The following is a 57,671-nucleotide window of genomic DNA, read 5'->3' as shown; positions in this document are numbered from 1 at the left end:
TCGATCGTCCAACGCTGGATAACTTCCGCAGCGTTCTGTTCGACCATGGTTTTGTGCAATACATTCGCAACAGCCTGTTCGTGTCGGCCGTCGCGTGCCTGTTGGCGCTGGTTGTCGCGACATTCGCTGGCTACGTCTTCAGCAGGTTCTTTCGGAGACGTTCTGTGCGGAACACCAATTTCTTCATGCTGGTCTCGCAGATGATTCCCGGCGTCCTGTTACTTGTACCGTTGTACATTACCATGAGGAACCTGGGGCTGCTCGAGTCCCCTGTGTCGCTGATTCTTGCGTACACCACCTTCGTGATACCTATGTGCACGTTCATGCTTTCCAGTGCTTTCGACTCGATCCCGATCTCGTTGGAGGAGGCTGCGGAGATAGACGGGTGTGGAAAGGTGCAGGCGTTGCGCCGAGTGATCCTACCGATAATGCGCCCCAGCATTATCTCAGTCGGTCTATATGCGTTCATCAACGCCTGGAACGAGTTCATGTTCGGCTACATCTTTATCTCGCAAGACCGCTACCGCACGATCACCCCTGCGATCATGCTGTTCAAGGGGGCGAACTCGATAGATTGGGGAGGCCTCATGGCGGCGTCTGTCATCGCAGTCCTTCCCGTCGCTCTTGTATTCCTGTTCCTACAGCGGTTCTTCATGGCGGGCATGATGAGCGGAGCGGTCAAGGGGTGATACTAGGCCGCGGGAGCGCCCAATGATCGTTGACGCGGTTATCCTACCGCTGTGAACCCCACTCCAAGGCGGCCGACGATCGCCGATGTTGCGCACAGGGCGGGCGTCTCGACGGTGACTGTATCTCGCGTCCTGAGCGGTTCGCCTAAGGTTAGCGAGCGAACGCGTACCCGCGTTGAGACGGTCATTCGTGAACTAGGTTACTTCGGGAACTCCGCGGCACGACAACTCGTGTCGGGACGTCCCGAGACGCTAGCGATTGTCACCTCCGACACGTTGCCCTACGGCTATGCGCAGACGATCAGCGGTGTTGCTCAGCGCGCCCGTAAGGCGGGGATGTCATCCCTGATCTGCGTGCTGGATCGTGACGACGACGACCCCGTGGAGCAGGCCGTGGCATCGGTCGCCTCCCACCAGCCGGCCGGCGTCGTGGTCATCGATTACGACGCACTTGCGCACAGCGTGATTCCGCGGATCCCTGAGTACCTTCCGGTGATCGATGTTGGGCCTCCCCAGTCCGGGGAGTCCTCCGGCAGGCCGTACGTGGCTTTGGATGAGTACGGGGGTGCGTATGAGGTTGCGAGACATCTGATCGAACTGGGGCACACATCCATCTTTGTCGTTGCGCAACCCAATAACGATCCTCCTGAGCGTAGATCCATCGGGGTTTTTGACGCACTGCGTGACGCCCGCCTGCCTATCTACCCCCTGGTGCGTTGTGGCTCGTGGGAGCCCAGCTCGGGCTACCGGGCCTGTAAACAACTGTTGGAGGAGTATGGCGAATTGGTGACCGCGCTGGTCTGCCCCAATGACGAGCTCGCCCTTGGAGCGATCCGAGCTATTCGCGACGCGGGGCTCTCCGTTCCCGGGGATGTCTCGGTGACCGGATTCGATGGGATTCCACTGGCCGGGGTAATGACTCCGACCCTGACTACGCTGCGTCAAGACTTTACTACCGCGGGCAGGACCGCGGTCGAGCTTCTCCTGCGCCTTCTGGATCGATCAGGCATGGCCTCAACTCCGCCCGAGCCCATAACCATCGCCTCGGAGTTTATTCGGGGTGAGTCGACGGCGGCGCCTCATCCGCACCGGGGACTCGTCCGGGCCGCCGGTGCGTGATGCCGGCGAGCGGTGTGAATCACCGTGGTGCTCGTGGCCGACACAGGTCGGAGTCCTCCGCGTGCCCGTTGTATGCCTGAAATTGTTGTATGGGGATCGTCGCGCGTGAGGCGAGGATCCCCTGTATCACCCACTTGCTTTCGGACAACGTCAACGGCGCTCAGATAGTGGTAGATGCGTAAGAGAACAGGCAAGGAAGAGGGCACCTCAGCTGGGCCGTCGTGTCGCGGGCTCAATACATCCAGTGTCCGTGACAAGGAAGAATCGCTGGCCAACGCACGCGGGGTCAGCGGGGCGCGCCGCGGATAATCAGCCAACCGCGCCCCAGGGGACGTTCGAGCAGCAATACCGCGTCGCCAGCAAAACCCCAATTCCAAGGATCTGAAATTGAACTCAGATCGACGTCCTCTAAACCGTCTGCATTCTGTCTAGCATTTGCGCCAACGTCTATGTGCTTGCCAGAGTAGCTCGTCTGGTTTGAAACGTAGTCACGTATGGCTTGATCCTCGGCGGTGAAGGCGATGATGTAGCCCCAGCCTCCGGGGTAGTTTTCGGCGAAGTTCACGGCTGGGGAGACCGAGAGTACTTCGGCGTTCTCAGGAAGCTCGTGTCCTTGGCCGACGGACAGGATGTCGTCCAGGTGCTCAATATCCGCCGGGTAGGGGGAGCCCTCCTGCTGGGTTACTGTCACGGTGGCCTCCTGGGTAGCAGTAGATTGGGTGGGCGTGGCACCGCGTGTGACTGTGGAACCACTGCATGCAGATAGAACTAGTGCGCCGGCTAACAGGCTTGCCAGTATGGGAGGTAAAACTAGTCTATTGGTCATGGTCCGGTCCCGTGCTGCACTGATGATTTACCGACCAGATTGTACTCCTGAGCCAGGCCCGCCTGATGCAGCTTCTGCATTTCGGCATCGGTTATATTCGCGGGACCTATCGGTGTGTCCTTATTGCGGTCCCAGTTGTACCGATCGGCCACGTGTACCCGGTAGTCGTAAGAGTAAGTGTAGTCTGAGTTGGAGTCGGTTGGCGGGTATACGGTTACGGTGCCTTCTGTGCAGTACTGGTAGCCACCCGTCGCATAAAACCAGTTCTCGCTCTCGCTTTGTTGAGCGTAGCCAGACGTCCAATCGGTGTTGAAAGGGTAGGTCATCGGACCGGTCGCCCCGGAGGCTTTATAGTCGTCTACCGCAGCGTTGACCGCGCGAGTGACCTCAGTCTGTGAACCTTCGTCCAAGCTGGACAAGTCGTTTAGCATGCCGTCAACGTTGATGTTTTGCGGCGTTCCGGTGTTGTCCAGGAAGTGGTTGAGATTCGCTGCGGCGTCTGGCCATGTATCCTCGAGTGCACGTGCGGCAAGCGTTGCCCCCTCGTGTACTAGGTGATCTCGCAGGGTGGCGTCGCGTTGTCCGTGCGGGCCAGATCCCTCGTCCGGAGTGTCGCCCGGATACTGCCATGGGTCTACACCCGGCATGTCGGCGTGTTCGCCGGGTACCGGATCGCCCAGGCCTGTTTTACTGGCGTTGCCGTCTGAGTTTCCCTTCCCGCTCGGCACGCTGCCCCTGGGTACCACACGTCCGGAGCGGGAACTCCGGGTGGCGGTGTCTCCTCCGACCTGGGACGGGTTAGAACGCGGATTTGGATTGGGGTCGGGCTTAGGTGATGGTCCTGGTTGCGGATTCGGCGTGGCTGAATTGAGTGCCTGGGCGTAGTCGGTGTCGACCTGGTTGGCCAGGGTGACGGTGGCTGCCACCATTCCGGCCAGTTCATCGGCCTGGGACTGGATGAGTTTCGCATCTGCCGTCGTCCCACCGGCGGAGCCGCCGGTCGTGGTTGCTGCCGTAGCGGCGGACATGTTGCTCGTCGTGGGGAGGATCGCGGTGACAGTTCCGTCATCGGCCAAGGACAAATAGGGATTGGCGTCGGCGTAGTCCTGGCACGCCAAGACCTGACGACGAACCTCGACCAGCCCGTCGCAGGCGGTGGCGGTGGCGGTCTGGAGCGAGCCGACCCGCGCGATAAGCTCGCTGTGTTCGGCGATGCTCGAGCGCAGCGCCGCGCGCATGGCGTTGACGCCCGAAGACCGCGAGGCCACCTGGCCCAGTGCCAACTCGGCATCTTCGTGTAGAGATGACAGGCGCGTGCCCATTGTCCTGAGCGAGTCCGAGGCTTCGGCCACGCCGTCGGGATCCACGCTTCGTACGTCGCCGTCCAGCGAGCCGAGCCGGGCGGCCAGCATCTCCAGGTCGCCCGCGACGATGTGAATAACCCATCAGACATCGATTGCGCTCTTCCTGAAGGCGAAATATGGGTGCAGCAGCATGACTCCGAGGCGCTCTCCCAGGGGCGGCCGACGGCGAGAACGTACGCCTGCGGCCTTTCCTTGTCAAGACCGTTATGTGGACGCTGGTGCGGCCGACGCGGCCGCGTATCTAAAAGGTCACACCTGGAGTGTGGTCCGGCAACTGGCCCGTAGACTCTATCCACCCTAGGGTGGATATTATGAAGAGTAAATACATGTACATCGCTGCCGTAGTCCTGTTCGTAGTCGGCGTGGCCATGATCTTTGTCGAGCACGTCGGCCCGGAGCCGGACATCAGCTGTGCTGGGCCTGATGATCCGTTGTCGGGCTACACATTCGAGGTCGACGGCGAGGAGTGCCCCATAAGCGTCGAGGACTTCAACGCCATCCTCGAATACGATCGATCGGCGCTGCCGGTGCGCCGCGCGGGCCTGGGGATCGCCATCGTCGGCATCGGGGTGGGCATTGGCGGGATCGTCGTCGGCCGTCGTCAGAAGCGGGCCGCTCGCGCCGCCGCCGATGCCGTCCCGCCACGGCAGTACGGAGCCTGAGGCGCTGCGACGCGCGGGCGCTTGGGGGCCCGCTACGGCTTGATACGCGCCCGCTGCGGTTGCGGATGAAATCGCCGATCCATGTCTTGCCCCTGAAGCGGTCTTATTTAGAAGCAAGGTCGACGCTCGAGTTAAAGCGGTTATTCGGATCGGTGGGTGTGGTGCTTAGCTTAGGGGCGGAGTGCTGCGATGAGGTGGTCGTTCTCGGGCGTGGGAGGTCGTTTTCGGGCCGACGAGGACGTCTTGGGCGAACCCGGGACGTCCTCGGGCTGGCGGTGTTGGTGGCCGACGGCGATTCGTTCGAGTTGTCGGAGTTATGCGGGCACCGGATCGAGGGTCGTGGCCCTTGGCGACGCATGGCAGCGGCACCGGGTGCCGCGCACAAGGCGCACACGGCTCGCCAACCGCGCATACTGGGGTGGGCCTACCAGCGGGTGGTCGCTCCGCAAGCTGTGGGACGCTGTCTCGGCTTGTGAAGCGCCATCTCCCAAACGGCTCATGCCGGCTGCCCCGCGTCTGTTGGGACCGAGTCGCCGCCTCAGTCCAGTTTGAAGGCACGGCGGGGGATCGCGTCCACCAGATCGTGGGCCACGGCAGCCGCCTCATCCATACTCAGCCGGTGCTCGACCACCAGTCGTGCCAGGAAGCCCGCGTCGCAGCGGCGCGCGATGCCGTGGCGCGCCGGAATCGAGCAGAAGGCCCGGGTGTCGTCGATGAAGCCGGAGGTCTTGTAGAAGGTCGCCGAACCCGTCGTCGCCTCCCGGAAGCGCGTGATCGCATCCGGCTCGTCGATGAACCACCACGGCACCCCCACGTACACGGCCCGGTACCAGCCGGCCAGTGGCGCCAGTTCGCGGGAGTAGACCGTCTCGTCCATGGTGAAGGGGATCAGGTGGAAGCCGTCGGCGTTGCCGTAGGCGTCCAACAGTGGCTGTAGGGCACGCGTGAACTCCACCGAGGTGGGAATGTCCCCGCCCACGTCAGCACCGTACCGGGACAGTGCCCCGGTGTCGTGATTGCGGTACACGGCCGGGTGCAGCGTCATCACCAACCCGTCGTCCGCCGCCAGCCGGGCCTGGTCGTTCACCATGTGGCGCCGCAGCCGGGTGGCGTCGGCGGCGTCGATCCGTCCCGCCAGGGCGCGCGCGTACAGCACCTCCGCCTCCGCGTCCTCCAGCCGCTGTGTGCCCGCATCCGCATGCGAGTGATCCGAGGAGACCGCGCCACAGGCCTTGAAGAAGGCCCGTCGGCGCCGCATCGCCTCGACGTGCCCGGCATAGGTGGAAACCTCCTGATCGGCCGCCTGCCCCAGCGCCTCGGTCAACTCCCGCCAGCCGGGCCGGGCCGGCTCCAGATAGGCGTCGGGGCGGAACGTCGGGATCACCCGGCCGTTCCAATCCGGGTCGGCGGCCAGGGCGCGGTGGGCGGCCAAGTCCGAGCACGGATCGTCCGTCGTCGCCAGCACCGCGATGTTGAAACGCTCGTACAGTGCCCGCGCCGTGAACGGCTCCGTGCGCAGGGCGGCGTCGATCTGGTCGTAGATCGCGTCCGCGGTGGCGGCCGACGGTCGAACCCGCACTCCGAACACGTCGTGGAAGACCTCGGTGAACCAGGTCTGTACCGGGGTACCGGCCAGCAGGTGCCAGTGCTCGCACAGCAGCCGGAATGCCGCCCGTGACCTCTCCGGGCTCAATTCGCTGCCCACCGGGACACCCAGTTGCTCCAGTTCCACCCCGCCCAGGGAGTGCAGCAAACGGTTGGTGTAGTGGTCCGGAGTGAGCAACAGGCTGGTGGGGTCGGCGAAGGAGACGTCCTGGGCCAGCCACTCGGGTGGGACGTGCCCGTGCGGGGAGATGATCGGCGCGTCGGCCACCTCCGCCAGGAGTTCGCGGGCCACCGCGCGGGTGGCCGGGTCGGCGGGCAGCAGCCGGTCGGGGTTAAGGGTCAGTGGCTGGACTGGGGCGGACACGGTGGTCTCCTTGGTAACTGGTGCTGATACTGGGGCATGGCGGCCGACGACGATGTCGGTTACGGGCTGCTCCCGCAAGGGGGCGCCGTCGTCGGGCGGGGGAGGCCGGGCTCAGGTGACGGGCGGCAGGACGGGTGGCGCCACGGGCGCCGGCCCGACGCTCTCCCGCTCCTGCAGGGACATCTCCAGCATGGTGACCGCCGGCTGCGGCTGGGACCGGTGGCGCAGGTGCCCGACGATCGCCGTCGCCGCCCGCATGCCCAGCCGCCGCGACCCGGCCGCCAGGGAGGTGAGCCCCGGGTTGGTCAGGGCGGACAGGTCCACGTTGTCCACGCCGATGATCGATACATCCTCGGGCACGCGCAGGCCGCGAGCGACCGCCGCCTTCATGAAGCCGATCGCCAGGAGGTCGTTGTAGCCGACAACGGCACTGGTCGGGTGGCGGCCCCACGTCTCCAAGGCGTGCAGTCCACCGCCGATGGTGGGGGAGAAGGGCCCGATCCGGCGCGGGCGCAGGCCGAGGGCATGACAGGCGCGGGTCAGCCCCTCCCAGCGAGTGCCGTTGGACCATGAGTCCGGCGGCCCCGCCAGGTAGGTCAGCTCGCTATGCCCGTGGGCGGCCAGGTGCTCAACGACGGCGCGCATCCCCTGTACGGAGTCCGACAGGATCGAGGTGACGCCGGGAACCTGCCGGTTCAGCGACACCACGGGCACGGCCCGGTTGAACTGTTGGATCGCCGAGTTGCTCATGCGGGAGGAGGCCAGGACGATCCCGTCGATCAGGTGCAGTACCTTCCCGATGGCGGCCCGCTCCTGGGCGGCGTTCTCCCGGGAATCGACCAGCAGCACCGTGTAACCGTTGGTGCGCGCCGACTCCTGCAGGCCGATCATGACGCGGCTGAAGAAGGGGTTGCCGACGTCGGCGATCGCCAGCGCGATCACATAGGTTTCCTCCGCGGAGTCGGCGGGACGGCGGGGCCGAGTGCGCTTGTAGCCCAACTGTTCGGCGACGACGTAGATGCGGTCGGCGGTCTCGGTGGACACCCGGCCGGGGCGGGTCAGCGCGCGGGACACGGTCGATGGCGCAACCCCGGCCGCGGCGGCGATGTCGTAGATCGTGATGGGCTTGTCGCGCCCGCGCTCCTCTGCGCCCTGTGGACGCGTCGAGGCATTGTCGACGTCGGCTAAGGCGGTGGTGTCGTCGTCCGAGACTGTGGTTGGCAAGCGTGCTCCTTTCCGAGTGGCGGGCGGTGCCGCGTTGTCGCGGCCGGGAGTCCGAAGCGAGTGAGCGGGTCAACACTCGTGGCTGCGCCGCTTGCCCAGCCAACGGTCTCGCACCACGAAGGCATTCTGCTTGGGCTCGCGCGACCGGGTGAACATGCCCTTCTTGTTGCCGCCGACTCGGGTGGTGCCGGTCCCGGTCTGGAAGTCGGCGAAATTCCACATCTGCTCACCCACGATCTGCGGGTAGGCGTCGAAGACGCGGTGGTACATGGCCAGCAGGTCCACCTGAAACTCCTCGGACCACGGGCGGCGCAGCAGATCCCGCATACCGGACAGCGTGTCGGCCCCGTACTCGGTGAACAGGATCGGCTTGCCCGGTGCCCGCTCGATCCAGGCGTCGATCTCCGCTCGCAGTCCCGCCTCGGCGGCCGGCAGGTCGCCGTTGTTCACGTACCAGCCGTAGTAACGGTTGAGCATGACCACGTCGAACAGGTCAACCACCCGCTCCTGGGCGGGCTGTCCCATCATCACATTGACATAGCCGACCGGTCGGGTCGGGTCCGCTTCCCGGGCTGCGGCGGCCAGAGGCTCGAAGTATCGCAATGAGGCTTCGGTGTTGCTCTCCGGCTCGTTGGCCAGCGACCACAGCACTACGCACGGGTGATTCTTGTCTCGGGCGATCAACTCGCGGATGTGGTCGGCGTGAGCCGCCTGCGTATGTGCGTTCACGTGGTCCTCGCTGAACAAGGGAATCGGATCGCCCCCGAAGAAGCCGCCGATGATGGCCGTGTTCAGCCCGACCGCCGCCGTTTCGTCGATCACCACGAAGCCGCGTTCATCGGCGTAGTCCATGACCTCCTCGGCGTAGGGGTAGTGGGAGGTGCGGAAGGAGTTCGCGCCCTGCCACTCCATCAGCTCGAAGTCATGGACCATGAGCGCGGGATCGTGTCCCTTGCCCCGTACCAGGTTGTCCTCGTGGCGGCCGTAGCCGCGGAAGTAGAACGGCTCCCCGTTGATGAGGAACTGCGAGTCGCGCACCGTCACGGTGCGCACGCCGAAGCGCTGCGGGTAGACGTCCTCACTCGCGCCGCCGTCCGCGGAGCCGCGGGCGTGCACCTCCAGCGTGTACAGGTAGCCGGAACCGGGCTGCCATAGGTTTACGTTGTCGATGGTGAGCGTCCCGGCGGCGCCTTCGGCATGGGCGACCTCCGCACCGGCGGCATCCTTGACGACGACGTGGACGTGCTCGGCGCCCTCCGCCTCAACGGTGTAGGTGACGCGTCCGGCGGTGCCCTCGGGGCCGGTGGCGTAGTCGGTGACGATGGTGACGTCGGTGACGGCGATCCACGGCCGGGTATAAAGCACGACCGAGCGGTGGATGCCCGCGTAGTTGAAGAAGTCGTGGAAGTAACGCTGCACGGTGCGTCCCTGGGCGTCCTCCGCGAGGAAGCCAACGGGGATGGACTGCCAGGACAGTCGATTGTCCACGCGCACGGTGATGCGGAAGTCGCGCCCAGCCGTCACATGGTCGGTGATGTCGGCCTCGAAAGGAAGGTAACCGCCCGTGTGCTGGGCAACCTCGACGCCGTCGACCCACACGCGCGCCTCATGGGTCACGGAGCCGAAACGTAGAACCAGTCGGTCCTCGCCCAGATTGTGCGGGGCGACGGCCTCGCGCTCGTACCATGCAGGACCCACGTGGTCGTGGACCTCGGGGGCGATGGTGATGTCGTTGTAGGAGGCGGGCACCGGCATGGGGCGCGGTGCGGGCAGGGGTGTGGCGAACCAACGCTCGGCCTGACCACGGTCCTCCGGGTCGAGCTGGAAGCGCCACACGCCATCTAGGCTGGTGACGGTACGTGACGAGGAAGCGCGTACGGACAGCATGGAGGCTCCTTTACCGGTCTGCGCCTACCCGTATCACCACCTAGGCGCGGCGAACAAGCCGCGCAGGCCCGGTGGACAACGGTGGCCAACAGCAACATCTCACAACACGGGCTCCTTGATGACGGCGAGTTGCCGTTTGTTGCCGAAAGGGATGGTCGCGGGAGTGACCGAGTGGACAGCGCAGCGGCCAACAGCCCCCGCCCGCGTCCTTAGCGGGGCCCAGCACCGTCCCACGTGCTTTGGACACTTCCGATGCGGTCGCATACGCTCGCTCCGCGTCGCAGATGCCGCGCCCGGCGATCGGGCTCCCGGCTCCAGGACCGCTACTTGCGTATGCCCTGTGGACTCACGCGAGACGGGACCGTCGGAGTTCAAACATCGTCGCCGCACCGGGTGTGCCTTGTCGTGTGGACGGGTGGTTGTTATGAACTGGCAATTACTGGCAATCGTTACGCCCGCCTTTACGGTCGAGGGACACTAGATGTGAGCTTGAACACATCTTGTGGTGTGTTGAGGGTGTCCGGTGAACGTGCCCATCGCGCGCGACGCTGCTGCGCGAACAGCGGCGCGATTGCTCCGGACCACACTCACACCTGGTTACGAGCTCATCTACATACCAATATGCGCGGAGCCAAGTGGTGCTCCGTGCGGTGATCGCAGAAGAAGGAGATCCAGCACCAATGCAGTTGCTGAATGAACTGACCAGTTGCGAGGCGACCGACTCCGGGTTGAGCGGCACACTTGATGGCCGGCACTCGATCGACATTGAAGTATTGGATGTTGACCTAGTTCGAGTGTGGATCCGCCGTGATGGGAAAAGTCGCCTAGACCGCACGTGGACCGTCGTCGGTGGAGATGATGACGTTCCGTGGGAGGGTAGAGACCGCGCGGACACTTCCGGCTTTCCCCACCCCGATGTCGTTGCCGTGGCAAACGAAGACGGTTCCGCCTCCATCGAATCAGGTCGGATACGCCTGGAAGTGAAGACCGCTCCGTTTCGTATTGAGGCCGCATGGAAGCGGGAGGACGGTTGGCACACGTTAGTCAGCGACCGGGCGACCGGAGCCTACTACCTTGGGTCCGACGCCGTTGAAGGGCGCGAAAGCGCCTTTCCTTACCGTACCGATGTGGCGCACTTCCAGTATATGGATGAGTCGAATCCGATATTTGGGCTGGGTGACAAGACTGGGCCGCTCAACCGGATGAACGGCCGCTATGAGCTTTCATGCCAGGATGCCATGGGGTATGACTCGGCGCTGACAGATCCACTCTACAAGCACACGCCATTCACGATCACGAAGACAATGAATGGAAGCTTTGGGGTGTACTACGACAACCTTGCGCACGGGTCGTACGACTTGGGAAAGACGAAGGACAATTATCACAAACGTTTCCGCACTTGGCGTGCCGATGATGGCGACATCGACTACTACCTCATGTTCGGTGATGCCGTAGAAGATGTGACGCGGGCCTTCGTGCGGTTGACGGGGCGTCCTCAATTCCCGCCGAAGTGGACCTTGAACTATTCCCAGTCTACAATGACCTATCCGGACGCGCCTGACGCGTCCGACCAACTTTTGAAGTTCATTGATCTGGTGAAGAAGTACCGCATCCCGTGTGGGTCCTTCCAAATGGGAAGTGGCTACACCTCAATTGACGGCAAGCGTTACTACTTCCATTGGAACCGTGACAAGTTCCCGGACCCGGCTGCCACGATCAAGGCGTTCCACGATGCGGGCATGAATTTCACCGCGAACATCAAGCCCTGCTTCCTCATTGACCACCCAATGTACGAAGAGATGAAGGAGCTCGGGCTCTTCATCAAGGACGCTCGCACGGGCGGTCCCGAGGTAAGTGCTTTCTGGGATGAACAGGGGTCGCATCTGGATTTCACTAACCCTAAGGCCGTTGAGTGGTGGAAGAAGCAGGTCAAGGAACAGCTACTGGAATACGGCATTGACGTTGCCTGGAACGACAACAACGAGTTTGAAGTCTGGGACGAGAACGCCATATGCGACGGTTTCGGCGATCCTCTGCCCGTGGGCCTGATGCGGCCGGTGCAGTCAATGCTGATGATCCGTGCGTCACTGGATGCGCAGTCGGAGTTCGATCCAGAGCGCCGTCAGTTCTCCGTCGTTCGTTCCGGTGGGCCTGGCATCCAGCGTTATGCGCAGACCTGGTCGGGCGACAATTACACTTCGTGGCAGACGATCAAGGGTAATATTCGACAAGGCTTGAGCATGACTCTGTCGGGTATGTATAACACTGGTCACGATGTTGGTGGGTTCGCCGGACCGGCCCCGGACGCCGAGCTGTTGACACGTTGGATCGAACATGCGATCACAAGTCCACGTTTTCTATTTAACTCGTGGCATGACGATCAAACGGTCAACGAGCCATGGACCCACCTGGAGACGCTCGACTCGGTTCGGGAAACGATCAATTTGCGCACCCGCATGGCGCCATTCATGTATAACCTACTGCATGAAGCGACCGAGAACTACGAGCCGATTCTTCATCCCACCTTCACGCTCGACGAGAGCGACCCGGAGCTGTGGAAAGACACCGACGACTTCCTGCTTGGTCATGAACTACTCGTGGCCGCAGTGACGGAGCCTGGTCAGCGGCAGCGCGAGGTATATCTACCTCAGGTCGCCGGTGGATGGTACGACCCATATACCGGTGAGCACTATCGCGCAACGCGGACTCATGTCATCTTGGATGCGCCGCTTGACCGCCTCCCTGTGCTGGTACGTGCCGGTTCGGCGATTCCAGCGGGCGGTATTCTTGAGCAGTCTGCACAGGCGAAGGACGATGAGCGCACCCTGTATTTGTTCCCTCCTGTTGTCGGCGACCGGGCCGAAGGCTCGTTCTATGAGGACGACGGCAAGACAAATGCGTATCTTGAGGGCGACTGGCTGAAGCTGTACTGGACGCAGGTGGCTACCGAGAAGGCGGTGGAGCTGACACTTACCTTTGAAGGCTCTTACAAGCCTGAGTGGGAGGAGCTTCGCGTGTGTCTGCCCAAGGGAGACATGCGCCAGCTGCATGTGCAGCTGGTGGGCGAGGTTCCGGTACGGGTGGTGTCTGACTGACACCGCACTAGGAGACGCACGCCGCCCGCACTTGTAATGTGCTAATTGCAATGCTCGGGTGACGTGCGCCCTATGTGCATGATTTATGTGCCGTGTGTCTTCGATAATGAGGAACTACAATGAATGAGAAATATCGAAACAGTCGCATTTATACGCCTCGAGGTAAGATCGGGCTTGGTCGCGCAATTGGCTTCGGTGTCACCGACCTGATGGGTGGCGGCGCGGTGGCGATTGTGGGCGCCTGGCTGCTGTTCTTTTATACGACATACGCCGGGTTGTCGGCGACGCAGGGAGCATCTATCCTGGCGATTGCTAAGCTGGTTGACGCAGTTACGAGCCTGGTCATGGGGAATATAACCGACCAGTTGTACCGCACGCGCATCGGGCAGAGATTCGGAAGGCGCCACTTTTTCCTGTTGATTGGCATTCCCGCTATCTTCGTCTTTGCCGCGCTGTGGGTTGACGGCATGGGTTACTGGTACTATCTGACCACCTACCTGCTCTTTGAGATTGTGGTCGCAATGGTCCTGATACCTTGGGAGACGCTTCCTACTGAAATGACGACTGATTATGTTGAACGAACGAAGCTGTCGTCGGCACGGCTGGTCATGTCCGGACTCGCGACGTTCCTGGCGACATTCGTCCCTGGCCAGCTGTTCAGGCTCTTGGGCGAGAACTCGGCGACTCCATACCTTGTGAATGGGTTCATCTTCGCCATGGTTTTCGCGGTATGTATTGCCATTTCTTGGGGAACGACCTGGGAGCACTTCGTAGATGCCGACGAGGCCGCATTGCTTGATGAGGGGCAGGAGAAGTTCAGCCTTGTGGCCGCGATGAAGGATTACTTGTCCACACTGCGCATCAAGAGCTTCCGCAAACAGCTGGTTATCTACCTGTTTTCGTTTACCTCAATGGATACGTGGAGCGCCGTATTCGTGTATTATGTCGTGTCCGTACTCGGTCGCGACTCGTCCGTAGCGGCTAACATTTCCTCCCTGAGCTTCTTGGGTATCTTCGTCACGATGTTCTGCGGTTATCTGTTCACCAAGATCACGGCTCGTCAGCTGTGGTCCATTGCGTTCACAATCGTGTTAGCGAGTTCGGCGGGCTGGTGGCTGCTGTCGACGACGAGTCCTTCGAATACCACCACGTGGCTTATCATCATAGGTGTCATTTATCAAATTGGGCGCCCGATGTATGTATTTGTTCCTTGGAACGTCTTCCCGTTCATCCCGGACGTTGACGAGATGGTTACGGGGCACAAGCGCGCCGGCGTATTTGCGGCCGTGATGACGTTCGTACGCAAGTCGACGGTTGCGTTAGCAACAATGATTGTCGGCGTACTTTTGGATGCTTCGGGATATGTTGAGGGCCAGACCGCGCAGATTGCGTCCGCCCAGAACATGATCGTTACGATCCTTTCGTTGGGTGTTGCGGCCCTGATCCTCATCGCCTTCGGGACGGCGCTGACGTTTAAGCTCACCCGTGAGACTCACCAGATTATTGTCGATGAGATTGACCGCCTTAAGTCCGGAGGGTCTCCTGCTGATGCGACTGATGAGACGAAGAAGGTGGTGAAAGAGCTCAGTGGAGTCGACTACGACAGCATCCGAGTTTGGGACAATTACGGTGCACGTGCCAGTGCAAACCGTGCAGAAGAGTAGGTAGTCTCCGAAGCCTGGCGCTTGCCCCGAGTCTCTGGCTTGACAGGACCACTCATCTGCCGGCTTCGTTACGGTTGTCGGCGGTTGGGTGGTCTTGGGGACCTGCGGGGTGCCCACAGGGGCTGGATGCGTAGCACCGATCACCTCGGCACGCCAGTTGATGCCGCTCTCGGGGCGACAACTCCTGGCAACTTCGGGTGTGTCGGGCGCTCGGAGGAGAACCTGTGGGGTGTCGTCCGGCATACTCGCCATGCTGCAAAGCTGCGGTGCTGAGCAGCAGCCCAGTCACAACGCACCATGAGAAACCGAGAGCTCCATGATTCTCACCATTGACGGTCTTGAGGACCATGACGCGTTCCGGGACGCGGGTGTCATCACGCCCGGCTTCGACGTCGCCGCCATGCAGGACGCGGGGAGACGCCGTCCGCGCTGGCTCCACCTGGGTGCCGGCAATATCTTCCGCGTCTTCCTGGCCCGTATCGCCGAAGACCTCATCGCCGCCGGACACCACTGGCCCATTACCGCCGTCGTCACCACCGACCCGGCCGGCTTCAACGCCCGGCTCGGCGCCCACGACCTACTCACCCTCGGCGTCACGCTCAACCCCGACGGCGGCCGCGATCTGCGCGCCATCGCCGGGGTGTGCGAGGCCCTGGTCACCCGCCGCGAGGGCGACCTCGCCCGTCTGTTCGCACTCGCCGCCGATCCAGAGGTCACGCTTGTCTCCCTGACCATCACCGAGAAGGGCTACGCCGTTCACGACGGCGCCGGCCGACTCCTGCCAGAGCTCGCCGACGCCGTCGCCACCGATCCCCACGGTTACCAGTCCCACGCCATGGCGGTGCTCGCGGCCCTTCTGCTGACCCGCTACGAGGCGGGCGGCGCCCCCATCACCCTGATGAGCTGCGACAACTTCAGCCACAACGGCGATCGGCTGCGAGAGGCGATCACCGTCGTCGCCCGCGGCTGGGTGCAGGCCGGCTCCGCGTCGGAGAGTTTCCTCGCCTGGCTGGCCGACCCGACCCGCGTCGCCTTCCCCATCACCGTCATCGACAAGATCACTCCGCGACCCAGCCCGGCCGTCAGTGACGACCTGGCCCGGCTCGGCTTCACCGACATGGCGCTGGCCACCCGTGGACGCACCGCGATGGCCGGCTTCGTCAACGCCGAACCCACCGAGTACCTGATCATCGAGGACGCCTTCGCCGCCGACCGCCCGCCCTTCGAGCAGGCCGGCGCGCACGTGGTCGCACGCGAGGTGTGCGACAAGTTCGAGAACATGAAGGTCACCACCTGCCTCAACCCGCTGCACACGGCTCTCGCCGTCGCCGGCTGCCTACTGCGGATGCCCACGATTGATGCGGAGATGCGCGACCCGGCCCTGGAAGCGCTGGTCAGCCGCCTGGGCTGGGACGAGGGCCTGCCGGTGGTCTCCGATCCCGGCGTCGTCGCCCCCGCGGATTTCCTCACCGAGGTCCTGGGAGCCCGCTTCACCAACCCCTACCTGCCCGACGACCCGGCCCGCATCGCCATGGACACCTCGCAGAAGCTGCCGATCCGCTTCGGACAGACCCTGCTGCGCTACCGCGAACGCAGCCTGGACCTGGGCGGCCTGACGGCCATCCCGCTGGTGATCGCCCTGTGGTGCCGCTATCTGACGGGCATTGCCGACGACGGTGCGCCCTTCACGCCGTCCTCCGATCCGCGCTATGAGGAGCTGCACGCCCACGTGGCCGGTCTGTCCCTGGGCGGGAGCGCCGACGCCGCGGCCATCCACGCCGCACTGCGACCCATCCTGTCCGACCCGACCCTGTTCGCCCTGGACCTGTACACCACCCCGCTGGCCGTCAAGATCGAGACACTGCTGGCGCGACTACTCGCCGGCCCCGGCGCCGTGCGCACCACCATCGAGGAGGAGATGCTGCCATGAAGATGACCTTCCGCTGGTATGGGGAGGCCTACGACCCGATCCCCCTGGAGCATGTGCGCCAGATACCCGGCATGACCGGCATCATGGGGGTGTTGGACCAGTACGCCGCGGGCGAGGTCTGGAGCCGGGAGGACATCGGCGCCCTGGTGGATCGGGTACATGCCCAGGGCCTCGAGTGTGAGGTGATCGAGTCCGTCAATGTCCACGAGGACATCAAGCTGGGACTGCCCAGCCGTGACGCCTACATCGCCAACTACTGCCAGACCTTGGAGAACCTGGCGGCGTTCGGCATCAAGGTGGTCATTTACAACTTCATGCCGGTGTTCGACTGGTTGCGCACCGAGTTGTACCACCGCAACGAGGACGGCTCGACCTGCCTGTACTACAACCACGCCGACGTCGAGGGCATGGGACCGCGCGAGATCGTCGCCATGACCGAGCGCGCCTCCGGCGGGCTGACCCTGCCCGGCTGGGAGCCCGAGCGGCTGGGCCGGCTGGAGGAGGTGCTCGCCCTGTACAAGGGCATCGACCACGCCCGAATGCGCGAGCACTACCGCTACTTCCTTCAGGGCGTCATCCCCACCTGTGAAAGGGTCGGCATCCGCCTGGCGGTCCACCCCGATGACCCCGCCTGGGACCTGTTCGGCCTGCCGCGCGTGTGCAAGAACCGGGACGATGTGGACGCCATCGTGGGCCTGGTCGACTCCCCGGCCAACTCCCTGTGCGTGTGCTCCGGGTCCCTCGGCTCCAACCCGGACAACGACGTGCCCGCGATCTTCCGCGAATTCGGTGAGCGCGGCCGCATCGCCGCCGCCCACGTGCGCAATGTCAAGCACCTGGGCCCCAAGCACTTCCAAGAGGCGCAGCACCTGTCCGCCGACGGCAGCCTGGACATGGCCGCCATCGTCGAGGCCATCTACGACACCTGCCCCGACGTCTACGTGCGCCCCGACCACGGCCGCATGATCTGGGGCGAGACCGGCCGCCCCGGCTACCCGCTGTACGACCGCGCCCTGGGAGCCACCTACATCAACGGCCTGTACGAGGCCACCGCCAAACTCAAGTCCCGCCCCGCCCCAACCACTGAGATCGGTTGAAGTAACCACCGAGATCGGTCGATATGGTTGTCGAGACCGGCACAACTGGCGTGCCGAGACCGGCGCAAATGACGTGCGCACTAATAACCACGGGCACAGATAAGGAGATCCAATGACAAGAACCACTGAAACACCCGGCCCGAACGCCTCCACAGCGTCGTCGTCTCTGACCGCTCTCCTGGCTGCCAACCCGGTGGTGCCCGTAGTCGTCGTCGACTCCGCGCAGGACGGCGTGAACGTCGGCAAGGCGCTGGTCGCCGGTGGCATCACCACGGCGGAGGTAACCTTCCGCACCGCCGCGGGCGCCGACGCCATCCGCGCCATGCAGGAGGTCGAGGGCCTCACCGTCGGGGCCGGAACCGTCATCAACACCGCGCAGGTCGAAGCCGCCGTCGCCGCCGGCGCGAAGTACATCGTGTCGCCAGGATTCAGCGCCGACGTCGTGCGCGCCACCCAGGACGCCGGTGTCCTCTCGCTGCCCGCCTGCTCGGACGCCTCCTGGATCATGGCCGCCCTCGAGCTCGGCATCGACACCGTAAAGTTCTTCCCGGCCTCGGTCAACGGCGGCGTGCCCGCAATCAAGGCGCTTTCCGCCGCGTTCCCCGGCTTGGGCTTCGTGCCCACCGGCGGCGTCAACGCCGACAACCTGGCCGACTACCTGTCTGTCGACGTGATCCGCGCCTGCGGCGGCTCCTGGATGGTGAAGAAGGACCTGGTCGCCGCGGGCGACTGGGAGCAGATCACCCGCCTGTCCGCCCAGGCCATTGCCATCGCGAAGGAGTGCGGCCGATGAGCACCGTCAGCGAAACGACTGCCACCGGGCCGGTGACCCTGCGCCCCGCCGAGGAGTGCCGCTACGACGTCGTCTCCCTGGGCGAGGTGATGCTGCGCCTGGATCCGGGCGAGGGGCGGGTGCGCACCGCCCGACGCTTCGAGGCGTGGGAGGGCGGCGGCGAGTACAACGTCGCCCGCGGCCTGTCCCGCTGCTTCGGCCTGCGCGCCGGCGTGGTCACCGCGCTCGCGGACAACGAGGTCGGCCACCTGATCGAGGGCATGATCCTGGCCGGCGGCGTCGACCCCATGATCACCTGGGCGCCGTACGACGGCATCGGCCGTACCGTCCGCAACGGGTTGAACTTCACCGAGCGCGGCTTCGGGGTGCGGGGCGCCGTCGGCGTGTCCGACCGCGGGAACACCGCCATCGCCCAACTGCGGGCCGACGACGTCGACTTCGAGTACCTGTTCGGCACCCTCGGGGTGCGCTGGCTGCACACCGGCGGCATTTTCGCCGCTCTGTCCGAGTCAGCGGCCGAGGTCGCCCAGGCCGCCATGAGTGCCGCCCGCCGCCACGGCACGATCGTCTCCTACGACCTGAACTACCGGCCCTCCCTGTGGAAGGGGATCGGTGGCATTGAGCGGGCCCAGGAGGTCAATCGGCGCCTGGCGCGCCTGGTGGACGTCATGATCGGTAACGAGGAGGACTTCACCGCCTCCCTCGGTTACGAGGTGGAGGGCGTGGACGCCAACCTGTCCAAGCTGGACACCACCGCCTTCGAGCGCATGATCGAGCGGGTCACTGCCGACTTCGATAACTTCAAGGTCGCCGCCACTACCCTGCGCCAGGTGCGTACCGCCACGGTCAACGACTGGTCGGCGATCGCCTGGTCGCGGCAGGACGGTTTCGTGCGCTCCACCCAGCGGCCGGGGCTGGAGATCCTCGACCGCGTCGGCGGCGGCGACTCCTTCGCCTCCGGGCTGATCTACGGGCTCATCGACACCGGCGACCTGGCCACCGCGGTCGAGTACGGCGCGGCTCACGGCGCCTTGGCGATGACCACGCCCGGCGATACGAGCATGGCCACCAAGGCCGAGGTTCTGCGTCTCGCCGCCGGGGGCGGCGCCCGGGTGCAGCGCTGACGGACGGCCGTCTGAAACACGCTTTCGCCTCAAGTACACGAGTTTTGGAGGTTTGCGGGTGCTGGGCGCATGCATACCTCTAAAACTCGTGTTCGAGGCGTGAACGCGTGTTCGTGGCGCACGGGGCACCAGGGGTGTGTGGCGCGTGGAGGGCAGCGCCTCACATCCAGGCGACCGGGTCGGCGACGACCTCCTCCAACAGGGACCAGGCCGCGCCGGTGACCGCCGGCGTCTGATCCTGCGAGGTGGTGATCACCTCGGGCACCGACCAGCGAGAGGACAGCACCCGCTGGCGCAGCTCCGCCTCCAACTCGGGACGCAGGATGTCGGCCAGTGGGGCGAGGTGGCCGCCCAGGATCACCGTGGGAATGTCCAAGACGTTGATGGCGGCGCTCAGTCCGACGCCGAGCGCCCGGGCGGCATCGGTGACGGCCCGACGTGCGGCCGGCGCCTCCGCCTCCCAGGCCGCCACCAACTCCTGCGGCCCGGCCGTTGCCTCCAAACCGGCGGCGGCCAGAATGAGCCGGCGGCCGGCGTAGCGTTCAACGCAGCCGCGGTTGCCGCAGGTGCACAGCGGGCCGGTCGGGTCCACCTGGATATGTCCCACCTCGCCGGCGAAGCCCGAGACCCCGAGCATGACCCGATTGTCGCGCACAATTCCTGCCCCGATTCCGTTCTCCCCGGAGAGGTAGATGAAGGAGGGGGATGAATGCAGCGCCGCGGGTCGTTCGCGTCCCGCGGTCAGGGCACCGAAGTTGGCCTCGTTGCCCAGGCGCAGCACCAGGCCGTCCGGCTGGAGGACGTCGGTCAGGAATGGGCGCGGATCGATCCGCTCCCATCCCAGGTTGGGGGCGCGCAGCAGCGTCTCGTGCGAGACCAAGCCGGGGAGGGCGATGGCGGCGCCCACCTTGCGGGCCCGCCGTACGGCGTCGAGACTCAGCACATCGCGGGTCAGCCTTGCCAGCCGGGGCAGGACCTCCGCGGGATCGGAGGCCTCAAAGTCATCCAGCACTACCCGCTCCGCCAGCACCTGGCCGGACAGGTCAATCGCGCGTACCGCCATCCGCGACACGTTCACCTCCAGGCCGATAGCCACGAAGGTGCCCCGCGCCGGGGCCAGTGGCACTGCCGGACGGCCGGGCCCGGAGGCTGGGGAGGGGTCCAGCTCGGTCAGGATGCCGGCCGCCACCAGGTCGTCGGCCAACCGCGAGGCGGTTGAGCGGGTCATGCCGGTCATGGCGGCGACGTCGGCGCGCGATACCGGCGTGGGGGCGGCGAAGACGTGCCCGGCCAACAGGGCCAGGTTTGCCGTCCGCAGGGTGGACTGCCGTGCGGAGACAGTGGCTGCGGATGCCTGGGTACGGGGGGCGAGGGACGGCGACGCTGACGTCGTGCGGGCTTGAGACACGCCTTGACCATACCGCACACCCGTGGCATAGTTGCGTGAGCGAACAAAATCCGGCTCGAGGAGGAACCATGGTTCGTAAGCCCACCAAGGAAGACAAGTTCTCATTCGGTCTGTGGACCGTCGGCTGGCTGGCCGCCGACCCCTTCGGCGACACCACCCGCACCGCCTTGAAGCCCTGGGAGTACGCCGAGAAGCTCGCCGAGCTGGGCGCCTGGGGCATCACCTTCCACGACAACGACGTCTTCCCCTTCGACGCCACCGATGCCGAGCGCGCGAAGATCGTCGGCAAGCTCAAGGACACGGTGGACGCCACGGGCCTGACCATCGAGATGGTCACCACCAACACCTTCACCCACCCGATCTTCAAGGATGGTGGTCTGACCAACAACGACCGCTCCATCCGCCGCTTCGGGCTGCGCAAGATCCTGCGCAACGTGGACCTGGCCGCCGAGTTGGGCGCCACCACCTTCGTCATGTGGGGCGGGCGCGAGGGCGCCGAGTACGACTCCTCCAAGGACCTGGGTGCCGTCTTCGACCGCTACAAGGAGGGTCTGGACACCGTCGCGCAGTACATCAAGGACCAGGGCTACAACCTGCGCATCGGCCTAGAGCCCAAGCCGAACGAGCCCCGCGGTGACATCTTCCTGCCCACCGTCGGCCACGCCCTGGCCCTGATCGCCGAGCTGGACAACGGCGACATCGTCGGTCTGAACCCCGAGGTCGGCCACGAGCAGATGGCGGGTCTGAACTACACCCACGCCCTGGCACAGGCGCTGAACGCCGGCAAGCTCTTCCACATCGACCTCAATGGTCAGAAGGGCCTGAAGTACGACCAGGACCTGGTCTTCGGCCACGGCGACCTGCTCAGCGCCTTCTTCACCGTCGACCTGCTGGTCAACGGCTTCCCCAGCGGCGGCCCGCGCTACGACGGGCCGATCCACTTCGACTACAAGCCCTCGCGTACCGACGGCATTGAGGGTGTGTGGGAGTCCGCGGCCGCCAACATGGAGATGTACATCCAGCTGGCGGAGAAGGCCCGTGCCTTCCGCGCCGACCCGGAGGTGCAGGAGGCGCTCAAGCTCTCCGGCATCTACGAACTGGCCGAGCCGACCCTCGCCGAGGGGGAGACGATCGCCGACCTGCTCGCCGACCGCTCCGCCTACGAGGACTTCGACGCCGAGGCGGCCGCCGCCCGCGACTACCACTTCGTCGACCTCTACGAGAAGGCCGTCCAGCACCTCATCGGTTGAACCGGAGTGGCGATGGGGTGGCGCCAAGGCGGTGCCGCCCCATCGCCCGTCGGCCCCCGCGAGGAAGACGACCCTTCGCCTCGACAACGTCCCGCTTCAACATACGACTACACGACTACGCTTTAGTTCGTCCCTTCGAAATCCAACCGCCTTCAACGTGGAAGGAACTCTTATGGCCCTCGTCGCCGGCGTCGACTCCTCGACGCAGTCCTGCAAGCTCGTCGTCCGCGACGCCGCCACCGGCGCCCTCGTGCGTGAGGCCAAGGCCTCCCATCCGGACGGCTCCGAAGTCCACCCCGATCACTGGTGGACCGCACTCAATGAAGTGATCGACGCCGTCGGCGGGCTCGATGACGTCGCCGCCCTGAGCGTTGGCGGGCAGCAGCACGGAATGGTGGTGCTCGATGCCGACGGTGAGGTCATCCGCCCTGCCCTGCTGTGGAACGACACCCGCAGCGCCGGCGCCGCCCGCGATCTGATCCGCGAGCTCGGCGACGGCGACGAAGCCGCCGGGGCCAAGGCCTGGGCCGACGCCGTCGGCTCGGTGCTCGTGGCCTCCCTGACCATCACCAAGCTGCGCTGGCTGGCCGACCACGAGCCCGAGAATGCCGCCCGCATCGCGGCCATCTGCCTGCCGCACGACTGGCTCACCTGGAAGCTGTCCGGCGCCGCCTCGCTGGACACCCTCGTCACCGACCGCTCCGACGCCTCCGGCACGGGCTACTTCGACTCCGTGGCCAACAGCTACCGCCGCGACCTGCTCGCGCTCGCCCTGCACCGCAGCGAGGCCGAGGTCGCCGACATCGTATTGCCCCGCGTCGTCGGCCCACACGAGGAGGCCGCCCGCGGCGGCGCCTTCACCACTCCGACGGGGAAGGCGCGGGACCTGACCCATCTGGTGCTCGGTCCCGGCTGCGGCGACAACGCCGGCGCCGCCCTCGGACTGGGCCTGCGCCCCGGCGCCACCAGTGTCTCCCTGGGCACCTCCGGCGTGGTCGCCGCCGTCTCCGCCACTCCCACCCATGACGCCTCCGGGTTGGTCACCGGCTTCGCCGACGCCACCGGCGCCTTCCTGCCGCTGGCCTGCACGCTCAACGCCGCGCGCATTCTGGACGCCGCCAAGCAGGTGCTGGGAGTCTCCTACGACGAGTTCGACCGGCTCGCACTGTCCGCCGAGCCCGGTGCCGCCGGGCTGGTGCACGTGCCCTACCTGGAGGGTGAGCGAACCCCGAACCTGCCCGAGGCCACGGGCATGCTCACCGGCATGACGCTGGCCTCGCTGACCCCTGCGAACTACGCGCGCGCCGCCGTCGAGGGACTGCTGTGCCTGATGGGGGCGTGCGTCGACGCCGTGCGCGGCCAGGGGGTCGAGGTCGACGCCGTCACGCTCGTGGGTGGGGGAGTGAAGTGGGCCTGTGCCCGCGAGCTCGCCCCCGCCGTGCTCGCCGTTCCGGTGGATGTGCCCGAGCCCGGCGAGTATGTCGCCAACGGCGCCGCCAAGCAGGCCGCCTGGGTGCTTGCCGGCGGTGAGGAGCCGCCCGTATGGGAACTCGGCCCGGTCGAGCACCTGACCGCCGAGCCGCAGCCGCAGGTGCGTGCCGCCTACGATGCGGCGGCAGCCATCGTGGCAGCATCGCAGCAGGGGGACTGACTCGCGCTAAGGGCACTGCCGGTAGGGGCTCTCCGACCGGCTGCGACGGCGTCGCCGCTATCCCCGCGGCGGCGCCGTCGAGGCGCGCTCAGACAGCGTGGTCGCGATCTCGATATGGTGAGCCTCGGGTTGGCCGTCGTCTTTCATAAGGAGGACGGTTTCCACCGCTCTGCGTCCCATCTCCTCCAGGGGCTGCCGCACGGCGGTGAGGTGCGGAGTGGTGAGCGTGGTGATGAAGGTGTCGTCGTAGGAGACGAGGCTGAGGTTCTCCGGGATGCGTAGGCCGAGATCGTTGGCTGCCTGCATGACGCCGATGGCCTGGAGGTCGGAGCCTGCAGTGATCGCCGTCGGGCGTCTCGGGCCGAGGGACAGCCACTCCCGGGCGACTTGGTAACCGGTTGCCTGCGTGAAGGGGCCATGCCGGATGAGATCGGGCTCGGGGGTGAGTCCACGGCGGCTACAGGCAGACAGGAAACCGTCAAGGCGGGCTGTACCGCTCAGGGAGGCGACAGGCCCGGTAAGGATGGCCAGACGGGTATGACCGAGCCCAAGCAGGTGTTCCGCGGCGCTGTGCCCGCCGAGCCAGTTGGTCGCGCCCACGGAGACGATCTCCGGATGGGAGGAGTCCAGTGGGTCGATGACGACGATCGGCAGCCGGGCGCTTTCAATGCCGGCTACTGTGTCGGAGTCGAGACTCGCGGTAAGAACGACGGCGCCCGAGCGATTGCGTGACAGCAGTCGATGGTTGAGATCCGACTGGGGGACTGGGGAGGTCCTTTCCGCGGAGGTGTGGGTGCGCTCTATGACTAGATCGACGCCGTGAGCCTCGGCGGCGTCGCGGGCCCCCTTGAGGATCGTCATGGCGTAGGCGCTCTCGATTACGTCGGCCATGAACGAGATGGACGGGGGCGTCTCTTCGGGGTGGTGCACGCGTGTGACGTAGCCGAGTTCTTTTATGGCGGCCTCGACGCGAGCACGGGTGGCTGGGGAGACCTCGGGGCGGCCGTTGGCGACTTTTGAAGCGGTCGCGAGTGAGACGCCGGCCCGTGCGGCGACGTCCGCAAGCAGGGTGCGGCTCGCGGCTGGCGGGTTGTTCATGGGGGTGCCTTTCAGCGGTCGGTGTGATGTTGTAACCGCATGCCCGCATGGTAGGGGACCGGGAGAACCGGCCGTCCGCGTTTGTGGGCGTCGTGGCTGGGGCCGGGCGGGAGTGGTTGGTCGCGTTCGGGTCGGCGGGGACGTCAAGCGGCGCCTCGGCGACCAGTCGGCGAGTCATCAGGCGGGGCCCGTCCCGTCGCCATTCGTCAGCAACGTGTACCGGGACGTGCGCATCAACCACCACTCGCCAGCCTCATGCCTTCAAACGCGAGGAGCTGGAGCACGTCCCCTCTCCCGTCCGCTTCGGGTAGGGAAACACGGTGCAACGTGAGCTACGCGCGGTGGCTGCGATGACGACTTCATCACATGGGGTGAGGCACTTGCGGATCATCAGGGGGAACGCTACGCTGAACACGTCAAAGTTTTGGCAGTCGGCCGAAACTTTTGGTACGAAAGGCTCGAAGATGAGTGTTCGTGGTCATTACACGCTTTCACGCCGCGGTCTGCTCAAGGCATCTGGCATCGTTGTCAGTTCCGCGGCAATGACGTCCGCACTGGTCGCCTGCGGGTCCTCCGGCCCCAACTCCTCAGATGCTGGCGGGGCGGGTGACTTCGCCGCCAGTGCTTGGGCAATCCAGAGCTCCCAGTCGGACTCATACATCGCCGCCGTCGACCGGTGGAACGAGGCGCACCCGGAGGAGCGGATCGACCTGCAGGTCATGCCCGACAACGGGTACAAGGACAAGGTTCGCGTCGCCCTTGGCGCCGATCAGGCGCCAACCCTCATATATGGGTGGGGCGGTGGCGGCCTGCGCGATTACGTGGAACAGGGCCTAGTCGATTCCATAACGCAACTTGCGGGCAGCGAGCACGCCGGCATCGCGGAGCGCTACCTCGAGGCGACCCTCGGGGCGGCCACCATCGATGGCGAGCTTTACGGCGTCCCGATCGGCAACATGCAGCCCGTGGTCGTGCTTTACAACAAGGAGGTGTTCTCCGCGATCGGTGCCGAGGTCCCGCAGACCTGGAGCGAGTTGCTCAACGTCGTCGAGCAGGCCAAGAGTGCGAACTTCACTCCTATTGCTCTGGCCGGCCAGAGCAAGTGGACCCACCTTCCGTATCTCGCCTACCTGGTAGACCGCATCGGTGGGCCGGAGGTCTTTGCCAAGATCGAGGCGGACCAGGCCGACGGCTGGTCCGACCCGGCTGTGCTCGAAGCGGCACGGAAGATCCAAGAGCTCGTAGAGGCCGGCGCATTCGCCTCCGACGCCTCTGCAACCTCCTATGAGAGCGGCGCAGCCGATGCCCTGCTCTATACCGGGAAGGCGGCGATGCTCGTCATGCTGTCCAACGCCTACTCCAACATCGCCCAGGCTTCGCCGGAGTTCGTCGAGTCGGGCAACCTGGGCTACTTCGCCTTCCCAGCGGTCGAAGGGGGCAAGGGCGACCCGAAGGACGTCACAGGTAACCCCTCGGCGTACTGGTACGTCACCAGTGCCTCGACCGATGCTGCCAAGGATATCGCCATCCGGTTCCTCGACGAACAGGTCATGAACGACCAATACGTCGAGGAGATCATTGGCCGCGCCTCGGTACCGGGTGCCGTATCCGCGGGCGACAAGCTTGCCGCCGCGGAGGATCCCTTTGCCTCCTACGTCTTTGAAATGGTCAATGAGGCGCCTGCGTTCCAGCTGTCCCTGGACCAGGCACTCACGCCGGTACAGGGTGAAGCCCTCAACACGGCGCTTGACCAACTGTTCCTCCTTGAGATCACCCCTCAGGAATTCGTTGACACGATGACCGCCACCGTGGGCAAGTGAGGCTGCTCGTGAGCGTTTCAGACAACTCCGACGGCGTGCGGGCAAGGACCAAGACTGGCCCCAGCCCGTGGTTCATCGTCCCGGCCCTTGTCTTATTCCTCGTCTTCGCGATCATCCCCCTGTTCGGCGCGGTAATTCTATCCCTGACCAAGTGGGACGGCCTTGGTTCACCGCAACTGACGGGACTGACGAACTGGCGTGCCGTGCTGACCGATCCGGTCACTTGGACCACGATCAAGCTCAGCCTAATAGTGATGGTCGGGTCCTGGGCCGTCCAGACGCCACTAAGCCTGCTGCTCGGCGTCTGGGCGGCCCAGGCGGGCCGCACGCGGGCCGTCGTAACAACCGTCTACTTCCTGCCTCTTTTGCTCTCCTCGGCAGCAGTCGGCCTGACCTTCAAGAACCTGCTCGACCCGAACTTCGGCATGACCGCCATGGAGCGGCTCGGACCGTTGAGCAGAAACTGGCTCGGGGACAGGGAGACCGTTCTCGCGGTTGTGGTCTTCATCATCGCGTGGCACTTCGTGCCGCTGCACACGTTGCTTTACCAGGCGGGTGCGCGGCAGATCCCGAAGTCCCTTTACGAGGCGGCCTCGTGCGACGGTGCCGGCGGATTACGGATGTTCTTCCAGATCACGCTGCCACAGTTGAAGTACACAATCGTCACCTCGTCGACCCTGATGCTAGTAGGCTCACTGACCTACTTTGACCTCATATTCGTGCTGACATCGGGCGGACCGGGTTATGCCACCCGGATCCTGCCGCTGCACATGTATCTCACGGGCTTCCAGGCGGCAGACATGGGGCGTGCCAGCGCCATCGCCACGCTGCTTGCGATGCTGGGCCTGATCCTGTCTCTGACACTGACGAAAATAACGGGCTTCACCCGGATGGAAAGCCAGCAGGAGGGAATCTGATGGGCGCCATTGACTTGCCCCGGGCCTCTGGGATCGTAGGACGGGCAGCACGTCGGCGCAGCGGGCCTCGGGTGAACATCCCCGGCGGCCTAGGTGCGGTCCTCTGGCTTCTTGTCGTCGTCGTGCCGATCTACTGGGTGGTCGTCACCTCACTGCGCACGCAGCAGAACTTCTTCACCGACGGGGCGCTTGTGCCGCCGAGCAACCCGACACTGGAGAACTATGCGGCGGTGTTCGAGAAGGGCTTCGCACGGTTCTTCCTCAACTCGATCATCGTGACCGTCGGCGCCGTCGGCCTGACCATAGCCGTCGGGCTCATGGCCGCCTACGCCATCGTGCGCAGCAGGCGGGCGATCGCTAAGCGATCCCTGGGGGTCTTTCTGCTCGGCCTGGCGATCCCGGCCCAGTCGGCGATCATCCCGATCTTCTACATGATCACGCGGATGCGCCTGTACGACACGCTCCTGGCCGTAATCCTGCCGTCCACCGCCTTCGCCATCCCGGTCACGGTGCTCATCTTCACCAACTACCTCAGGGATATCCCGAGCGAGTTGTTCGAGTCGATGCGCCTGGACGGGGCGACCGAGTGGCAGATCCTCAGCAGGCTGGTGCTGCCGTTGTGCGTTCCGGCTCTCTCGACGACCGCGATCTACAACGGCGTCAATGTCTGGAACAACTTCCTGTTCCCGCTCGTGCTGACTCAGTCGCCCCAGAGCAGGGTGCTGCCCTTGGCCTTGTGGACCTTTCAGGGCGAGTTGACGATCAACGTGCCCGCCATGATGGCAGCCATCGTGCTGTCAGCTCTGCCTATCCTCACCCTCTATGTGCTCGGTCGCCGTCAGCTGATCGCCGGCATGACGGCTGGATTCGGCAAGTAGCACCGGTTCCAGCCGGCTTCTCCATCAAATCCAGAAAGACTTCCCATGACCTACACCGGCAAACGCACCTCCGCCAACTGGCCTATCGCCGCTGCCATGCTTCCCTTCCCGGACTCCCAGGACGCCGACGAGTACACCTGGCGCAAGCAGCTCGCCCAGGTCCGCTTCGAGGGGTTCACGGCCGTCGATCTCACCGATAACTGGGTCCGTGTCGGAGACCTCAGTCGGGAGCGCCTGGCTCTCCTCAAGGGGCTCCTCAAGGAGTACGGGCTCGCCCCATCGGCGATCTCCGCGATCCGCCGTTCCGTCATCGATCCCGTCGGGTGGGAGGACAATCTCGAATACTCGCATCGGGTCATTGACGCGGCGGCCTTTCTCGGCTCCGAGATTGTCTCCGTCGGCCTGCACCGTCCTCTCCTCGGTGCCCAGGCCCACGCCCTGTGGTTCTGGACTCAGCCGGGTCCCGTTGACTCCCGTGATCCGGACAACTGGCACCGAGCCGTCACCCGCCTGCGCGAGCTCGGCGAACACGCCGTGAGCCTGGGCCTGCTGCTGTCCCTGGAGATGTACGAGGACACCCTGCTCGGCACCGCCGATTCCGCGGTCAGGCTCGTCACCGATATCGGGATGAGCGGCGTCGGCCTGAACCCCGATCTGGGCAACCTCTACCGCCTGCACCGGCCCATTGAGGACTTCCTCGTCAGTGTTGAGAAGTGCATGCCATACGCCAACTACTGGCACATGAAGAGCTATTCGCGCGATGTAAACGCCGAGGGGCACGTAACCACGGTGCCCGCCCCCATGGCATTCGGCACGGCGAATTACCGCGAGGCGATCCAGATCGCCATTGACGCCGGCTTCGACGGCCCGATGTGCGTGGAGAACTATGGCGGCGACGGCCTGACTGTATCCGCGGAGAACATGCGCTACATCCGCCGGATGCTGGCTGTCGCGCTGAATGAGATCTGAAAGGGAGCCACCATGACGGAAACCACTACGGCAAACCGCACAGCCGTCCTCGGCCTGGGAGCCATGGGGCTGCCCATGGCAACCCGCCTCGCCGCAGTCGCCCCCGGGGGCGTAGTCGGCTATGACCCCTTTGAGCCGCGCCGCGAACTCGCTGCGTGTGCCGGGGTCCTGCCTGCCGTGTCCGCGGCCGAGGCAGTCCAGGGCGCTGACGTCGCCGTCATCGCGGTGAGGTCAGCAGACCAGATCGATGAAGTCCTGTTCGGGGCGCGGGGCGCCGCCTCCGGCCTGCGCGAAGGGGCAGTCGTCGTCATCACTTCCACCGTGGGTGCGGCCTGCGTTGTGGACGTGGCTGCCAGGCTCGCGGAAGGCGGTGTTCTCACCGTCGACGCCCCGGTCTCCGGAGGGGCGGTCCGCGCGGGTGACGGCACTCTGCTCATCATGATTGGGGGCTCGCAGGAGGCGCTCGCGGCCGGCCGCCCGACGCTCACCGCGTTGGGTGAGACCCTGGTTGAAACGGGTCCTGTTGGAGCCGGCCAGAACATGAAGGCCGTGAACCAGCTGCTGTGCGGCATTCACACCGCGGCCGCGGCGGAGGCACTGGCCATGGCGGCGAGTCTCGGCCTCGATCCGCGCCGATGCGTAGAGGTGTTCATGCAGGGGGCGGCCGCCTCTTTCATGCTCGGTGACCGCGGTCCGCGTATGGCCGAGCAGTTGCGGGGAGCGCCGGTGGAACTGCGGTCCCGTCTCGACATCATCGACAAGGACATGGGCATAGTCGGTGATCTAAATCGGGCCGCTCACCTGCCCACGCCCGTAGCGGGCGCTGCTGAGAATCTCTATCGCACCGCTATGAAGGCGGGCTTGGCGGCTCAGGACGACTCGGCTCTGGCGGTCTTCCTGCACGGCGGAGCCCTCAGCGGGAACTGAATGACAGCATCCTGACAAGACCTCAAAGCAAAGGAACACGACTCAATCATGGATATACATGTCCGAAAACAGGGATCGGACCTTGCTCCGGGGACGGCACAGGAGCCGCTCCTTACCATCTCGGAGGCCGCCCGTAGAGCCCTTCCGGGTGACACCGTCATTGTTCACGAAGGCACCTACCGCGAGTGGGTTGACCCGCAGCGCGGTGGACGTGATGAACTGCGCCGCATCACATACACAGCCGCGCCTGGAGAGCATGTCGTCATCAAGGGCTCCGAGGAACTGAACGAATGGGAGGAGATCGAGGACGGTCTGTGGTCCACGGCTCTAGACAACTCCTTGTTCGGCGACTTCAACCCCTACCGGGAGGTGATCGCAGGCGACTGGTTGGTGCGCCCCGTGGGGGCGGACGCCCCTCAGCACCTGGGTGAGGTGTATCTAGACGGTACGGCACTGAGGGAAGTTCGCGACCGCGAAGAACTGCGCCGACCCCCCGCGCTGCCCGAGATCGTCGATGACTGGACCGGGGTGCAGGTGGCCCCCGCCGGCGGGCCGGTGCCCGGCACCTGGCTTGCCGTCGTCGATGACACCACGACGACGATCATGGTGAACCTCGCGGGTCGCAGCCCACGTGAGGCGCTCATCGAGGCGAATGTCCGCCGCTCGGTGTTCTTTCCGCGCAATCACCAGATCGACTACATCACCGTGCGCGGTTTTGAGTTGGCGCACGCTGCGACCCCGTGGGCGCCGCCAACCGGCGACCAGCCCGGTCTGATCGGCCCCAATTGGGCCAGAGGCTGGATCATTGAGGACAACCACATTCACGACGCCAAGTGCGCGGCCGTCTCGCTGGGCAAGGAGGGCTCCACAGGAGACAACTACTCCACCACGAGGGGGGACCGCTCGGGCTACCAGTATCAGTTGGAGTCGGTCTTCGCCGGGCTCGAACTCGGGTGGTCCAGAGAGAAGGTCGGCTCCCACGTCGTTCGGCGCAATCTCATTCACGACTGCGGGCAGAACGCCGTCGTAGGACACATGGGTTGTGCCTTCTCCACGATTGAGGACAATGAGATTCACACGATCTCTGCGCGCCGGGCCTTCTACGGTCATGAGATCGCGGGCATCAAGTTGCATGCCGCGATCGACACGAGCATCACCCACAACCACGTGCACGGGTGCTCCCTCGGCATCTGGCTCGACTGGGAGACGCAGGGTACCAGGGTCGCCCGCAACGTGCTGCACGATAACTCCCGCGACCTCTTCATCGAGGTCAGTCACGGCCCTTACGTTGTGGACTCGAACGTCCTCGCCTCCCCCGCATCGATCGAGATACTCAGTCAGGGCGGCGCCTACGTGGCGAACCTCGTGCTCGGCACCGTCAGAGTCGAGACTGTCCCCGACCGATCCACGCCGTATCACCTGCCCCACTCGACGAAGGTCGCCGGTGTCTCGGTCGTATTCGGAGGTGATGACCGCTTCATCGGCAATGTCTTCGGGCCCGGGACTCAGGCCCCGGCCTATGTCACGCCACGTCCGGCATTGAGTGTGTACGGGCATGGCACGGTCGCCTACGACGGGTGCCCCTCGAAGTGGAGTGATTACCTCGCTCAGGTCCGTGCGGAGGCCGGCGACCACCGCCGTTACAACGACGTGCGTCAGGTCGTTGTCATTCGGGACAACGTCTACCTCGGCGGCGCCCGGGGCTACTCGCTTGAGGAACGCCCTGTGCGGGTGCCCGACGGTGCCGCCCGGGTCGAGACCGACGGTGACGGGCGCGTCAGTGTGGTCATCGACCTGCCCGAGGACGGCTCGCTCCCCGGCCTCGCTCCGGTGAGCGCGCAGGACCTTGGACACGTGCGCATGGCCGGGCTGCCCTTCACCGCCCCCGACGGCTCCCCGGTGTGCCTTTCCATGGATCTGGTTGGGAATGAGCGCCCGGAGGATACCTGGATCCCCGGACCGCTTGCCGAATTAGGGGACGGACGTATCTGCGTTTGGGACGCCGATCGGGTGCTCGGCGCCGAGGGGAGGACAACGGCATGACCATGATTTACAACAGCCCAGCCGATTTCACCGAGGATGCGACCCGGGGATTCGTCGACCTGCACTCCGACCGACTCCGTCTTGTTCCCGGTGGTGTCGTGAGACGTCGACGTTCGATGAAGCCAAAAGTGGCCGTCATCTATGGCGGTGGTTCCGGCCACTATCCGGCCTTCGCCGGCGTCGTCGGCCCCGGAATGGGGGACGGCGCTGTCATCGGCAATCTCTTCACCTCGCCGTCCACCGTACAGGCGTACTCGGTGGCGCGGGCTGCCAGCTCCGGGGCAGGGGTGGTCATCAGCTACGGCAACTACGCGGGCGACGTCATGAACTTCGGTCTCGCGGGAGAGCGACTCACCGCGGAGGGAATTGAGACCCGACAGCTGGTCATCACCGATGACATCGCCTCCGCGCCGCCCGCACAGTCCTCGAAGCGGCGCGGGATTGCTGGGGACTTCGTGGTGTTCAAGATTCTGGGTGCGGCGGCGGAGCGCGGTGACGATCTCGACGAGGTGGTCCGGTTGGGGCTGAGGGCCAACGCCGCGACCTTCTCCCTCGGGGTGGCCTTCGCGGGTTGCACCTTCCCCGGCGCCCGGGAGCCCCACTTCACCGTGCCCGAGGGCAAGATGGGCCTCGGCCTGGGGATCCATGGGGAGCCGGGGCTGGAGGATATCGACTGGATGCCCGCTGACGAGCTGGCCGCGCTCCTCGTGGGGCGCCTGCTCTCGGAACGTCCGGCAGGATCGGGAACACGGGTCGCCGCGATACTCAACGGCCTTGGCTCAACGAAGTACGAGGAACTCTTCCTCTTGTGGGGTCATGTAGCGGCCATGTTGCGGGAGGCGGGTCTGGAGGTAGTCGCGCCCGAGGTCGGGGAACTCGTGACGAGCCTTGACATGGCCGGGGTGTCACTCACGCTGTGCTGGCTGGATGATGAGTTGGAGGCCCTGTGGCTGGCACCGGCCGACACTCCTGCCTTCCGGCGCGGTGTGCTTGAGGGGACGGCCGCATCCGCAACCGCCGATGAGGAAGCCGTCGAGTATTTCTATTCAGAACCCGACGTCGAGTCGCCCTTGGGATCGGAGGATTCGCGCGTCGTCGGCGCTCTGGTTGTCGACTGCCTGCGGGCCATGCAGGCGGTGCTGCACGAGCGGGAGGACGAACTGGGCCGCATCGACCAGGTGGCCGGCGACGGCGACCACGGCCGCGGTATGGTTCGCGGAGTCGACTGCGCCGTAGACGCGGCTACGGCGGCCCTCGCAACGGGATGGGGCGCCGCCGGCGTGCTCGCAAGCGCCGGCGACGCGTGGGCGGAGCACGCCGGCGGCACCTCGGGTGTCCTGTGGGGTGCTGCGCTTAGAGCGCTGGGGGCCGGGCTCGGCAACGAGGTCACGGTTGTGCCCGCGGATGTGGCAGCCGCTGTGGAGCGTTTCGTCCTGGCGATGACCGATCTGGGAAAGGCCGAGCTCGGGGACAAGACGGTCATAGACGCGGCAGTTCCGTTCCGGGACCGCCTGCGTCTCGAAATCGATGCGCAGGCATCATTGAGTGACGCTTGGAGCGCGGCCGCGTCCGAGGCGTGCCGTGCAGCCGAGGAGACGAGAGTCCTGTCACCACGAAGGGGAAGGGCACGTCCGCTCGCCGAGAGGTCTATTGGGCATCCGGACCCCGGGGCCGTCTCCTTCGGGATGTGTGCCGCTGCCGTCGGGAGCCTGCTCCGCGCGAGAGAGGGGGAGACCGGCTCGTGATGGCGAGCACGGCTGGGCGTGGTGCGGCAGAGGTCTGCATGCGCCCAGCCGCACACTCGCTCCGGGTCCTGCGGGGCTGGTAGCCAGAAGCGGTAGGAAGAGGACATTGGCACTATGAGTACAGAGGTAAGCGGGCCGGCTCGGCGGGGCGGAGGAGTGCAGTGGCGTGACACCGCGGTTCCGACGCGTCATGGCGAGGTTACCGTGCGGCTGTGGACTCCGGACAGCGGCATTCCTAGTGAGCCAGTAGTGGTCTGGCTCCATGGTTCCGCTTACATCCGTGGGGCGATCAACATGCCGGAGGCGATGAGTGTTGCCGGACACCTCTCGCGCAGGGGATGCACAGTCGCCGTTGTGGACTATTCCCTTGCGGAGCACATCCCCGCGGGTGATGAGTGGCCATGGCCTCCGAGGGCGGCCGCGGGCATTCGCTTCCCTGTCCCGATCGATGAGGTTGTCGACGTTTGTGCGGCGCTGCCGAGTCTCGCTGGTGTGACCTCCGTCTGGTATCTGGGAGGGGCGAGTGCTGGCGCGAGTGTGGCGCTGTCCGCGGCGCAACGTCTTCGCGACGAGGGCGGCCAGTTGCCCGCCGGCATTCCGCTGGTGTACCCGACGGCCCACTCGGTGCTGCCGCCGATGACGCCGGAATTGCGTAACAAATACCTTCGCATCCCCTTCGAGCAGCGTTACTCGCCGTTGCGGGTCCACCTGATGAATCTCAACTTCGTGGGGACGGAGGACCGGATGGAGGAGCCCTACGCCTTCCCCGGCGACGGCGACCTGAGTGGGCTCCCCCCGGTCTATGTCCTCAATTCGGAGCTGGACGGCCTGAGGGCGAGCGGGCAGACGCTGGCGGCCTCTCTGGCAGCCGCAGGTAACGACGTAGTCCAGTTCTGCGAGCCGGAAGCGCTTCACGGGCACCTGAACACGCCCGAGCTCGTGGTCTCGGACCGTTCGCTCGCCAGGATCGACGCCTGGATGACCCTGATCGAAGCGAATGCCAGGGCGTCGGGGCTCGGAATGTGAGCGCGGGCCGCGGGCGTGGGCCGGGAGCCGGGTAACTGATGCTTTGCATGCGGCTCCCGACCACGTTGCAGCGCGAGGCCTCAGGCTCTACTTGCCTCGTAATCGCGAATACGGTCGACCTTGGGGGCGGACCTACCGGCGGGGTCGAAGACGCCGTCGAGGTACTCGCGCAGAAGGAATTTGGCCGTCTCGGGACCGACGACCTGTGCCCCCATCGAGACGAGGTTCGCGTCATTGGATCGGGCCGCGCGCTGAGCCTGGTAGGCGTCGCTGATACAGGCACAGTAGGCTCCGGCAACCTTGTTGGCGGCGATTGAGACACCGATGCCCGTTCCGCACAACAATATCCCGCGGTCCGCCAAACCAGCGGCGACGTCCTGGGCGACTCGGATAGCGACATTGGCATAGATGGGGTCGTCAGAGGGGTAGTCGATGATCTCATGGCCGAGGGCGGACGCCTCGGTGATCAGCAGGTGTTTGAGTGCTGTGGCGTTGGGGTCGCAGCCGAATGCGAGCTTCATGGTGGTCCTTCTTCGGATGTGCCCGGCGCCTTTGGCGGGGGCGCGGGCAGTGCGCTGGGTGGCTTCCCTTGCGACGAAAGTTTAGGCGTGTCGCAGAAACAAATGCAATGGTGGGGGGTGACTCGCCTTGTTGCTCACAGGGGAGGCTGGTGGTGCTCGCGGTTCTAGGCTCGTCGCGCCAACTCGCGACGATCCGCTACACCCGCGGCGGCGCCGTCGAGGCGCGCTCGACCAGGCGCGTAGGAATCTTGACCGAGCCGATCGTTCGCTTGGTCTTGGTTCCTGTGGAGTCTTCGGCGAGGTCTAGGGACGCCTCGACTGCCCGCGCCCCCATCGTCTCCAGCGCCTGGTGAACGGTTGTGAGCGGGGGAGCGGCGCACTCGGCAAGGAAAGTGTCGTCATAGCCGACAACACTGAGTTCGTCGGGAACGGACAGTCCGTGCTGACGGGCAGCCTCATATACGCCTATTGCGGAGACGTCGCAGGCGCACATGACGGCGGTGGGACGGCTTTCCGGCGCGATATCGAGCAGGGTCAGCCCCGCGCGCAGCCCATTGGCATAAGTGAAGCTGTTCCCAAGGATGAGTGTGGGATCCACGTCGAGGCCGGCATCCATCATGGCGGAACGGAAACCGAGCAGGCGTTCCCGGGCCGGTAGCGAGCGCTCCGGGCCGGCGACGAAGGCTATGCGCTGGTGCCCCAGTGCGAGCAGGTGCTGGGTGGCGGCCATGCCGCCGTTCCAGTTGGTCGAGGAGATCTCAAGCACCCCGTCGGGGGTTTCTTGAGCCGGGTCTACGGTGATCACAGGCAGCTGGAGTGTATGCACCGCGTCGATCTGCGCATCAGACAGTTCCATGGTGACAACGATCAGTGCTAAATGACCTTCTGCCACGATCCGTCGCACCCAGGAGTCGGACGCGGCCTCTCGACGGTCATTGAAGGAGCGGACATCAAGAATGGCGCCATGATCGTGCGCTGCCGCTACCGCCCCGGCGAGCACGCGGTTGGTGTAGTACGTATCGAGAGAATCGAAGACGATTGTGATCGTCGGGGAACTCCGCTCTGCGGATGTAGGCGCCTCATAGCCGAGTTGTTCGGCCAGGTCAAGGATCTGTCGACGTGTACGCGCAGAGACGTCCTGACGGCCATTGATCGCCTTGGACACGGTTGCGCGCGAGACCTGAGCGGCTGCAGCTATGGTGTCAAGCGTGACGCGTTCGCGCGGAGTCACAGTGTCCTCCATTCTCGGGTCGCCCCACACCGGCGCGGGTAGAAGCCGGTGGTACAAGTGTTGTTCCAGCAAGCGTAGTGTCCTTGCCCCTGCCCCTGTACCGATGTTTCTGCCATTGGTCCGTGCCGGTGACCTTGTCCTGAGCAGGAGTTGCAGCTTACACTCGCGATCGCACGAAAACGTGCGAAAGACCTCGAAATGCGGCTGCGCGCCGCACCGGTGTGGCTGCCGCACCTCAAGGGAGGATGTGCATGGCTACTTTGCCCCCGCAACTCGGCCCGCTTCCGCCTTCAGTCGTATCGGAACCAGATGACTTCGATCGTTTCTGGGCGCGGACGTTGGATGAGGCGCGCAGCTTCGATCCCGAGGCGAGGACGACTGAACGCGTCGCCGTGGAGCAGCCCCTCTCGGAGCTGCGCTACTGGGACATCTCCTTCAGGGGGTTCGGCGGGCAGCGGGTGAAGGCGTGGCTGTCCCGGCCGGCAAGGTGCGACGATGAACCGCTACCCTGCGTGGTTCAGATTCCGGGCTACGGCCGCGGGCGTGGACTGCCGGGCGAGAATCCCCACGTAGCGGCCGCGGGTATGGCACACCTGCTGCTTGACGTACGCGGGCAGGGGTGCGGATATGGGAGCGGTGGGGACACGCCGGATCTCCACGACGGCGCCCCCGAAGCGCCCGGCGTTGTCACCCGTGGCATCTCCGCGCCCGAAACGTACTATTACCGCCGCCTCATCGTGGACGCGGTGCGCGCCGTGGATGCGGTACGCAAACTGCCGGACGTCGACGCCGAGCGCGTGATCGTGATGGGAAACTCTCAGGGGGGCGGCGTTGCTCTTGCCGTTGCCGGACTGGTGTCCGACCTGCGCGGAGTGACCGTATCCGTCCCCTTTCTTTGCGACATTCCGGCCGTCTATCAGTCTGCGCAGGGCGAGCCCTACGCGGAACTGGTCCGATACCTGTCGGTGCGGCGAGCCGAGCGTGAGGTGGTCTTCCGCACCCTGGCCTACGTCGACGGCGTCAACCATGCGCGGCGTGCCCAGGCCCCGTCGCTTTGGGGGCTGGGGTTGCGCGATACCTGCTGTCCACCCTTGGGCGGTCAACAGGCGCTGGCGGCATACGCCGGCCCGACAGAGGTGGAGATCTACTCGGACAACGGGCATGAGGGCGGCGAGTTCTACTATCTGCGCCGTCAGCTCACGTGGATCCGCGAGCTCTGCGCGGCCTAGCCGGCCTAGAGCTCTGCGCGGCCTAGCCGGCCTAATAGTCTTGTCGTTAGGCAATTTACGGCAATTCGCGCGGGTGGGTGAGAGCAGGTCTATCATCCCACCGTTTTCGCCGATCCAATTTTCGTGTACGGCAAGACAAATCCTTGACGAGAGTGACTCGCGACGTTACTCTAAGGTCGTCGCTAGCGAACGGTGACGCGAAAACGTTCGCAAGCCGTAAAGTCACAAGGAGGTGATGTGTCGTGGCAGAAGCAGTGGATACAGCGCCGAGCGTGCCCCGGGCAACCGGGCGCCGCGCGCCCTCCATGCCTACAGCTTCGGCCTTCAGTAAGCGAACCCGCAGGGGTACGGGACGACCCGGCAGGCGCAGGAGCAGTCGTCGAGGCGACTGGCAGCTCTATACCCTCGTGGTTATCCCGGTGATCTGGTTCATCGTCTTCCGGTACGCACCGATGGTCGGCAACGTCATTGCCTTCCGCCGATTCGTGCCCGGCGGTTCCATGTACGGCGAGGAATGGGTGGGGCTGAAATATGTCAAGATGTTCATCGCGGACCCCACCTTCTGGCGGGTGTTCCGTAACACGGTGGTCATCGGTTTCTCGACACTGCTGGTCTCCTTCCCGGCACCGATCATCCTGGCCCTGCTCCTGAACGAGGTCCGCCGAGTCTGGTTCAAGAAGATCGTTCAGACCGTTTCATACCTGCCACACTTCCTCTCGATGGTCATCATTGCGGGGATCATCATGGAAGTCGTCGCGGTGGACGGCCCGATCAACAGCCTGATCACCGCCTTGGGCGGTCAGGCGGTCAACTTCATTCAAACGGCCAAGGCGTTCGTGCCCATCTACGTCATCTCCGACGTGTGGCAGACCGTTGGCTGGGGGACGATCCTGTATCTGGCGGCGCTCACCACCATTGATGACTCCTTGTATGAGGCTGCCCAGATCGACGGCGCCAACCGCTGGCAGCAGACCTGGCACATCACGCTGCCGGGAATTCGGCCCACTATCGTCACGCTACTGATTCTCAACGTCGGCTCCTTCCTGGCGGTGGGCTTTGAGAAGATCCTGCTGATCTACAACCCGCTGACCTATGAGACCGGCGATGTCATCTCCACCTACCTGTACCGGGTGGGCCTGCAGTCGTCCAACTTCAGCTATGCGGCAGCCATCGGCCTGTTCGAGTCATTGATCGGGCTGATCATGGTCATGGCCGCCAACTTCGCGTCCCGCAAGTTCGCCAAGACGAGTCTGTGGTGATTGGATATGCCTGTTCAAAACGCCAAATACGATTCGCGCAGCTACCGGGCCTTCCGCCTGCTCAACACGGTCATACTCCTGGGCGTCATATTCGTGACGCTGTTCCCCTTCCTGAACGTCGTGGCCAAGTCCTTCTCAAGCGAGGCGGCCATCTCTGCCGGGGAGGTGAACCTCATCCCTAAGGGATTCAACGTCACTACCTACAAAGTGGTGCTTGGGGACTCCGCCTTCTGGACCGGCTATCGGAACACCATCGTGTACACGGTCGTCGCCACCTTCATCTCGCTGGTCTTCACCACTGCGTTCGCCTACGTACTGTCCAAGAAGGACCTGAAGGGCCGCAATGCGCTGGTCGGCTTCGCCGTATTCACCATGTTCTTCAACGGTGGTCTGATCCCGAACTACATTCTGATTACCAACCTGGGAATGAAGAACACGATCTGGGCGGTCGTGCTGCCCAATGCGATCAACGTGTTCAACCTGCTGGTCATGAAGTCCTTCTTCGAGGGGCTGCCGCATGAACTGGAGGAGGCCGGCGAGCTCGACGGGTTGGGTACCTACGGAATCCTCTTCCGCATTGTGCTGCCGTTGTCCAAGGCGATCATCGCCACCATGTTCCTCTTCTATGCGGTCGCCAACTGGAACGCCTGGTTCGGGGCCTTTCTGTACTTCGACGACAAGAACCTGTTCCCGGTAACCATCTACCTGCGAAACATGCTCGCGGGAGTGACCACCTCCGACTCCCTCGGAGGAGGAACCGCCGACCAGACCCAGATTTCCTCCAACCTCAGATCGGTGACCATGGTGCTCACCTCGCTGCCGATCCTCTGCGTCTACCCCTTTGTGCAGAAGTACTTCGTCACCGGCGTCACCCTTGGGTCCGTCAAGGGCTGACAAAAGCCCACAAAGGCGTCGAACGGGGGCGCGGCCGGCAACGGCAGCGGCGCCCACCCATCCATCCACCACTCCTCCCAATCCGACCCACCATCCGGCCGATCATGGCCGACACCATTAGAAAGGCACTCAGCGATGAGCCCCAGTCTCTTCTCCCACCCCATCACCCGCCGTCGGGCCGGCGCCCTGCTTCTGAGCACGGCGGCAGCCGCCGCACTGGCGGCCTGCGGCTCCGGTTCCGACTCCGGCGATGCGGCGCAGGGCGTGACCAATACGGCCGCCGCCATGGATGACTTCGCCGCCGATACCAGCTTCAAGGCGACCGAGCCGCTGACCTTCAGTTGCCTGTTCTCCGATCACCCCAACTACCCCTATAAGGCCGACTGGATGCTGCTGGAGGAGATCACCAACCGCACCAATGTCACACTCGACATGACGATCGTGCCCATGTCCGACTACGAGCAGAAGCGCTCTCTGCTGATCTCCTCCGGCGATGCGCCGCTCATCCTCCCCAAGACGTACCCCGGCCAGGAGTCCGCCTTCGTCTCCTCCGGGGCGGTCCTGGCGGTGTCCGACTACTTCGACCTTATGCCCAACTTCCGCAAGAAGGTTGAAGAATGGCAGCTTGACGAGGAGCTGGACACGCTGCGCCAGGCCGACGGCTCCATCTATGTTCTTCCCGGCCTGCACGAGGAGATCTGGCCCGACTACACCTTCGAAATCCGCAAGGATCTCCTCGACGAACAGGGACTGGAGCTGCCCACCACGTGGGAGGAGCTGCAGGACGTGATTTCTAAGGTGCAGGAGCGCCACCCGGACATGAAGGGCATCTCCGATCGTTTCGAGGGGCTCAGCATGCTCAACCTTGCAGCGGTCTCCTACGGCACCCAGTCCGGCGGTTCCTGGGGCATGACCACCATGGCCGAGTGGGACGAGGACTCGCAGTCATTCATCTTCTGCGGCACCTCCGACAACTACAAGGCCATGGTCACCATGCTGCGCGGCATGGTCGACGCCGGCGTACTCGACCCGGACTCCTTCACCCAGGACGAGGACACGGCCGTCAACACCTTCACCACCGGCAAGTCGATCGCCATCGGAACCAACTCCCAGTACGACGTCACCTACGAGACGACGATGAAGGAGACCCTCGGAGAGGGCAACTTCGAGGTCGTCAAGATTCTCCAGCCGGCCGGCCCCGCCGGCGCGCTGATCGGTGGCACCCGCCTGGAGAACGGCATCATGATCTCCTCCAAGGCCGCCGACGACCCGAACTTCGTGGCCATGATGCAGTTCATCGACTGGCTGTGGTACTCCGACGAGGGCGAAGAATTCGCCAAGTGGGGTGTGGAAGGGGTTACCTACAACAAGGACGCAGATGGCACCCGCACGCTGGTCGATGACATCAACTACAACGGTCTGAACCCGGCCGGCGACAAAGACCTGCGCGTCGAGTACGGCTTCTCCGGAGGCGTCTTCGCCTACGGCGGCACCACTGAACTGCTGCACTCAATGATGCTGGACAAGGAACTTGCCTGGCAGGAGGAGATGGCAGCCACGCACACGCAGAGGCCCATCGATCCGCCGGCTCCGTTGGATGAGACCCAGCGCGAGCAGGCAACGCTCCTGATCACTCCGTTGCAGGACTACGTCATGCAGGAGACGCTGAAGTTCATCACAGGAAGGCGCGACCTGGCCGAGTGGGACACCTACGTCACCGAATGTGAGGCCAAGGGCGTGACCTCCTACATGGACATCCTCAACGCGGCGCGCGCCACCTACGTGGAGAACAATGGCTGACCGTCACCCGGGTGCGGGCACCCCATCGCGGGGCGCCCGCACCCGCCCATCGTCGGGACTCGTCGCGACCGGGGAAGGTTCCGATGTCCCGGACGATCCCTTCGACTCCCCACTGGTGCGGATCAGTTCGGTGGTCTACCAGGCGGCCGCCCTCGGCGTGGGCTCGCTGCCGCTCGCAATTCCGGCGGCGGTAGGCATGCTCACGCTCGATGGGAGTTCTGTCTGGTCACTGCTGGTTCTAGTACTGACCTGGGTGCTGGCGCTAACCGCCCTGCCGGCAGTCGTTTACGCCGTCACCCGACCGGGGTGGACCTACGATCCCTCCGCCCGGCGCCGCATCGCCGCACTGTGGCGCGGATGGGCCGGGTCGATCGCCCAGTTCGGCCCGTTGGCGGCGCTCGCCGTCGTATTGGCGGTGGGACTGGCGGGATCCGCCGCCGGGGTGGGAGGCGGACTACGTGTGGCCGTCCTCATCGTGCTTGCGTCCGCCGGGCTAGGCGTTGTACGCGCGGGCACAATCATCGCTCTGTTCAATTTCAAGATGTCCGACGTGCTCGTGCTAACGGCCGTCATGACTGTGCGCGACGCCGCCGGGACACTCCTACTCGCGGGCATCGGTGCTGCGGGTCTGCTCATTGCCTTGCACGTTCCGGCACTCCTGATGCTCGCCTGGGTGCCGTTGTGCGCGCTGGCGGCTCCCGCCACGAGTGGACAGAGGCGCATTCTCACTGAGCAATTCACCCGGGCTTCCGTCACTACATCCGTTCCATAGGAGGCATTAATGCAGTTTCCCGAGCACATCCTGCATGGAGGTGACTACAACCCGGAGCAGTGGGACGATGCCACCATCGATGCCGACCTGACTGCCCTGGAGGCAGCCGGAATCAACGCACTCACGCTCAACGTATTCGGATGGGCAGACCTGCAACCGGCCCCTGACACCTTCGCCTTCGACCGCCTCGACGTCTTACTGGACCGTGTCCATGCCCGCGGCTTCGGCGTCATCCTGGCCACCCCGACTGCGGCGCTCCCGCCCTGGCTGGCAACTGAGGAGCCGAGCACAATGCGTGTGGACTTCGAAGGGCGGCGACACGGCTTCGGTCAGCGGCACCATTTCTGCCCCACCTCGCCGGTTTTCCGAGAACAGGCGCAACAAATCGCCGGTCTGCTCGCGCATCGCTACCATGGCCACCCCGCTCTACTCGCGTGGCATATTGGCAACGAATACGGCGGTGCCTGCTACTGCGAGAACTGCGTTGCCGAATTCCGCCGTTGGCTGTTGCGGACGCACGGTGGGCTCGGCAACCTCAACCACGACTGGTGCACGCAGATCTGGTCCCACCGTTTCACACACGCAGACCAGATTCCCGCACCGAACGCGCTCACAGAGCACTGGGGCGGCCCCTACCGCAGTGGTTTTCCAATCATCACGCTCGAGTACAAGCGCTTCATGACCGAGCAGTTCGCCGCCTGCCTGGAGGGGGAAATCGAGCAGATTCGCCATTTCGACGCCGTCCACCCGGTCACTACCAATCTAATGGGCGCGTACGAGCATCTGGATTACTTCCGGTTCGCCAGCGGCCTTGACGTTGTGGCCTGGGACAACTACCCGCGTGCCATCCGCGCCTGGCCGGAGATGGCTTTCAACCACTCCCTGATGCGCGCGGTAGGACGTGGTAGGCCCATGTGGCTGATGGAGCAGGCGCCGGTGGCCACGACGTGCCGGGACGTCAACCCCACCCGTGCGCCGGGTGTGCTGCGTCGCTGGAGCCTACAAGCGCTCGCTCAAGGGGCTGATACAGTGCTCCACTTCCAGATGCGCTCCGCACCGGCCGGATCGGAAATGTGGTTCGGTGGCGTCCTGGACCACCGCGGTCGCACCGACACGCGTACCTACCGGGAGACGGCGAGACTCGGCCGAGAGCTGTCCCAACTCGACGACCTCGTCGGCAGTCGGGTAGAAGCCCAGGCGGCGGTCCTTATGGATTGGGACTCCTGGTGGTACAGCCGGCTCGTCGATGGGTTTTCCGACCACTGGGACCTTGTCGATCAGGCCCGGCAGTGGCACGAGGCACTTGCACGTCACCTCGGAGGTGTGGACGTCACCGACGGCCGCAGCGACCTGTCCCGGTACCGGATCGTTGTCGCGCCCAGCCTCTATATGGCTCACAACGACGTTATCGACGCCCTGCGCCGGTACGTGGCAGATGGCGGCATACTGCTGACCGGCCCGATGTCCTTTGCCGCCGATGCCACCGGCCGTGTGTTGGTGGACGACCGGGTGGACGAACTGCTCGGCTGTCAGGTCGAAGAACGCGACGCTCAGGAGCCCGGATTCGGCGTTGAACTGACTCTTCCTGACGGGACCACCGATACCGCCCACCATCTCTTCGAGATCTTGCGTCCCACCGGCGGGCAGACTGCAGGGCATTGGCGGTCCAGTTGGTTCGCAGGCGGCTCCGCCATAATTCGCAACGCCTTCGGTCGCGGCACCGTCATACGCCTCGGCGCGCTGCTGAGCCAGGCCGGACGCCGACGCCTGATAGCCTCCCTTATCGGCCCGGCCCCCGGGCACCCTCTGGTCGGCGAACTGGAACACGTCAGCCGCACCTGTTCCCGTGGCACCTTCGACATCCTGCTCAACCACGATCAGACGCCCCTGGCCTGGACACCGCCCGTGCAGGGCGTTGACCTGCTCACTGGCAGGGAGTCCCCGGCAGGGGAACCGCTGACCATCCCGGCCGGAGACGTGATCGTGCTTCGTCGCACTTGACCGCACGCCTTCGCCACCCCGTCGCTCAATTCGAGGAGCCCCGCATGCCCGCCCGACCTTTCACCACCAGCTCATCCATGTGGCTCGAGCCGGCTACAAAGCCGTGGCTTAACGCCTACACCCCCCGCCCCATAGGCGGAGACGAGCTGATCGAGCGAGCCGCCGATGACTGGCGACGGCTCGCCGCTAGTGCTCCGCCTGCTCGGGGCATAGGTGAGTTGTTGATTACCACCCTCGAGTACGCTTCAGTTCTGCCGCCCACGCTGTACGGAGCCGCCTGCGCTGTGGCGGCGCCCCCTGCACCCGAGGGGTACGTCGTCACTCGCGGCAACGCAGGGGATCTAGCTGTCGTTGGGGCCGACGCTGCCGGCGCTCTGTACGGCACATTACGGTTGCTCGTCCTGGGGCCCGAAGCCCTGTTGGGAGGGAAGAAGACCGTCGTCAGCAGCCCGGATCTGTCCCTGCGCATGCTGGACCATTGGGACAACCTCGTGCCCCACCCGGTCATGGGGACCATTGAGCGCGGGTATGCGGGGGACTCGGTATTCTTCGAAAACGGAGACCTGGTCCCCGATACGGATCGCATCGACGACTACGGGTTGCTGCTGGCATCCATTGGCATCAACGCCGTATGCCTGAACAACGTAAATGTCCACGCTACCGAGGCGACGCTGGTCGGAGAGCGCCTCGATCTGGTGCGGGCTATCGCCGACATTTTGAGACGTCACAACATCACCACCTTCGTTTCCGTCGACTTCGCCGCGCCCATGACCCTGGGAGGGCTGGCGACTTGCGATCCGCTTGACGAGTCCGTGGAGCGTTGGTGGCGTGAAACTACTGATCGTGTGTACAGCGTTGTGCCCGACCTAGGCGGTTACGTGGTCAAAGCCGACTCGGAGGGGCGTCCCGGCCCCTTCGACTACGGGCGGGACCATGCCGACGGCGCTAACCTGCTGGCCGCTGCACTCGCACCGCACGGCGGACTGGTCATGTGGCGGTGCTTCGTTTACAACCACCGTCAGGACTGGCGCGATCGGACCCTGGACCGTGCCCGCGCCGCCTATGACCACTTCATGCCCCTGGACGGGCGTTTCGCCGACAACGTCCTACTCCAGATCAAGCACGGTCCCCTCGACTTTCAAGTGCGTGAACCAGTCTCCCCACTGTTGCTCGGTCTGCGCGAGACTCGCGTGGCCCTCGAACTGCAGATCGCCCAGGAGTACACCGGGCATGCCTGGGATACCTACTTTCTGCCCACCGCTTGGCGGGAAGTGCTGGAACTCGATGTCGCTGGAGATGGTGGTGCGGATCTGGGCCGGGATCTGGTGGATCGCCGAGGCTCGGCGATCGTCGCTGTTGCCGGGGTGGGCCGGGACTGGAACTGGACCGGAAACACCTTCTCGCAGGCCAATCTGTATGGATACGGACGGTTGGCGTGGGACTTGCATGAAGGCACGCAGACCATCGCTCAGGAGTGGGCCATCGCTTCCTTCACTGGTGACGCCGACCTGCATGAGGCATTGACCCGCATTCTGCTGCGCTCCCGTGAGGCCTACGAGAACTACACTGCGCCGCTCGGCGTCGGATTCATGGTGACTCCGGGTGGACATTATGGCCCCAACATCGACGGATACGAGTATTCCCCCTGGGGCACCTATCACTTCGCCGACCGGGACGGTGTAGGTGTGGATCGCACGCCCACAGGATCGGGGTACACCGAGCAGTACCCGCCGGCGCTCGCAGCTCGGTATCGGTCGTTGGAGGACTGCCCGGAACGTTTACTGCTCTTCTTCCACCATCTGCGCTATGACCAGGTGCTGCCTCAATCCGGGGTGACACTGATCCAGCGGATCTACGACACTCACTTCGAAGGGGTTGAGCAGGTGCGCGCCATGCGGCGAGACTGGGAGACGGTGCGTGAGCAGGTGCCGGAAGGCACCCGCACCGATGTCGACCGCCGCTGGCAGGCTCAGGAACACAATGCCATCGAATGGCGCGATCAGGTATGCACGTACTTCTTGCGTCACTCCGGCATTGCCGACGCTGCCGGCCGTACCGTCTACCCGTAACCGACTCGGCACTCGTTCGCGCGTACCCCATCGCACCCCTCGGAGCGGCCCGCATGAAGAGGATCAGTGGCGAAACGCAACGAAACCGTTGATGTCGCATTTCGGTATGTGTAGTGTCGCGACCGCGGGCCAGCGTCGGCCGGCATCCCCTAGCCATCCTCATCACTTGGACCTGCCGCTACGAGCGCTCCCATGTAGGACCGTACCGCCGCATGGGGCTCATCGTCGCGCCGTCGCGGTAGGCGTCCGGGCCGGTGGGACAACAGCAAAGGCAAGCGCATGCGCACAGCAAAACCCCGGCGTGCCCGCCGGAACCGTCTGCTTGGGGCGATTGCCGCGGCCGCCGTCGCGACCGCGGGATTGACGGCGGGGGCGGCCGCGGTCGAAACACCGACAGAGCCCCAGCCCTATGCAGTCAGCTACTCCAACTTCGAGTCCAGTCAGCCGGACATGCCGTGGGTCCCGCGCGGCGAGGGTGTCACCGCCGTCACCACCAACGAGGTGCGGCGTAGCCCCTGGAACAGCCTGTACGTCACCGGTCGTACCCAGGCCTGGCACGGAGTGGAGATATCCATCGGCGACTACATGGAGGCGGGGCAGGCCTATGACGTCACGGCCTGGGTGCGCCTACCGGACGGGGCTGCCCCCACCCGTGCCAAGCTGACCGCCGCCCAGAGTGACGGGCAGTACCTCGAGATCACCTCACCTACCGAGGTCGGCCAGGAATGGGTGGAGCTCACCGGAAGTTACTCGCCCCCCAAGGGCATCGACGGGACGATCTACATTGAACTGGAAGACCCCACGGCGTCCTTCTATGTGGACGATGCCGCCATCACCGCCTACGCCTGCGGGCGGGGTCCGGTTGATGACTCGACGCCCCTGACCGAGGTCTTGCCCTACCCGGTGGGTGTGGCGGTTACCGCCAACACCCTGCAGGGCGACTCTCTGGAACTGGTCGACCGGCACTTCAATCAGGTCACCCCGGAGAACTTCATGAAGCCGGAGGCCTGGTACAACGCCGACCACAGCTTCGTCACCGAGAACGCCGAGGCCGACGCCGTCATGGACTGGGCACAGGCCGGTGGCGGCCGGGTGTACGGACACGTGCTCGTATGGCACTCCCAGACCCCGGATTGGCTATTCCAGCACGAGGACGGCACCTTCCTGTCGGGTGACTCCGAGGCCGATCGTGCCGAACTGCGAGAGCGGATGCGCACCCACATCAACAACGTGGCCAAATACCTGTCTGACAAGTACGGGCTGTTCGGCTCGGACACCAACCCGCTGGTGGCCTTCGACGTCGTCAACGAGGTCATTGCGGACAGCCCCTCTCCCGAGACCGATGGGCTGCGTGACTCCTACTGGTACCAGATCCTGGGCGAGGAGTTCATTGACGACGCCTTCATCTACGCCAACGAGGCCTTCAACTCCACCTACGCCGCTCCGGGCGCCGAGCACCCGGTGACGCTGTTCATCAACGAGTACAACACCCAGTACGGCACCGACGCCTCCTCCAAGACCGGGCGCTATCACGCCCTCATCGAGCGGCTGGTGGCGCGCGGCGTCCCGATCGACGGCGTCGGACACCAGTTCCACGCCTGGCTCGACGACGACGTTGAGGGCTTCGGGGCGGCCATGAGCGCCTTCGACGACCTGCCGCTGGTGCAGGCGGTTACCGAGCTGGACGTGCCCACCCGCACCGGCACGCCCGTAGACACTCAGACACTGTTGGACCAGGGCCGCTTCTACCAGAGACTGTTCGAGATGTTCGCGGAGCAGGACGCCAAGCAGGATCTGTTCTCGGTGACGCTGTGGGGCCTGGTTGACTCCGGATCGTGGCGGTTCTATTCGGGTGACCCCTTGCTGTTCGACCCGTACTACCGCGGCAAGTGGGCTTATGCCGCCGCCGTCGGCCAGGACATCCCGGCGACGCCGCAGGAGTGCAGCGTCCCGGAGCCGACGCAGGACCCGACGCCTCCCTCTGGGCCCTCGGTCACCGCTACAGCGTCGGCGGCTTCGGCTGTGCCCAGCGCGAGCGGTCCGCCCGCGCCCTCGGGGGCAGCGAGTGCTACGCCGATAGTTGGATCAGTGCCCTCGCCGGGTGGCGGTGGTAGTCCCCTGGCGCGCACCGGTGCCGAGGTACTGGCCCTTCCGGTAGCGGTCCTGCTCCTGGGAGCAGGCACGTTGATGCTGCGGGCACGACGTCGGGTCGCCTGAGACTCCCGTAGCCGGGGCGGTACGACCCGGCTACGGGATGCGCCGGTCGGGGGGACGCTACCCGCCGGCGCCGCGGGAGGGCACGATGGAATGCCGTCGTGCCCTCCCGTCGTGCTTCGGTTGGAGCGCCGCGCTCGCGTCGATAACCCCCAAAGTTCGCAAGGGCAAGGGAATAGCCCGGCAGGTGAGCGGTGTTCTAATCGCTCGCTCAGCTGATCCGGGCCCTTGGCGTCCTTGTGGATGCCCTCGGCGGGTGGTTCAACCGGGTCGCTTGCGTCGGGAGTCATCCGGTCACCGCCGGGTGGCTCCCCTCTGTTGTGTCCGTCGGTGCGTCTTCCTGATAAGCCGAACAGGTGTGCAGGGGAGGTGCGGTTGAGTCGCGTACTACGAGGGTGGTGGCCAGTTCGATGGGGGACAGGGCGCGGGAGCCGCGTGACGTGGCCAGGCGGATGACGGTGCGCATTGCCTCGGCGCCGATGTCGACCAGAGGCTGGTGAACGGTGGTGAGCCTGGGGGAGCAGACCGTGGCGGTTAAAGTGTCGTCGAATCCCACCACCGACAGGTCCTCGGGTACGCGCAGACCGCGGCGCCGGGCTGCCTCGATGACGCCGACCGCAGCGGCGTCGCAGCCGGCGACGATGGCGGTCGGTGGCGCCTTGAGGTCCAGCAGATCCCCGCCATGGACCAGGCCGGAGTCGTAATCGAAGCGTCCGGCGCGCACCAGTGCGGGGTCGTGGGCGATGCCTGCGGTGGCCAGGGCGCTGCGGTATCCGGCTACCCGCTCGTTGGCGGGTATGGATTCCGACGGGCCGGTGACGATGCCAATGCGGCGGTGGCCCAGTTCGAGCAGGTGCGTCACGGCCTGTTGCCCGCCGCGTTGGTTGGTGGCACCGATCGACGAGATGCCCCCGGGCACCGCACTGGCTGGGTCGACGGCAACCAGGGGAACGCTCAACTCACCGGCGGAGGCGACCATTGTCGCGGTGACGCCCGTGGTGACCAGCACGACCCCGTAAGAGGAGGGCAGCACCTCAAGCACACTGCGTTCCCACACCTCCCGGTGCGCCTGATCCAACTGGTCCATCGACGAACCGATGTGCCGGACCCGCAGCCAGACGCCATCGAGTTCCGCCTCCTCCAGCAGTCCTCGCAGCACATAGGCGGCGTACTGAGTGTCCACGGTGTCGAATACCGCCGTCACCGGGCGCGCAGTTGGATCTGCGGCGGCACCGGGCAGCGTGGTAACCGGGGTGCGATAGCCGAGCTCACGCGCGGCGGCGAGTACGGCCGTCCGGGTCGGGGCGGAGATGACCGGGTCTGCCCGCAGCGCCTTCGAGACGGTGGCCACGGAGACTCCCGCACGGGCGGCGACGGCGGCCTGTGTAGGACCGGAGGAACGCGGTCGGGACATGTGAACCTCTTAGGATCGGGGCAATAAGTTTCGTTTATTTTCGCACAATGGGTCACCATTTCCGACGTGCGTTACAAGATCGTGATCAAACGCACGGTTGTTTGGTGCGACGCGGCGCTGTAGTATCAGTTCATCGGCGAAACAAACGAAAACATTTTCGCTATGTGGACGACGGTGTTCACCGATGCTTGCTCATTTCCCGCGGTGCGGCGGCGTGGCCGCACCGGCTCAGCATGAGAGGAACAACCATGTACCAGCTGAAGATCTCGCGGCGGCAGATGACCGGCGGCATGCTCGCGGCGGGCGCAGCCGGGCTCCTCGCCGCCTGTGGCAACCGGCCCGGATCCACTTCCTCCGCGGGTAACGGCGCCACCGCCTGGGTGCTGACCGGCGGCCCGGAACAGACCTTCCGCGACTCCTTCGAGCGTTGGAACTCCGCCCACACCGATCGGCAGATTGCCACCGAGTGGTTCGCCAACGATGCTTACAAGGAGAAGATCCGCACCGCCGTCGGTGCCGGCAACGCACCGACTCTGCTGTACAACTGGGCCGGCGGCACTCTGGCCGACTACGTCGCCAACGAGCAGGTGGTCGACCTGACCGAAACCACTGCCGCGGCACAGGAGCGCATCGTCCCCTCGCTGCTGGACCCCGGCAAGATCGACGGCAAGGTCTACGCCCTGCCCAACAACAACGCCCAGCCGGTCATGCTCTACTACTCCAAGCCCGCCTTCGAGGCCATCGGCGCGCAGCCGCCGACCACCTGGGACGAACTGCTGGAACTCGTCCCCGAGTTCACCGCCGCCGGATACATCCCCTTCGCCGAGGCCGGCTCCTCCCAGTGGCCCTACCTGATGTGGATCGAATACCTGACCGACCGCATCGGGGGTGCCGAGCCTTTCGCTAGAATCGTTGCCGGAGAGAAGGATGCCTGGTCGGACCCGGCCATCACCGGCGCGCTGGAGAAGATCCAGGAATTGGTCAGGGCCGGCGGTTTCGGAAACTCCTACGGCTCGGTCGACGCCGACTCCGGTGCCGACATCGCCCTCATCCACACCGGCAAGGCGGCCATGATCCTCCAGGGCTCCTGGGTGTATGCAAACTTCCTCACGGATGCCCCGGACTTCATGAGTGACGGCAACCTCGGCTACATGGACTTCCCCTCGGTGGCTGGTGGTACCGGCGACCTGTCCAACATCGTGGGCAACCCCGCCAACTACTGGTCGGTGGCCTCCAATGGCTCCCAGGAGGCTCAGCAGATCGCCATCGACTACCTCAATGAGGAGCTCTACAACGAGGCCTACATAGAAGCGCTCGTGACAGGAGGCACCATTCCGGCCGCGCTGGACGCCGACGACGCCATTGCCGCCTCCGAGCACGCCGAGTACCTCGCCTACGGCTATGACATGGTGAAGAATGCCGGGAGCTTCACCCAGTCGTGGGATCAGGCGCTGTCCTCGGCCGCGGCGCAGGAACTGCTCACCAACCTCTCCCAAATCTTCTTGTTGCAGCTAGAGCCCGAGCAGTTCGTCGCCAATATGAATGCGACCCTGTGAGGGCATTCCGAGCCGCACACATGCCTAGCAGGATCGATCATGACTAATCCCATTGTCCGTCGTCGGGCGGTCGGCCGCGTCCGCGGATCGGGCGGACGCGGCGTAGCCGGGGGTCCCTCGGCCTGGTATGCCGCTCCGGCGCTCGTCTTCTTCGGCTGCTTCGCCTTGGTTCCGCTCATCGGCGTATTCGTGCTGTCCTTCATGAACTGGGACGGCCTGGGGTCGTTATCCTTCGCCGGCACGAGCAACTGGAGCCGAATGCTCGGCAATGCCACCACGCAGCACGCGATCGTCCTGACCCTGATCATGACGGTCATGTGCTGGGTCATCCAGACCCCGATCAGCCTGCTGCTGGGCGTATTCATGGCCGGACAGCAGCGCTACCGCGGCGTGCTCTCGGTGCTTTACTTCCTGCCACTGCTGTTCAGTGCCACCGCGGTGGGCATCGCCTTCACCGCGCTGTTGGACCCCAACTTCGGCATGTCGCGGGCATTCGGGCTCGACTTCCTGTCCCGGGACTTCCTGGGGAATCCGAGCCTGGCGCTGCCGACGATCATGGCGGTCATCGCCTGGTGCTTCGTCCCCTTCCATTCCCTGCTCTACCAGGGCGCTGCGCGCCAGATCCCGGCCAGTATTTACGAGGCGGCAATGATTGACGGGGCCAATAGGGTGCAGAACTTCTTCTACATCACTCTGCCGCAACTGCGAAACACGATCATCACGTCCTCCACCCTGATGATCACCGGCTCACTGACCTACTTCGACCTGATCTTCGTGATGACGGCCGGCGGGCCGGGCAATGCCACGCGTGTGCTGCCCCTTGACATGTACCTGACCGGTTTCCGCTCATACAACATGGGCGGGGCCAGCGTCATCGGCGTCATTCTGGTCGTCGTCGGACTGCTCATCGCCTGGCTCCTTAACAACGTCTCCGGCAGCTCGAAAATGGAGAGCGACATGGAAGGAGCCCTGTGATGAAACTCTTCCGCGGAGGGACGCGGCCGAACCTGATCGGCGGGCTGTTCGGCTGGATCTGGCTGGCGATCGCCGTCGTCCCGATCTACTACATCATCGTCACCAGTCTGCGCTCGCAGGCCGACTACTACGTCGAGAACCCGCTCTCCCTGCCTTCCAACCCGACGCTGGACGCATATATCCAGGTCTTCGCGAACGATTTCTGGACCTACTTCCTCAACTCCGTCATCGTGACCGTGGCGACCGTCGCCGCAATCCTCGTCGTTTCCTTCATGGCCGCCTATGTGATCGTGCGCAGCCGCACAGCCTTCTCCAACCGGATCTTCTCCCTGTTCCTGCTGGGCATTGCGATTCCGATCCAGGCCACGATCGTGCCGGTCTACTACCTGATCGTGCAGCTCGGCCTATATGACACCCTGTGGGCCCTGATACTGCCCTCGGTCGCCTTCGCCATCCCCATCTCGGTGCTCATCCTGACCAACTTCCTGCGGGACGTGCCCCGTGAACTGTTCGAGTCAATGAAGGTCGACGGCGCCACCGACTGGCAGATGCTCTGGCGCCTTGCCGCACCCATGTGTCGACCCGCGCTGGTAACCGTGGCCATCTACGACGCCCTCAACGTGTGGAACGGGTTCCTGTTCCCCCTCGTGCTCACGCAGAGCGCCAACAAACGCGTTCTGCCGCTGTCACTGTGGAACTTCCAGGGGGCCTTCTCCTCCAATACACCCGCCATCCTCGCCGCCGTCGTGCTCTCGGCCCTGCCGCTGATCGTCGCCTACGCCTTCGGACGTCGGCAGATGGTGGCCGGACTGACCGCCGGCGTCGGCAAGTAACCGCATCCCGAACCAACCGCTTTATCCGAGCCTGAAAGAGGAACCAACATGTCAGATAGCTCCGAGCCATTCGCCCTACCGCAGACCATGCGCGCATCCGTCCTTAAGGAGGCGGGCGTCATCGTGTTGGAGGAGCGTCCCGTACCCGTCCCAGACCCGGACCAGGTTCTGGTCCGCATCGAGTCCGTGGGTGTATGCGGCTCGGACGTTCACTACTACCAACACGGACGCATAGGAGACTTCGTCGTCCGTGAGCCCATGATCCTCGGTCACGAGTCCGCCGGCACTATCGTCGCCGTGGGCGCCGACGTCGATCCCGGCCGGGTGGGGCAGCGGGTGTCCATCGAGCCGCAGCGCTGCTGCCGGGTATGCAAGTACTGCAAGCGTGGGGAGTACAACCTTTGTCCCCATATCGAGTTCTACGCCACCCCGCCGATCGACGGCAGTTTCGCCGAGTACGCCCTCATCCAGGACGATTTCGCCTACGCCATCCCGGATGACATGTCCTTCGACGCCGCCGCGCTGCTCGAACCGCTTAGCGTCGGCATCGCCGCGGTGCGCAAGGCCCGCATCGGCGTGGGCGACAGTGTCCTCATTGCGGGTGCCGGCCCCATTGGGGCCATCGTCGCCCAGGTTGCCCGCGCCTACGGAGCCGGCACCGTCGTCGTCACCGACCCAGTGGAACAGCGTCGCCGCATGGTCCTGGAGTTGGGGGCCACCGAGGTCCACGCGCCCGGGGAAGCCGCACTCGACGGACGCGCCTTTACTGCCTTCTTCGACGCCACCGGCGTGACCGCCGCCGTCGTCGATGGCATAAAGCGAGTCGAACCTGGCGGCTCTGCGATCATCATCGGCATGGGGGACGACGACATGCTCCTGCCGGTCTCCTACATCACTAGCCACGAAGTCAACGTCACCGGCATCTTCCGCTACAACAACACCTGGCCCACCGCGATCGAGCTGGTCTCCTCCGGAAGGGTCGATCTCGATGCCCTGGCCACCGACCACTACGGCCTCGCCGACGCCGACACCCCACTGCGGGACAAGCCCGCGCCCACGACGCTGAAGAGCATGGTCCATCCGCAGCGCTGACGCACGCTGCCGCCCACAACCGCAGAAACGAGCACAACATGTCCACCGTTTTCCACGTATCCCCGTCGGGCTCCGATGCAGGCCCCGGCGACGTCGCCGCCCCCTTCCGCACCATCAACCGGGCCGCCCGCGCCGCCATGCCAGGTGACACCGTCCTCATCCACGAAGGCACCTACCGCGAGTGGGTGCGCCCGCCGCGCACTGGCCGCGACGAGGAGCGCCGCATCATCTTCGCCGCCGCCCCCGGTGAGCACCCGGTGATCAAGGGCTCCGAAGTTGTTACCGGCTGGGAGCGCGAGGGTGACGGCGTCTGGCGGGTGGAACTGCCGGGCACCATGTTCGGCGACTTCAACCCCTTCGCCGAACCGATCGAGGGCGACTGGATCGTCTACGCCTCCCGGCAGGCCCCGCGCAAGCATCTGGGCGAGGTGTACCTGGACGGGCGCAGCCTGTACGAGGTGACCAGTCGGGCAGAGGTGGACGCTCCGCCCCGCCGCACGCAGGATGTGGATCAGTGGACCTGCACCCCGGAAGCCGTGCGCGACCCCGACTGGACTCAGCGCGTCTGGTACGCGGAGGTGGGGGAGCGGGCCACCACGGTGTGGGCGAACTTCGGGTCGGCGGATCCCAATGAGGCGCTGGTGGAGGTCAACGTGCGCCGCAGCGTGTTCTACCCGGAGGTGCACCACATCAACTACATCACCGTGCGCGGCTTGGAACTCGCCCAGGCTGCGACCCCCTGGGCGCCGCCGACGGCGGATCAACCGGGACTGATCGGCCCCAACTGGGCCAAGGGGTGGGTGATCGAGGACTGCGACATCCACGACGCCAAGTGCTCCGCAGTTTCCCTGGGCAAGGAGAACTCCTCCGGGGCCAACTGGGCCGCTGAGCGTCTGGATAAACCCGGCTACCAGTATCAGCTGGAGGCCGTCTTCTCTGCTCGCCGGGTGGGTTGGTCCAAGGAGCTGATCGGCTCGCACGTGGTGCGCCGCAACCACATTCACGACTGCGGGCAGACCGGCATTGTCGGCCACCTGGGATGCGTGTTCTCCGTGATCGAGGACAATCACATCCACGACATCGCCACCAAGCGTGAGTTCTACGGCTATGAGATCGCCGGCATCAAACTGCACGCCGCCATCGACACGGTGCTACGCCACAACCTGATCGAGGATTGCACTCTGGGGACCTGGCTGGACTGGGAGGCGCAGGGCACGCGCGTGACGCGGAACGTGTACCGCCGTAACACCCGCGACCTGTTCATCGAGGTCAGTCACGGGCCCTACCTGGTGGATCACAACGTGTTCGCCTCGCCGGTCTCGCTGGAGGGCCATTCCCAGGGCGGTGCCTATGTTAATAACCTGCTGCTGGGCGTGGTCGCCAACCAGCCCATCATTGAGCGGCCCACGCCTTACCATCTGCCGCACTCCACGCAGGTGGCAGGGTACGCGGCCATCCGCGGCGGCGATGACCGTTACATCGCCAACCTGTTCCTATCCACCGTAGGGGAGGCCGCCTTCGTCAACCCGCCCGCTCACCGGAAGATCAGCGATGGCACCTCCCTGTTCGATGCGCATCCCCATGGTGCGGAGGCCTACCTGGCACAGGTGAACGATCCCTCCAAGGGTGACCATGAACGCTTCGAGGGCGTGGAACTGCCCGTGTACGTGCGCGACAACGCCTACGGCAATGGGGCTCCCGCCTATGTGCGTGAGACGCGGCCGGTCCACCTCGGAGAGGTGAATGTCGCGATCGAGGACGCCGACGGTGGTGGTGTAGAGCTGGTGATTGAACTGCCGGAGGCCTTTGCTACGGCAGCCTCGACGACGATCTCCGGACGGGACTTGGGGCGCGCCTGGTATCCGGATGCCGCTTGGGAGAACCCGGACGGCAGCGAGGCCTGGGCCGACGTCGACCTGGTAGGCGGCGTCAAGGACCACGACGCCGCCAACCCGGCCGGGCCGCTGGCCGGTCTGACACCAGGGGTGAATCGCGTGCGGATCTGGTGATTCAGGCGCGGCTTGGCCCGCTGCCGCTCCGGACGAGGGCGGCAGCGGGCCTGAGTGCTCGCGAGTCAGCCGCCATATTTGCTCCCTGAGTCATAGCCATACATATCGCCGTTGCCGAAGTTGTCGGTGATGTCTTTGAAGATGTAGTCGCCGATACCGGTTTGTACCATGTCGACCCATGCGTCCACCTCGTCTGGGGCCATGGTGGGGTCGTCGGCTTGCGTGAGGTCGATGGTGTGGGTGCCGTCAGGGTTGGTGATGATCCAGGTGAAGGTCTTTGCCCTTTTACCGGTGTAGTCGTTGTAGCCGGTGATGGTGTAGTCCTCGGGTTTCAGTAGCCCCGCGTTAGCGGCATCCTGGATGGCCATGGCGAATAGTTGGTTTTCGTCTGTGCTGTGGCCGGTGATGAAGGCGTGATTGTAGGTGTTGGTGCCGGTCTTGTTCTCGGTGAGGCCGGCGAGGTAGCTGATGGCGTAGACGGCTCGTTGGTAGGGGATGTTGATGGCGTCGACTCTAGGGTCATAGTCGTCATTAATGGTGCCGGGTTTGGGGTTGGTGGTGGTGTTGAGGTTGGTTTGTGCTTGGGTGTGTGCGTGACGGGTTATGGCCTTGGCGATGGTGCTGGTG

43 protein-coding genes and 1 pseudogene (1 of these 44 only partly in view) are annotated in these 57,671 nt (G+C 64.9%); 33 read left to right on the top strand and 11 right to left on the bottom strand.

The features are described 5' to 3' along the window. From ACGLYG10_RS07435 to ACGLYG10_RS07430, 3 genes and pseudogenes are all read left to right on the top strand, one after another. Positions 1-689, top strand: the 3' portion of a protein-coding gene (locus ACGLYG10_RS07435) for a carbohydrate ABC transporter permease (protein ID WP_073329894.1). It extends 148 nt beyond the left edge of the window; the window shows 689 of its 837 coding nt (coding positions 149-837); its start codon lies off the left edge, out of view; it ends in the stop codon at positions 687-689. Positions 690-740: 51 nt separating this feature from the next. Further along, positions 741-884, top strand: a pseudogene (locus tag ACGLYG10_RS16980) (LacI family DNA-binding transcriptional regulator); the annotation flags it as partial. A 36-nt stretch (positions 885-920) separates the two neighbouring features. Then, on the top strand, positions 921-1,808 hold the full coding sequence (locus ACGLYG10_RS07430; RefSeq protein ID WP_244542617.1) for a substrate-binding domain-containing protein: 888 nt from the start codon (positions 921-923) through the stop codon (positions 1,806-1,808). Positions 1,809-2,094: 286 nt separating this feature from the next. On the opposite strand, the gene ACGLYG10_RS07425 is transcribed toward ACGLYG10_RS07430, so the two are convergent. Together ACGLYG10_RS07425 and ACGLYG10_RS07420 are read right to left on the bottom strand one after the other, a co-directional pair. Continuing rightward, positions 2,095-2,499 carry a hypothetical protein gene (locus tag ACGLYG10_RS07425; protein ID WP_244542616.1) on the bottom strand — a complete coding sequence of 135 codons (405 nt, stop codon included), beginning with the start codon at positions 2,497-2,499 and terminating at the stop codon, positions 2,095-2,097. 131 nt (positions 2,500-2,630) lie between these two features. Then, positions 2,631-4,001 carry a hypothetical protein gene (locus tag ACGLYG10_RS07420; RefSeq protein ID WP_244542615.1) on the bottom strand — a complete coding sequence of 457 codons (1,371 nt, stop codon included), beginning with the start codon at positions 3,999-4,001 and terminating at the stop codon, positions 2,631-2,633. A 308-nt stretch (positions 4,002-4,309) separates the two neighbouring features. Here ACGLYG10_RS07420 and ACGLYG10_RS07415 point away from each other — a divergent pair, with 308 nt between their 5' ends. Beyond that, a complete protein-coding gene (locus ACGLYG10_RS07415) occupies positions 4,310-4,660 on the top strand; it encodes a hypothetical protein (protein WP_139240899.1) in 351 nt (116 codons plus the stop codon). A 538-nt stretch (positions 4,661-5,198) separates the two neighbouring features. Here the strand turns inward: ACGLYG10_RS07415 and uxaC are convergent. The 3 genes from uxaC to uidA form a co-directional block, all read right to left on the bottom strand. Next, entirely contained in the window at positions 5,199-6,629 is a 1,431-nt protein-coding gene (gene uxaC / locus ACGLYG10_RS07410) for a glucuronate isomerase (RefSeq protein ID WP_073329888.1), read from the bottom strand. Positions 6,630-6,740: 111 nt separating this feature from the next. After that, positions 6,741-7,853 carry a LacI family DNA-binding transcriptional regulator gene (locus tag ACGLYG10_RS07405; protein ID WP_083565730.1) on the bottom strand — a complete coding sequence of 371 codons (1,113 nt, stop codon included), beginning with the start codon at positions 7,851-7,853 and terminating at the stop codon, positions 6,741-6,743. Positions 7,854-7,922: 69 nt separating this feature from the next. Continuing rightward, positions 7,923-9,740, bottom strand: a complete 1,818-nt coding sequence (gene uidA / locus ACGLYG10_RS07400; protein ID WP_073329886.1) for a beta-glucuronidase — start codon at positions 9,738-9,740, stop codon at positions 7,923-7,925. A 680-nt stretch (positions 9,741-10,420) separates the two neighbouring features. On the opposite strand from uidA, the gene ACGLYG10_RS07395 reads away from it, so the two are divergent. The 6 genes from ACGLYG10_RS07395 to ACGLYG10_RS07370 all read left to right on the top strand — a co-directional run bounded on the left by ACGLYG10_RS07395 (position 10,421) and on the right by ACGLYG10_RS07370 (position 19,443). Beyond that, entirely contained in the window at positions 10,421-12,835 is a 2,415-nt protein-coding gene (locus tag ACGLYG10_RS07395) for a glycoside hydrolase family 31 protein (protein ID WP_073329883.1), read from the top strand. Positions 12,836-12,954: 119 nt separating this feature from the next. Beyond that, positions 12,955-14,499, top strand: coding sequence for an MFS transporter (locus ACGLYG10_RS07390; protein ID WP_073329880.1), 1,545 nt, complete (start codon positions 12,955-12,957; stop codon positions 14,497-14,499). A gap of 316 nt (positions 14,500-14,815) precedes the next feature. Then, positions 14,816-16,429 (top strand): mannitol dehydrogenase family protein, encoded by a 1,614-nt coding sequence (locus tag ACGLYG10_RS07385; protein WP_073329877.1) that lies wholly within the window; start codon positions 14,816-14,818, stop codon positions 16,427-16,429. Beyond that, complete coding sequence (gene uxuA / locus ACGLYG10_RS07380; RefSeq protein WP_073329874.1) at positions 16,426-17,526, top strand: mannonate dehydratase; 1,101 nt, start codon at positions 16,426-16,428, stop codon at positions 17,524-17,526. The genes ACGLYG10_RS07385 and uxuA overlap by 4 nt, the downstream gene beginning before the upstream one ends. Positions 17,527-17,638: 112 nt before the next feature. After that, a complete protein-coding gene (eda, locus tag ACGLYG10_RS07375; RefSeq protein WP_073329871.1) occupies positions 17,639-18,319 on the top strand; it encodes a bifunctional 4-hydroxy-2-oxoglutarate aldolase/2-dehydro-3-deoxy-phosphogluconate aldolase in 681 nt (226 codons plus the stop codon). Beyond that, the gene (locus ACGLYG10_RS07370) at positions 18,316-19,443 is read left to right on the top strand and encodes a sugar kinase (protein WP_073329868.1); all 1,128 of its coding nucleotides are present in this window, start codon (positions 18,316-18,318) and stop codon (positions 19,441-19,443) included. The genes eda and ACGLYG10_RS07370 overlap by 4 nt, the downstream gene beginning before the upstream one ends. A 160-nt stretch (positions 19,444-19,603) precedes the next feature. On the opposite strand, the gene ACGLYG10_RS07365 is transcribed toward ACGLYG10_RS07370, so the two are convergent. Next, positions 19,604-20,851, bottom strand: coding sequence for an ROK family transcriptional regulator (locus ACGLYG10_RS07365; protein WP_244542614.1), 1,248 nt, complete (start codon positions 20,849-20,851; stop codon positions 19,604-19,606). A gap of 68 nt (positions 20,852-20,919) precedes the next feature. Here ACGLYG10_RS07365 and xylA point away from each other — a divergent pair, with 68 nt between their 5' ends. Both xylA and ACGLYG10_RS07355 read left to right on the top strand, forming a co-directional pair. Next, the gene (gene xylA, locus ACGLYG10_RS07360; protein ID WP_073329862.1) at positions 20,920-22,101 is read left to right on the top strand and encodes a xylose isomerase; all 1,182 of its coding nucleotides are present in this window, start codon (positions 20,920-20,922) and stop codon (positions 22,099-22,101) included. Positions 22,102-22,273: 172 nt separating this feature from the next. Beyond that, the gene (locus ACGLYG10_RS07355; protein ID WP_073329859.1) at positions 22,274-23,752 is read left to right on the top strand and encodes a xylulokinase; all 1,479 of its coding nucleotides are present in this window, start codon (positions 22,274-22,276) and stop codon (positions 23,750-23,752) included. Positions 23,753-23,809: 57 nt separating this feature from the next. On the opposite strand, the gene ACGLYG10_RS07350 is transcribed toward ACGLYG10_RS07355, so the two are convergent. Then, positions 23,810-24,850, bottom strand: coding sequence for a LacI family DNA-binding transcriptional regulator (locus tag ACGLYG10_RS07350; RefSeq protein WP_073329856.1), 1,041 nt, complete (start codon positions 24,848-24,850; stop codon positions 23,810-23,812). Positions 24,851-25,314: 464 nt separating this feature from the next. Here ACGLYG10_RS07350 and ACGLYG10_RS07345 point away from each other — a divergent pair, with 464 nt between their 5' ends. The 8 genes from ACGLYG10_RS07345 to ACGLYG10_RS07310 all read left to right on the top strand — a co-directional run bounded on the left by ACGLYG10_RS07345 (position 25,315) and on the right by ACGLYG10_RS07310 (position 35,175). Further along, positions 25,315-26,670, top strand: a complete 1,356-nt coding sequence (locus ACGLYG10_RS07345; RefSeq protein ID WP_170866485.1) for an ABC transporter substrate-binding protein — start codon at positions 25,315-25,317, stop codon at positions 26,668-26,670. 8 nt (positions 26,671-26,678) lie between these two features. Then, complete coding sequence (locus ACGLYG10_RS07340) at positions 26,679-27,587, top strand: carbohydrate ABC transporter permease (protein WP_108969469.1); 909 nt, start codon at positions 26,679-26,681, stop codon at positions 27,585-27,587. Beyond that, a complete protein-coding gene (locus ACGLYG10_RS07335) occupies positions 27,587-28,465 on the top strand; it encodes a carbohydrate ABC transporter permease (protein ID WP_083565723.1) in 879 nt (292 codons plus the stop codon). The genes ACGLYG10_RS07340 and ACGLYG10_RS07335 overlap by 1 nt, the downstream gene beginning before the upstream one ends. Before the next feature lie 45 nt (positions 28,466-28,510). Next, positions 28,511-29,434 carry a sugar phosphate isomerase/epimerase family protein gene (locus tag ACGLYG10_RS07330; protein WP_073329851.1) on the top strand — a complete coding sequence of 308 codons (924 nt, stop codon included), beginning with the start codon at positions 28,511-28,513 and terminating at the stop codon, positions 29,432-29,434. A 12-nt stretch (positions 29,435-29,446) separates the two neighbouring features. Continuing rightward, complete coding sequence (locus tag ACGLYG10_RS07325; protein ID WP_073329849.1) at positions 29,447-30,361, top strand: NAD(P)-dependent oxidoreductase; 915 nt, start codon at positions 29,447-29,449, stop codon at positions 30,359-30,361. A 48-nt stretch (positions 30,362-30,409) separates the two neighbouring features. Beyond that, positions 30,410-32,404 (top strand): right-handed parallel beta-helix repeat-containing protein, encoded by a 1,995-nt coding sequence (locus tag ACGLYG10_RS07320; protein WP_073329846.1) that lies wholly within the window; start codon positions 30,410-30,412, stop codon positions 32,402-32,404. Beyond that, positions 32,401-34,149 (top strand): dihydroxyacetone kinase family protein, encoded by a 1,749-nt coding sequence (locus ACGLYG10_RS07315; protein ID WP_073329844.1) that lies wholly within the window; start codon positions 32,401-32,403, stop codon positions 34,147-34,149. The genes ACGLYG10_RS07320 and ACGLYG10_RS07315 overlap by 4 nt, the downstream gene beginning before the upstream one ends. Before the next feature lie 354 nt (positions 34,150-34,503). After that, on the top strand, positions 34,504-35,175 hold the full coding sequence (locus ACGLYG10_RS07310; protein ID WP_170866484.1) for an alpha/beta hydrolase fold domain-containing protein: 672 nt from the start codon (positions 34,504-34,506) through the stop codon (positions 35,173-35,175). Between the two features lie 80 nt (positions 35,176-35,255). On the opposite strand, the gene ACGLYG10_RS07305 is transcribed toward ACGLYG10_RS07310, so the two are convergent. Then, positions 35,256-35,696 carry an RpiB/LacA/LacB family sugar-phosphate isomerase gene (locus ACGLYG10_RS07305; RefSeq protein WP_073329838.1) on the bottom strand — a complete coding sequence of 147 codons (441 nt, stop codon included), beginning with the start codon at positions 35,694-35,696 and terminating at the stop codon, positions 35,256-35,258. A 196-nt stretch (positions 35,697-35,892) separates the two neighbouring features. Further along, positions 35,893-36,927: a LacI family DNA-binding transcriptional regulator gene (locus ACGLYG10_RS07300; protein ID WP_170866483.1), complete on the bottom strand. Its 1,035-nt coding sequence runs from the start codon at positions 36,925-36,927 to the stop codon at positions 35,893-35,895. Between the two features lie 251 nt (positions 36,928-37,178). Between ACGLYG10_RS07300 and ACGLYG10_RS07295 the strand changes: the two genes are divergently transcribed. The 8 genes from ACGLYG10_RS07295 to ACGLYG10_RS07260 all read left to right on the top strand — a co-directional run bounded on the left by ACGLYG10_RS07295 (position 37,179) and on the right by ACGLYG10_RS07260 (position 49,168). Beyond that, on the top strand, positions 37,179-38,156 hold the full coding sequence (locus ACGLYG10_RS07295) for an acetylxylan esterase (RefSeq protein ID WP_211482997.1): 978 nt from the start codon (positions 37,179-37,181) through the stop codon (positions 38,154-38,156). A gap of 419 nt (positions 38,157-38,575) precedes the next feature. After that, positions 38,576-39,415 carry an ABC transporter permease gene (locus ACGLYG10_RS07290; protein ID WP_211482996.1) on the top strand — a complete coding sequence of 280 codons (840 nt, stop codon included), beginning with the start codon at positions 38,576-38,578 and terminating at the stop codon, positions 39,413-39,415. 6 nt (positions 39,416-39,421) lie between these two features. Beyond that, positions 39,422-40,309, top strand: a complete 888-nt coding sequence (locus tag ACGLYG10_RS07285) for a carbohydrate ABC transporter permease (protein WP_073329830.1) — start codon at positions 39,422-39,424, stop codon at positions 40,307-40,309. A gap of 135 nt (positions 40,310-40,444) precedes the next feature. Next, positions 40,445-42,109: an ABC transporter substrate-binding protein gene (locus ACGLYG10_RS07280; protein WP_073329827.1), complete on the top strand. Its 1,665-nt coding sequence runs from the start codon at positions 40,445-40,447 to the stop codon at positions 42,107-42,109. Next, entirely contained in the window at positions 42,102-42,881 is a 780-nt protein-coding gene (locus ACGLYG10_RS07275; protein ID WP_073329824.1) for a hypothetical protein, read from the top strand. Before ACGLYG10_RS07280 ends, ACGLYG10_RS07275 begins: the two co-directional genes overlap by 8 nt. A gap of 9 nt (positions 42,882-42,890) precedes the next feature. Next, positions 42,891-44,882 carry a beta-galactosidase gene (locus ACGLYG10_RS07270; RefSeq protein WP_073329821.1) on the top strand — a complete coding sequence of 664 codons (1,992 nt, stop codon included), beginning with the start codon at positions 42,891-42,893 and terminating at the stop codon, positions 44,880-44,882. 44 nt (positions 44,883-44,926) lie between these two features. Beyond that, positions 44,927-46,951, top strand: coding sequence for a hypothetical protein (locus ACGLYG10_RS07265; RefSeq protein ID WP_211482995.1), 2,025 nt, complete (start codon positions 44,927-44,929; stop codon positions 46,949-46,951). Between the two features lie 279 nt (positions 46,952-47,230). Further along, positions 47,231-49,168: an endo-1,4-beta-xylanase gene (locus tag ACGLYG10_RS07260; RefSeq protein WP_073329818.1), complete on the top strand. Its 1,938-nt coding sequence runs from the start codon at positions 47,231-47,233 to the stop codon at positions 49,166-49,168. A 283-nt stretch (positions 49,169-49,451) separates the two neighbouring features. Here ACGLYG10_RS07260 and ACGLYG10_RS07255 read toward each other — a convergent pair whose 3' ends face one another. Continuing rightward, a complete protein-coding gene (locus ACGLYG10_RS07255) occupies positions 49,452-50,579 on the bottom strand; it encodes a LacI family DNA-binding transcriptional regulator (protein ID WP_083565720.1) in 1,128 nt (375 codons plus the stop codon). 248 nt (positions 50,580-50,827) lie between these two features. Here ACGLYG10_RS07255 and ACGLYG10_RS07250 point away from each other — a divergent pair, with 248 nt between their 5' ends. Genes ACGLYG10_RS07250 through ACGLYG10_RS07230 form a run of 5 tightly spaced genes read left to right on the top strand, consistent with a single transcriptional unit; the run spans position 50,828 to position 57,044 of the window. Then, the gene (locus ACGLYG10_RS07250; protein ID WP_073329812.1) at positions 50,828-52,135 is read left to right on the top strand and encodes an extracellular solute-binding protein; all 1,308 of its coding nucleotides are present in this window, start codon (positions 50,828-50,830) and stop codon (positions 52,133-52,135) included. Positions 52,136-52,174: 39 nt separating this feature from the next. Then, on the top strand, positions 52,175-53,110 hold the full coding sequence (locus tag ACGLYG10_RS07245) for a carbohydrate ABC transporter permease (RefSeq protein WP_083565719.1): 936 nt from the start codon (positions 52,175-52,177) through the stop codon (positions 53,108-53,110). Next, a complete protein-coding gene (locus ACGLYG10_RS07240; protein ID WP_073329809.1) occupies positions 53,110-53,943 on the top strand; it encodes a carbohydrate ABC transporter permease in 834 nt (277 codons plus the stop codon). The genes ACGLYG10_RS07245 and ACGLYG10_RS07240 overlap by 1 nt, the downstream gene beginning before the upstream one ends. A 48-nt stretch (positions 53,944-53,991) precedes the next feature. After that, positions 53,992-55,035 (top strand): NAD(P)-dependent alcohol dehydrogenase, encoded by a 1,044-nt coding sequence (locus ACGLYG10_RS07235; protein WP_073329806.1) that lies wholly within the window; start codon positions 53,992-53,994, stop codon positions 55,033-55,035. Between the two features lie 38 nt (positions 55,036-55,073). Then, positions 55,074-57,044 (top strand): right-handed parallel beta-helix repeat-containing protein, encoded by a 1,971-nt coding sequence (locus ACGLYG10_RS07230; protein ID WP_073329803.1) that lies wholly within the window; start codon positions 55,074-55,076, stop codon positions 57,042-57,044. A gap of 65 nt (positions 57,045-57,109) precedes the next feature. Here the strand turns inward: ACGLYG10_RS07230 and ACGLYG10_RS07225 are convergent. After that, positions 57,110-57,671 (bottom strand): DUF6571 family protein (locus tag ACGLYG10_RS07225; protein WP_211482994.1); only part of this gene is annotated, 562 nt, incomplete at its 5' end.

The organism is Actinomyces glycerinitolerans (genome assembly GCF_900098745.1).
Lineage (GTDB): Bacteria > Actinomycetota > Actinomycetes > Actinomycetales > Actinomycetaceae > Actinomyces > Actinomyces glycerinitolerans.
This window is presented reverse-complemented; position numbering and strand designations above follow the sequence as displayed.

Coding starts and splice junctions, on each gene's coding strand:
- ACGLYG10_RS07415 (WP_139240899.1), top strand. CDS start 4,310: ATGAAGAGTAAATACATGTACATCGCTGCCGTAGTCCTGTTCGTAGTC.
- uidA (WP_073329886.1), bottom strand. CDS start 9,740: ATGCTGTCCGTACGCGCTTCCTCGTCACGTACCGTCACCAGCCTAGAT.
- ACGLYG10_RS07395 (WP_073329883.1), top strand. CDS start 10,421: ATGCAGTTGCTGAATGAACTGACCAGTTGCGAGGCGACCGACTCCGGG.
- ACGLYG10_RS07390 (WP_073329880.1), top strand. CDS start 12,955: ATGAATGAGAAATATCGAAACAGTCGCATTTATACGCCTCGAGGTAAG.
- ACGLYG10_RS07385 (WP_073329877.1), top strand. CDS start 14,816: ATGATTCTCACCATTGACGGTCTTGAGGACCATGACGCGTTCCGGGAC.
- uxuA (WP_073329874.1), top strand. CDS start 16,426: ATGAAGATGACCTTCCGCTGGTATGGGGAGGCCTACGACCCGATCCCC.
- eda (WP_073329871.1), top strand. CDS start 17,639: ATGACAAGAACCACTGAAACACCCGGCCCGAACGCCTCCACAGCGTCG.
- ACGLYG10_RS07370 (WP_073329868.1), top strand. CDS start 18,316: ATGAGCACCGTCAGCGAAACGACTGCCACCGGGCCGGTGACCCTGCGC.
- xylA (WP_073329862.1), top strand. CDS start 20,920: ATGGTTCGTAAGCCCACCAAGGAAGACAAGTTCTCATTCGGTCTGTGG.
- ACGLYG10_RS07355 (WP_073329859.1), top strand. CDS start 22,274: ATGGCCCTCGTCGCCGGCGTCGACTCCTCGACGCAGTCCTGCAAGCTC.
- ACGLYG10_RS07350 (WP_073329856.1), bottom strand. CDS start 24,850: ATGAACAACCCGCCAGCCGCGAGCCGCACCCTGCTTGCGGACGTCGCC.
- ACGLYG10_RS07345 (WP_170866485.1), top strand. CDS start 25,315: ATGAGTGTTCGTGGTCATTACACGCTTTCACGCCGCGGTCTGCTCAAG.
- ACGLYG10_RS07335 (WP_083565723.1), top strand. CDS start 27,587: ATGGGCGCCATTGACTTGCCCCGGGCCTCTGGGATCGTAGGACGGGCA.
- ACGLYG10_RS07330 (WP_073329851.1), top strand. CDS start 28,511: ATGACCTACACCGGCAAACGCACCTCCGCCAACTGGCCTATCGCCGCT.
- ACGLYG10_RS07325 (WP_073329849.1), top strand. CDS start 29,447: ATGACGGAAACCACTACGGCAAACCGCACAGCCGTCCTCGGCCTGGGA.
- ACGLYG10_RS07320 (WP_073329846.1), top strand. CDS start 30,410: ATGGATATACATGTCCGAAAACAGGGATCGGACCTTGCTCCGGGGACG.
- ACGLYG10_RS07315 (WP_073329844.1), top strand. CDS start 32,401: ATGACCATGATTTACAACAGCCCAGCCGATTTCACCGAGGATGCGACC.
- ACGLYG10_RS07305 (WP_073329838.1), bottom strand. CDS start 35,696: ATGAAGCTCGCATTCGGCTGCGACCCCAACGCCACAGCACTCAAACAC.
- ACGLYG10_RS07295 (WP_211482997.1), top strand. CDS start 37,179: ATGGCTACTTTGCCCCCGCAACTCGGCCCGCTTCCGCCTTCAGTCGTA.
- ACGLYG10_RS07285 (WP_073329830.1), top strand. CDS start 39,422: ATGCCTGTTCAAAACGCCAAATACGATTCGCGCAGCTACCGGGCCTTC.
- ACGLYG10_RS07280 (WP_073329827.1), top strand. CDS start 40,445: ATGAGCCCCAGTCTCTTCTCCCACCCCATCACCCGCCGTCGGGCCGGC.
- ACGLYG10_RS07275 (WP_073329824.1), top strand. CDS start 42,102: ATGGCTGACCGTCACCCGGGTGCGGGCACCCCATCGCGGGGCGCCCGC.
- ACGLYG10_RS07270 (WP_073329821.1), top strand. CDS start 42,891: ATGCAGTTTCCCGAGCACATCCTGCATGGAGGTGACTACAACCCGGAG.
- ACGLYG10_RS07265 (WP_211482995.1), top strand. CDS start 44,927: ATGCCCGCCCGACCTTTCACCACCAGCTCATCCATGTGGCTCGAGCCG.
- ACGLYG10_RS07260 (WP_073329818.1), top strand. CDS start 47,231: ATGCGCACAGCAAAACCCCGGCGTGCCCGCCGGAACCGTCTGCTTGGG.
- ACGLYG10_RS07255 (WP_083565720.1), bottom strand. CDS start 50,579: ATGTCCCGACCGCGTTCCTCCGGTCCTACACAGGCCGCCGTCGCCGCC.
- ACGLYG10_RS07250 (WP_073329812.1), top strand. CDS start 50,828: ATGTACCAGCTGAAGATCTCGCGGCGGCAGATGACCGGCGGCATGCTC.
- ACGLYG10_RS07245 (WP_083565719.1), top strand. CDS start 52,175: ATGACTAATCCCATTGTCCGTCGTCGGGCGGTCGGCCGCGTCCGCGGA.
- ACGLYG10_RS07240 (WP_073329809.1), top strand. CDS start 53,110: ATGAAACTCTTCCGCGGAGGGACGCGGCCGAACCTGATCGGCGGGCTG.
- ACGLYG10_RS07235 (WP_073329806.1), top strand. CDS start 53,992: ATGTCAGATAGCTCCGAGCCATTCGCCCTACCGCAGACCATGCGCGCA.
- ACGLYG10_RS07230 (WP_073329803.1), top strand. CDS start 55,074: ATGTCCACCGTTTTCCACGTATCCCCGTCGGGCTCCGATGCAGGCCCC.